Genomic DNA, 55,829 nt, shown 5'->3' on the forward strand with positions numbered 1-55,829 from the left:
CGGCATTAGATAACGGAAATGTTGCAGCGGTGTGACAAAATTCAACCGGCAACACGAATCCCACAATATGGGAGTGTAACTCGCATATTGAGATAGTCGGGCGATCAAACTAAGGTGGTGGCGTAGGAGATGCTCATGACCCAAGACAAGAACAAAGAAGCTCCCCTCGGCGCACAGGCGCTATTCCGAGGTTTGGCCGCCATCGATGCGGTCTCGCAGGGTGCTGATTCGCTTGCGGCCATCGGCGCGGTGATCGGTTGCACACGCAGCACCACCCATCGTCTGGTCGCCGCATTGGTTCAGGCGGACTATCTGCGCAGCGAGGCTCTGGGCTACCGCCTCGGTCCACGTTTGATAGAGCTGGGATACAAGGCTCGCGCGGAGATGCCGTTGATCAAGCTGGCACGGCCGCATCTGCAGCGTCTGGCCGACATGACCCAGGACACCGTCCACCTCGGCGTCCGGGAAAGTAGTGATGTGCTTTACATAGACAAGTTGTCGAGCACACGTGGCCTTGAAATGCGTTCGCGCATCGGTTTGCGCATGCCGCTTGCACTGACTGGCATCGGCAAGGCGTTGATGCTCGACCTGCCTGCGGTGGAATGGCAGCTGCTCTACGAAGAAGGGCTCCAGCGCCGAGAGGGACAGAGCGGTCTCCGTGAAGAATTCACGCCTTGGCAGGAATACCACGCGCAAATGGCGGAGTACGCGGCTGGCGGATTCAGCTTCGACCTCGAAGAGAACGAGCTGGGCGTACGCTGCGTCGCCGCCCCGGTGCGTGATACCGGAGGCGAGATCGTTGCGGCACTGAGCGTGGCGAGTGCCATCCCTTATATGCCGGAAAGTCGACTGGAAGAGCTGCGACCGATCGTCGTTCGTTGCGCGGCTGATGTATCCGCCGAATTGGGTTGGAGAGGACGATGAGCGAACCCTGCCTGATCGGCATCGACTGGGGAACCTCATCCCTTCGCGCCTATTTGCTTGGCCCAGATGCTTCGTTGCTCGATTCCCGGACGCAGCCCTGGGGCATTCAGCACACCCCTGACCGCGATTTTGCCCGGGCCTACCGGCTCCTGCTGGAAGACTGGCTTGCGCAGTGGCCCGGTCTACCAGCCATTGGGTCGGGCATGATCGGTAGCCGTCAGGGCTGGCGCGAAGTGCCGTATATGGACTGTCCCGCCGATGCTCACGCACTCGCCGCCGGGCTGGTCAGCCTCGACACGGGTGCCGGGGCGCTGCACTTGATTCCGGGGGTGCGTCAGGGCGGTGAGCGCCCGAACGTGCTGCGCGGTGAGGAAACCCAGGTCGTTGGGGCTCTGGCGCTGGAACCCGGTCTGATTGAAGAGGCGCTTCTGCTACTGCCCGGAACCCATAGCAAATGGGTCCAGGTGCGTGACGGAAAGCTTCAGGGTTTTACGACCTTCATGACTGGCGAGCTTTTCGCCGTCCTGCGAGATCACTCGATTCTAGGCCGGCCAGCGCTGGAAGCCGGAGTCATCGGCGATGCGCAGGTTTACCGGCGTGGCGTACAGGCTGCGCGCGACAGCGGCTCCCGCGGTATCGCCGATCAGCTGTTTAGCGTGCGCAGTTTGGTGCTGAGCGGTGAGCTTCCGGCTACCAATAGCCTGGACTATCTATCCGGCTTGCTGATCGGTGAGGAGTTGCGCAGCGCACTAAGCGGGCCTGCTGTTTCATCTGTCCCGACGCCGGTGCTGCTTGGCGATCCTGCGCTGTGCACGCGTTATCGCCAAGCATTCTCGCTATTTGGCATCGAATCGGTACGAAGTCTCGACAATCCCGGCGTTGCCGGCCTATGGCGGATCGCACAGGCCGCCGGGCTGGTCACCGCAAAGGAGGTGCAACATGATTGATCGATTCATGGCCCAGTTACCGCTGATTGCGATCCTGCGAGGCATCACCCCGCAGGAGATCATCCCCGTGGGTCGGGCGCTTCACGAGGCGGGGTTCCGCCTGATCGAGATCCCACTGAATTCGCCGCAGGCGCTCGAGAGCATCGAAGTGCTCGCTGCTGACCTCGGCTCTGATTGCCTGGTCGGCGCCGGCACGGTGCTGAATGTGGCTCAGGTACAGGCGGTCGCTGCAGCCGGTGGTCGTCTCATCGTCTCGCCGAATATGAATCCGGAAGTCATCCGTGCCACGCGAGCTGGCGGGATGGTCAGCGCACCGGGTGTGGCAACGCCGAGCGAAGGTTTCGCTGCGTTGGAGGCGGGTGCCCAGATGCTCAAGCTGTTCCCCGCCGAACAGTGTGGCCCCGCGGTCGTGAAAGCTTGGCGAGCAGTGTTTCCCCAGGACTGCCGGCTGGTTCCTGTCGGCGGTATCACGCCTGACAACATGGCTACGTTCATCGATGCAGGTGCGGCTGGTTTCGGCCTAGGGTCCGCCCTTTACAGGCCGGGCCAGGATTGCGCGGACGTGGCGCATAACGCCGCTGCATTCGTAGCCGCCTGGGAAAGACGGAATATCAAATGAGGTAACCCCAACGCCCGCCTTCCGGGCCGTGCAGCTGTGTTCAACAACAATAAAAGGAAAGCTGATATGTCCATGAAATCAACCCCTCGCTGGGTTCGCAAAGGTTGCCACGCGCTGGCATTGCTATTTGGCCTGAGCGCTTTACCGGTCGCGGCCGCCGAGTGGCCGACCCGTCCGGTCACCATCGTCGTCCCGGCTGGTGCCGGCGGCGGTTCGGATGGCACTGCACGGATTCTCGCCAAATATCTCAAGGATGAGTTCGGTCAGCAGTTCAACGTGCTCAACCTCGGACAGGGTGGCGGTGTGGTTGGTATCAACCGCATCGTCAATGCCAAGCCGGACGGCTATACGCTCGGCGTGCTGTTCAACTATGCCCATTACAAAGAGATGGGGCAGGCGAATTTCGAGCTGAAAGACTTCACACCCATCGCCCAATACAACTTTGACCCAGCAGGCTTCCAGGTCCGCACAGACTCCCCGTTCAAGACCGTCAATCAGGCGCTAGATGCGATAAAAGCCGAGCCCGCCAAGTACACCATCGCCTGTGCCGGCGGCTGTGGCGGCTCTTGGCCGGTTGCGGTGGCGACACTGCTCGACCGTTGGGGCGTCGAAATGAACAAGGTGCGGATGATTCCGGGACAGGGCGCGGCGGCTGCTATGCAGGACCTAGCTGCTGGAGGGGTCGATTTCGTGCCGAGTTCACTGCCCGAGGCCGATGCCATGCTCAAGACCGGCACGGTGCGCAGCCTGGCAGTATTCGGCCCCGATCGGCAGGAAAACTTCCCTGAAGTGCCTTCGCTGAAGGAGGCCACTGGCCTTGAGCTGGAGCTCGGCTCGTTCCGCGGGCTGGTCGCACCTGCCGGCTTGCCGGAGAACGTTCGCGCCAAGCTCGAAGGTGCAATGGAAGCGATCTACGCCAACCCCGAATGGCAGACCGAGATGAAGGCGCGTGGCTTCAACCCGCAATGGCGCGACTCGGAAGCCTTTGCCCGTTACCTTGAGCAGCACACGGGTGACGTCAAGGCGCTGTTTGCCAAGATGGATATGTGATCGCAGTCAGCACGGAGTTGCAGCCATGAAACTATCCGACCTGACTTGGGGAATCCTTTGTCTGGCGCTTGGCCTCGGCGTGCTTGTCGTGGCTGGTGGCATGGAGGCCTCACCCTACTTTCAGTACGGCGCCGGTTTTTACCCGTCGATTATCGGGACGATGCTGATGCTCGTGGGTTTGGTACTGGCCAGTAAAGGCGCTGCGGCTGCCCGGGCCGGACGCGCGCCGCTGTGGCTGGGGTTGTGTGACTGGTGCCGTGTGCCGGGTCACTGGCTCAGCCTAGGGCTGGTGGTCGGCGGTATGGTGGCGTTCCTGCTGTTGGTAGAACCCCTTGGTTTCCTTCTCACCGGATGGTTGCTGGTCGCCGGGCTCGGTGCCCGGTTCACCGGCCGACCGTTGCGCGCGATGGTCTGCGCAGCCGGCGTAGTTGCGTTCCTCTATCTGTTCTTCCAGCAGGTCATGGGCGTGCCGCTGCCGCAGGGCCTGCTGGCCAATCTCGGAGGGCTGTGAATGGACGTCATCTTCGACGCGTTCGGCCAGGTCTTCACCTTCAAGGTGCTGGCCATCATGGCCGTCGCCGCGCTTTATGGGCTGATGGTCGGTGCGATTCCTGGGCTGACTGCAACGCTGGCGGTGGCACTGATGGTGCCGATTACCTTTTTCATGGACCCGGTTCCGGCGATCGCCGCGATCGTGACCATGGCGGCGATGGCGATCTTCGCCGGCGACCTGCCTGCGGTGCTGTTGCGCATGCCCGGCACGCCGGCCTCCGCTGCGTACACCGATCAGGCCTATCGTTTCACTCAGGCCGGGCGTGGCGAGTACATCCTCGGCATAAGCGCTTGCACGTCGGCGATTGGCGGCTCCATCGGCGTGCTGGCGTTGATGTTCGGCGCGCCTTTGCTGGCGCGATTCGCACTCAACTTCAGCTCCTTCGAATATTTCTGGCTGGCGACGCTCGGGCTGACTGCCGCGATCATGGTGGGCGGCACGCGGGTCAGCCGCAGTGCGGTGTCATTGCTGATTGGCCTGCTGGTTGCCAGTGTCGGCATCGACCCGGTATCGGGCGAGACGCGTTTTACCTTCGGCAGCGACGCGCTGCTTGGGGGCTTCGGTTTCATCCCTGTCATCATCGGCCTGTTTGCGGTGGCGGAAATCCTGCGGTTTTGCACCCGCAGCGTCAGCGAGCGTGAGCTGCCGCAGGTTCCTCAACAGCCGCTTTACTGGCAGGCGTTGCGTGATGTTCTACGGCACAAGTTGGGTATCTTGCGTGGTTCGGTCACCGGGACTTTGATTGGCGCTCTGCCAGGTGCGGGTGCGGATATCGCCGCTTACATCGCCTATGCGATGGGTCGACCCGACCGAGGCGTCTCTCAGGGGGACGTCGACGAAGCGGCAGTCGCCCAGATCGCCCCCGCGACGGCAGCCAACAACGCCGCAGTCGGTGGCAGCTTCGTCCCAGCAACGGTCTTCGGCATTCCCGGTGATTCGCTGACCGCCATTGTCATCGGTGTTCTGTTGATGAAGGGGCTTAATCCGGGGCCGACGATCTTCACCGACAACGGCAGCATGATCAACGCGGTATTCCTGGCGTTTCTGCTGGCCAATCTGATGCTGATCCCGTTCGGTTTCCTCGCGGTGCGCCTGTTCAAACAAGTGCTGCGCGTTCCGCAAGGCGTGCTAATGCCGTCGATCCTGCTGTTTGCCATGGTCGGTGCGTATGCCGTGGAGAACAGCCTGTTTGCGGTGGTGACCATTCTGGTCTTCGGTGTGCTCGGCTTTCTGCTCGAAGAGAACGATTTCCCCCTGGCCCCGATGATCCTCGGCATCGTGCTCGGGCCGCTGTTGGAGGAGACCTTCGTGACCTCGATGATGCGTTCGAACGGCAGTTTCGTCGCCTTCGTCGAGCGCCCGGTATCCCTGGTGTTGGCACTCGCCACGCTCGCTGTCTGGCTGGTGCCCCCGCTGGTGCGTCTATGGCGCGAACGCCACACCCCCCGTCCCGCCCTAACCGACTAAGGAGCAACCATGTATTTCCAAGACCTCAAAGGCAAACGTGTCCTCATCACTGGCGCCACCATGGGCATCGGTCTCGCCACGGCCAAAGCCTTCGCAGCCCTCGGCGCGCGGGTTGCGATCACTGCGCGCAATCGCCCGGCTAATCTCGACGAGCTACTGACCGAGCTGTCCGCGTATGGCGCGGAGGCGGCGTTTTTCGCTGGCGACCTGAGCCGCAGCCAGGATTGCATCGATACCGTGGCGGCCTTTGTCGAGCGCTTCGGCGGGTTGGATGTGCTGATTAACAACGCTGGAGCATTGCTGGAACGGCGAGGCCTGGAAAAGATCGATGATGCCTTCTTCGATGCCATGGTGGACGTGAATCTGCGTTCGGCGCTGCTGGTGACGCGTGAAGCGATCCCGCATTTGCGCGCATCGGCCAAGGCAAGCGGGCAGAGCGCATCGGTGATCACCACCGGCTCGATTGCCGCCTACAACGGAGGCGGGCCGGGCGCGAGCCTCTATGCCGCTGCCAAGGCCTGGCTGCATAACGTGCAGCGCAATTGGGTGCGCGAGTTTGCCGGTGACAACATCCGCTTCAACGTAGTCGCGCCCGGGACCGTGGATACTGCGTTCCATGCGGACAAAGACGACACGGCCCGTGCGCAGGTCAACACCACCATTCCGCTCGGCCGCTTCGGCACCTCGGAGGAGATGGCGCCGGCGTATCTGTTCCTCGCCTCGCACGCTTGCAGCGGCTACATCACGGGTCAGACGCTGGACGTCAACGGCGGCCAGGCGATGCCCTGAGGAGTGCGGCATGAACACTCAAATAGCTGCTCCCCCACTGGCTTATGGACCACCAATCAGCCTGGAAACGGCAAGTCGTGTGGTCGAGGCTGCGCACAATCACGCCCAGGCCAACGGCTGGGCTATGGTGATCGCCGTGACTGATGCGGGCGGTCACATGGTTCTGCTGCAGCGGATGGATCACGCCGCGCATGGCAGCGTCGAGGTGGCCCAGCGCAAGGCCGTTACCGCGGCAGCCTTCAAGCGCACCACTAAAGGCTTCGAGGAGACTCTGGCCAGCGGTGGGGCGACGTTGAGGTTGCTGTCGATGCATAACGCCATCCTTATGGACGGGGGGATTCCCCTGATTGAGGATGGTCGAGTGGTGGGTGCCATCGGCGTATCAGGCATGCACCCAAGTCAGGATGGTCAGGTCGCCGAGGCCGGCGCGCGCGTGCTGCACGGCTGACCGTCCGCCAGATCAAGAGGTCCGCCCGGCAACGTCGCGGCGGGCTTTCTTATGTGCGGGCTGCGTAATCCAGAATGATCCCGGCAAGAATAGCCAGCCCCGCCCAATGATTATGCAGAAACGCCTTGAAGCAGACCTGCGGCTTGCGTGAGCGGGTTTTCCAGAATTCCCAGGCAAAGCACAGCGCAGCAATCGTCAGGCCCAGGTGGAACCACTGGCCGAGCTCGAAGCGCACACCGGCAAGGATCAGGCAGAACAGGGCGAGGCCCTGAAGGGTCGCGATGATGATGCGGTCGGCTTCGCCGAAGAGGATGGCGGTGGACTTGATGCCGATCTTCAAATCGTCATCACGGTCAGCCATGGCGTAGTAGGTGTCGTAGCCCACGGTCCAGACCACGTTGGCGATGAACAGCAGCCAGGCTTCCGGCGGCAGCTCGCCACGCTCGGCGGTGAACGCCATCAGCATGCCCCAGGAAAAGGCCGCGCCGAGCACTACCTGTGGGTAGTAGGTGTAGCGCTTCATGAAGGGATAGAGCGCCGCAACGCCGAGGGCGCCGAAGGACAGCCATATGGTCGCCGCATTGGTGAACAGGACCAGGACGAAGCTCAGGGCGACGAGGATGGCGAAAAGAATCCAGGCTTCTTTAACCGAAATCTTGCCGGTAGCCAGCGGGCGGCCCTTGGTGCGGCTGACGTGACCGTCGAAGTTGCGATCGGCGAAGTCGTTGATGACGCACCCTGCGGCGCGCATGAGGATGACGCCGAGGACGAAGATCACCACGTTCTTAACGCTGGGCGTGCCTTCGCCGGCGACCCACAGCGCCCAGAGCGTCGGCCATAGGAGCAGGTAGGTGCCGATTGGGCGATCCAGACGCATTAGCTGGATGAAGTCCCAGGCGCGCGGATGCAGGCGATTGCTCGATTGCAGAAGCTTCTGATACATCGGCGGGTCTCCAGTCAGTACGGGGTGTCGGCAGGTGACGCGGAGTCTGCCCAGCCTTCAGCCATCGATCCGTGCCGCGCGCCACAGGGTCGGCAGAAACACTTCAGCCACCAGCACGCCCAGCTCACCCTGGGTGAAGCATGAGCGACGCGCCCATAGCTGTTCCTGACGAACCTCTTCGGGGAGCCAGGCGGCTGGGTAACGGCGGGCTTCCAGCGGGCCGCGAGCGAAGGCGTGATCACTGAACAGCAGCTCGCCCAGCGACCGGCTGCCGAGGCTCTGCAGGTCGAGGCCAGAGTGCTCCAGTGCGCTGCGGGCCGCGACGCTACGGGCGAAAACCCAGGGTAGCAGTTGGCCGCGCAGGTAGACCTCGCGAACCCAGCCTTGGCTGCCGCTCGCCACTCCCAGCGCGGCGCACTCGTCATCGCGCAGCGCCTGCCACCCTTCTGCGAGCGGCAGCACACTGAAGGCGCCATCGGCGAGATCGGTAAGGCGTCGCGTCAGCGAGCCTCTATCGACAAATAGCCAATCGTGAAGGGCAGGATCGAGCGGAGCGGGAAAACGGTCGGCGGTCAGCCAAGTCTGGAAGTCGGGCACGAGCGATAGCGGCAGCGAAAAGAAGCGCCGAGTCTAGCATGCGGCACGAAGGCCGCTCCAAACCCGAGCCAAGGCACGCCTTACGCCTGCCGTTCACGGTGGATCTTATGTCCAGCCCTCCAGGCGCATGGTGGCGCGGACCAGGCGCTGTTCCTCTTGCTCGATCTCCTTGAGGTTGTCACGGATGCCGTGGATGTGGTCGCGCGCGGCGCGCTGGGCCTGGTCCGGCAGACGCTCGGTGATGGCATGGAACAGCCGCGAGTGTTGACGGTCGATCTGCCGCTTTTGCAACGGCCGGTGATAGAGGTTGTTCACCGAGGCGAACACCGTGGACAGCATCAGATCGGTCAGCGATTGCAGCGTATGAACCAGCACCGGGTTGTGTGAAGCCTCGCTGACGGCGAGATGAAAGGCATGGTCGAGGCGCGCGTGCTCCCGTGGATCACCGCCTTCCTCGGTATGCGCGGCGAGCATTTCTTCGTAGCGTCGACGTAGCAGGATGAAGTCGGCATCGGTGCCGCGCAACGCCGCCAGTCGTGCCGACTCGCCCTCCAGTAGCGCGCGGACTTCGAGCAGATCGAACAGGGTGCGCGGTTGCGAGTTGAACAGATGCATCAGCGGACTGGCGTCCTGCTCGCCGGACAGTCTGGCGACATGGGAGCCACGACCTTGCGCGGTTTCGATGATGCCGCGTCCACGCAGCACGCGCAGCCCCTCGCGCAAGGCCGAGCGAGAGATGCCGAGCTTCTCGCACAGACGGCGCTCCGACGGCAGGGTCTGACCGACCTTGAGCACGCCGTCGACGATTAGTCGCTCGATCCGCTCGGCGACGATATCGGCCAGTTGGCGGCGTTCTTGGGTGTTTTCGGACAGCATAAAGGATCTCCTTTCACTGGTAGGACCAGTTTCGCGGAAGTCTACCGCAATGCAGGCGAAGGTGGCTGCAGGCCTGATATATGGGCATCCTATGTCGAGATGTTGAAAGCATGACGAAAGAAACTGGTAGGACCAGTGGTTTTGCCGATGGACGATTCGGGTGCGTCAGGCTAATGATGCGGCAATCCACCGCAGCTGGCCGTGCTGGCGGTGAACAATCAAGAGCACCAACTGCCATGAATATTCTCTACGACGAACGCGTCGACGGTGAGCTGCCCAAGGTCGACAAGGCCGCATTGCTTGCCGAGTTGCAGGTTCAGTTGCCTGGCTTGGACATCCTCCACCGCAGGGAAGATCTCACACCCTACGAATGCGATGGCCTGTCTGCTTACCGCACCACGCCGATGCTGGTGGTGCTGCCCGAGCGCATCGAACAGGTCGAAACGCTGCTGAAGATCGCCCATAAACGGGGCGTGCCGGTCGTCGCTCGCGGCGCCGGTACCGGGCTGTCCGGCGGTGCGCTGCCGTTGGAGCAGGGCATCCTGCTGGTGATGGCGCGCTTCAACAAGATTCTCGAAGTCGACCCGGCCGGTCGCTTCGCCCGTGTTCAGCCTGGCGTTCGCAACTTGGCTATTTCCCAGGCCGCGGCGCCCTATGACCTCTACTACGCGCCCGATCCTTCGTCGCAGATCGCTTGCTCGATCGGTGGCAACGTCGCCGAAAACGCCGGCGGCGTGCACTGCCTGAAATACGGCCTGACCGTGCACAACCTGCTGAAGGTGGAAATCCTCACCGTCGAGGGCGAGCGCATGGTGCTCGGCTCCGACGCGCTGGATTCACCGGGCTTCGACCTGCTGGCGCTGTTCACCGGCTCCGAAGGCATGCTCGGCATCGTCACCGAAGTGACGGTCAAGCTGCTACCCAAGCCGCAGGTGGCGCGGGTACTGCTGGCCGCGTTCGACTCGGTGGAAAAGGCCGGTCGCGCGGTGGGTGACATCATCGCCGCGGGCATCATTCCCGGTGGCCTGGAAATGATGGACAACCTGTCGATTCGCGCCGCCGAAGATTTCATTCATGCCGGCTATCCGGTGGACGCCGAGGCGATCCTGCTCTGTGAGCTGGACGGCGTCGAAGCCGATGTGGTCGATGACTGCGCGCGCGTCAGCGAGGTGTTGAAACTGGCCGGTGCCACCGAAGTGCGCCAGGCGCGCGACGAAGCCGAGCGAGTGAAATTCTGGGCCGGGCGCAAGAACGCCTTCCCGGCAGTCGGGCGGATTTCACCGGACTACTACTGCATGGACGGGACTATCCCGCGCCGCGAATTGCCAGGCGTGCTCAAGGGGATTTCCGATCTGTCCGAAGAATACGGCCTGCGCGTGGCCAACGTGTTCCACGCTGGTGACGGCAACATGCACCCGCTGATTCTCTTCGATGCGAACACCGAGGGCGAGCTGGAGCGCGCCGAGGCGCTGGGCGGCAAGATTCTTGAACTTTGCGTGAAAGTTGGCGGCTCCATTACCGGCGAGCACGGCGTTGGCCGCGAGAAGATCAATCAGATGTGCGCACAGTTCAACGCCGACGAGCTGACGCTGTTCCACGCGGTGAAGGCGGCCTTCGATCCGAGTGGTCTGCTCAATCCTGGCAAGAATATTCCGACGCTGCACCGTTGCGCCGAATTCGGCGGCATGCACGTGCACGGCGGGCAGTTGCCCTTCCCCGAACTGGAGCGCTTCTGATGACGGTTTCCTTTGACGCTAGTGAGCAGCTGATCGAACAGGTCAACCAGGCGTTGGCGGCCAATACCCCGCTGTGCATCCAGGGCGGCGGCAGCAAGGCGTTTCTCGGCCGCCCGGTCGAGGGCGCGCTGTTGGACACCCGCACTCATCGCGGCATCGTCACCTATGACCCCACTGAACTGGTGGTCACCGCACGCGCCGGCACGCCGCTGGCTGAACTCGAAGCCGCGCTCGACGAGGCCGGACAGATGCTGCCCTGCGAGCCGCCGCACTTCGGTCCAGGCGCCACCGTCGGCGGTATGATCGCCGCCGGACTGTCCGGGCCGCGTCGGCCCTGGTCCGGCTCGGTACGCGATTTCGTCCTGGGCTCGCGGGTCATCACCGGACACGGCAAGCACCTGCGCTTCGGCGGCGAGGTGATGAAGAACGTCGCCGGCTACGACCTCTCCCGGCTGATGGCCGGCAGCTTCGGCTGTCTCGGTGTGCTCACCGAAGTCTCGCTCAAGGTACTGCCCAAGCCGCGTCTGTGCCGCAGCCTGCGGGTCGAGATGAGCGTCGATCGGGCGCTGCTCAAGCTCGCCGAATGGGGCCAGCAGCCCGTACCGATTACCGCTGCCAGCCATGATGGCCGTGCGCTGCATCTGCGTCTCGAGGGCGGCGAAGGCTCGGTCAATGCCGCCTGTGAGCGTATCGGTGGCGAAGCCCTCGATGGCGAGTATTGGCAGGACCTCCGCGAACAGCGCCTGGGCTTCTTCGCCGATGCGCGGCCGCTGTGGCGGTTGTCGCTCCCGACCAATACGGCCGAGCTGGCGTTGCCCGGCGAACAGCTGATCGACTGGGGCGGTGCTCAGCGCTGGCTGAAGTCCGATGCCGATGTGCAAACCATTCGCGGCATTGCCGCTGAAGTCGGCGGGCACGCCATCTGCTTCACCGCTGGCGCCTGCGTTAGTCCGTTCCAGCCATTGGGCGAGCCGCTGCTGCGCTATCACCGCCAGCTGAAGACGCAACTCGATCCGCAGGGGATCTTCAACCCCGGCCGAATGTACTCCGAGGTCTGATATGCAAACCAATCTCAGCGAAGCCGCGAAAAAACTGCCGCGTGCCGAGGAAGCCGAAAGCATCCTCCGTTCCTGCGTGCACTGCGGTTTCTGCAATGCGACCTGCCCGACCTACCAGTTGCTGGGTGATGAACTGGACGGCCCGCGCGGACGCATCTATTTGATGAAGCAGATGTTCGAGGGCGGCGAAGTCACCGAGAGCACCCAGACCCATCTGGATCGCTGCCTGACCTGCCGCAACTGCGAAACCACCTGCCCATCCGGCGTGCAGTATCACAACCTGCTGGATATCGGCCGTGACTTCATGGAGCAGCAGGTCCAACGCTCCGTCGGCGAGCGCCTGCTGCGCACTGGGCTGCGTACCGTGATCCCGCGTCCTGGCCTGTTCAAGGCCTTGCTCGGTACCGGCAACGCGCTGCGCCCGCTGATGCCTGCGACGCTCAAATCGCACATGCCGCGCCAGGTCAGCCCGGCCAAGCCGCGGCCCCAGGTGATGCATGCGCGCCGTGTGCTGATGCTGGAGGGTTGTGTGCAGCCGAGCCTGTCGCCCAACACCAATGCGGCCACTGCGCGCGTGCTCGATCGTCTTGGTATCAGTGTTTCCAGCGCCCGCGAAGCCGGTTGCTGCGGCGCCGTGGACTATCACCTGAACGCCCAGCAAGCCGGCCTGGACCGCGCCCGCCGTAACATCGACGCCTGGTGGCCCGCTATCGAAGGCGGCGCCGAAGCCATCGTGCAGACCGCTAGCGGTTGCGGTGCCTTCATCAAGGACTATGGTCACCTGCTGCGCGACGATCCGGCTTATGCGACCAAGGCCGCTCGGGTCAGTGCGCTGGCCAAGGACCTGGTGGAAGTGCTGCGCAGCGCCGAACTGGAGCGTCTTCGCGTCAAGGCCGACAAGCGCATGGCGTTCCATTGTCCATGCACGCTGCAGCACGCACAAAAGCTCAGCGGTGCGGTCGAAGACGTGCTCACCCGGCTGGGCTTTCAGCTCACCGCGGTCCCGGATGCGCATCTTTGCTGCGGTTCTGCCGGCAGCTACTCGATCACCCAGCCAGAGCTTTCCAAGCAGTTGCGCGACAACAAGCTCACCGCCTTGGAAAGCGGCAAGCCGGAAGTCATCGTGACCGCTAATATCGGCTGCCAGACTCATCTCGACGGCGCCGGCCGTACACCGGTACGGCACTGGATCGAGGTTGTCGAGGAGGCGATGCAATAAGTCGCACTGCCACCGTAGGGTGGGCCGGGCGGCGCTCCGCTTTAGCCCAACAGGCCTGCTGGCCGGCGGGCGGTTTTGGTGGGCTGAGGCCCACCTACCGTCTGGATGGAGTGCGTCGAGCAGGCGATGCAGTAAGGCGGGCCGTAGCTTCAGGCTCACCGGAGCAGAAACTACCTAAACATGCGCCGTGACGCAGACCAAATTCGACAGGAGAGAACATGAAAACCAAAGCCGTATTGACCCAGACCGAAGTCACCACCATCCTCGCCGCCGCGCGTACCGAAGCGCAGAACAACGGCTGGGCTGTCACCATCGTCGTCGCCGATGACGGCGGCCACCCGCTGGCGCTGGAGCGTTTGGACGGCTGCGCGCCGATCGCCTCCTATATCGCCACCGAGAAGGCCCGTAGCGCCGCTGTCGGTCGCCGCGAAACCAAAGGTTACGAGGACATGGTCAATGGCGGACGCAACGCCTTCCTGTCCGCTCCGGTGGTTTGCTCGCTGGAAGGCGGCGTCCCGGTGATCGTCGATGGCAGCGTGATCGGGTCGGTCGGCGTATCCGGCGTGACCGCCACACAGGACGCGCAGGTGGCCAAGGCCGGTGCCGCCGCCGTTGGCAACTGATAGACGAATTCAGGAGAAAGAACATGACCGAGCGCGTAACCCTGGGCCGTTTGCAAGTTGCGGCCAATCTGCATCGTTTCGTCGAAGACGAAGTCCTGCCGGGCTCCGGCGTTGAATCGTCGACCTTCTGGAGCGGCTTCGATCAGCTGGTCCACGACCTGGCGCCGAAGAACCGTGCCCTGCTCGCCGAGCGTGATCGCCTGCAGGTGGAGTTGGACAACTGGCACCGCAGCAATCCCGGCCCGATCAGCGACATGCCGGCCTACCGCGCCTTCCTCGAGTCCATCGGCTATTTGCTGCCTGAGCCGGCCGACGTGAAGATCAGCACCAGCAACGTCGACAGCGAGATCGCCAGCCAGGCCGGCCCGCAGCTGGTCGTACCGATCGGCAACGCCCGTTACGCGCTGAACGCCGCCAACGCCCGCTGGGGCTCGCTGTACGATGCGCTCTACGGCACCGATGCCATCAGCGAAGAGAACGGCGCGCAGAAGGGCCCGGGTTACAACGAAGTACGTGGCGCCAAGGTCATCGCCTTTGCGCGCAACTTCCTCGATCAGGCCGCGCCGCTCGCCGAAGGCAGCCATGCCGATGCGGTCAGCTATCGCGTACAGGACGGCCAGCTCAAGGTCACCCTGGAAAACGGCAACGCCACTGGCCTGAAGCAGCCAGAGAAGTTCATCGGCCATCAGGGCGAAGCGGTCGAGCCGACGGCGATCCTGCTGAAGAACAACGGCCTGCACGTCGAAATCCAGATCGATCCAAACAGCCCGATCGGGCAGACCGATGCTGCTGGCGTCAAGGATCTGCTGGTCGAAGCGGCCGTGACCACCATCATGGACTGCGAAGATTCGACAGCCGCGGTCGATGCCGACGACAAGGTGCTGGTCTACCGCAACTGGCTCGGCCTGATGAAGGGCGACCTGGTCGAAGATCTGGAGAAGGGCGGCAAGCGCATCACCCGTCGCCTTAACGCCGATCGCGAATACACCGCAGCGGACGGTTCGAACCTGACCCTGCACGGCCGCTCGCTGCTGTTCATCCGCAACGTAGGTCACCTGATGACCAACCCGGCGATCATCGACGGCGACGGGCATGAGATTCCCGAAGGGATTCTGGATGGCGTGATCACCAGCCTGATCGCCAAGCACGACCTGCAGCGTAAGGGCAACTCGCGCACCGGCAGCGTCTACATCGTAAAACCCAAGATGCACGGTCCTGCCGAAGTCGCTTTCGCTAATGAGCTGTTCGGCCGCGTTGAAGACCTCATCGGCCTGCCACGCCACACCCTCAAGGTTGGCATCATGGACGAGGAGCGCCGCACCAGCGTCAACCTCAAAGCCTGCATCGGTTCGGCGAAGAATCGTGTGGCCTTCATCAACACGGGCTTCCTCGATCGCACCGGCGACGAGATGCACACCATCATGGAAGCCGGCGCCGTACTGCGTAAGGGCGACATGAAGAGCACCGCCTGGATCCAGGCCTACGAGCGCAACAATGTGCTGGTCGGTCTGAACTGCGGCCTGCGTGGCAAGGCGCAAATCGGCAAAGGCATGTGGGCCATGCCGGACCTGATGGCCGCCATGCTCGAGCAGAAAATCGCCCATCCCAAGGCCGGCGCCAACACCGCCTGGGTACCGTCGCCAACTGGCGCCACGCTGCACGCTTTGCACTACCACCAAGTGGATGTGCAAGCCGTGCAAGCCGAGCTCGAGAAGATCGATCTGGCCAGCGAGCGCGAGCAGCTGACCAACGATCTGTTGACCATCCCGGTGGCGCCGGAGCGCAACTGGTCGGCCGAGGCGATCCAGCAGGAACTGGACAACAACTGCCAGGGCATCCTCGGTTATGTGGTGCGTTGGGTCGAGCAGGGCGTCGGCTGCTCCAAGGTGCCGGACATTCACGATGTCGGCCTGATGGAAGACCGCGCCACACTGCGTATCTCCAGCCAGCATCTGGCCAACTGGCTGCATCACGGTGTGGTCGACGAAGCGCAGGTTCGTGAAACCCTGGAGCGCATGGCCAAGGTGGTCGATCAGCAGAACGCTGGTGATCCTGCTTATCGTCCGATGGCGGCTGGCTATGCACAGTCCGCTGCCTTCCAGGCGGCATGCGACCTAGTCTTCAAGGGGCGCGAGCAGCCGAGCGGCTACACCGAGCCGTTGCTGCATGCTTGGCGCCAACGCTTCAAGCAGCAGAAAGAACGTTGAGGGTATTCAGAAGATTGCTGATGGCTGGCCCAGGTCGGCCATTAGCGTAGATTGCAAGCCCCGGGCGCCTTATCGCGTCCGGGGCTTTCGAGCATGGGGGGCGGATCGGCGAAACGGTCGATCGGCACCTTTGGATGTCATGAAACTATGGCATCCATGCGGGGCGCCGGGGCTTCCCGGGGATAAAGAAGTGGTTCACAACAAAAAACAAGGAACCCAACAATGAGTCAGACACTGCTGTCCATACTGGCCTTCGTGCCGCTGGTGTTGGCGGGCGTTCTACTGATCGGCTTTCGCTGGCCGGCCAAGTTCGCCATGCCACTGGTTTTCATACTTACCGCGCTGATCGGCCTGCTGGCTTGGGACATGACCTTCAACCGGGTCCTGGCTTCCACGCTGCAAGGGTTGATCCTCACCGCCGCGATCCTCTGGATCATCTTCGGTGCGATCCTTCTACTCAATACGCTGAAGCATTCGGGCGGCATCGCCTCGATTCGTCGCGGCTTCGCCAACGTCAGTCCTGACAAGCGTGTCCAGGTGCTGATCGTGGCCTGGCTGTTCGGCTGCTTCATCGAAGGCGCTTCCGGCTTCGGTACGCCGGCAGCGGTCGCTGCGCCACTGCTGGTGGCGCTGGGCTTCCCCGCCCTGGCCGCCGTCGTGCTGGGCATGATGGTGCAATCCACACCCGTCTCCTTCGGCGCGGTGGGTACACCGATTCTGGTTGGTGTGGCCGGTGGCCTGGATCAGGCGACTCTCGGCGGCCAGCTGACCGCGGTGGGCAGCAACTGGGAGACATTCTTCCACCTGATCTTCTCGCGTGTCGCCATCATCCACGCGTTGTGCGGCATCCTGATGCCATTGATCATGATCAGCATCATGACCCGCTTCTTCGGGCGCAACCGCTCCTGGAGCGAAGGCCTGAGCATGGCGCCGTTCGCCATCTTTACCGGTCTGGCGTTTGTCATCCCTTACGCCGCTGCCGGAGTGTTCCTTGGTCCGGAGTTCCCGTCGATGATCGGCGCGCTGGTCGGTCTGGCCATCGTCGTACCGGCTGCCAAGGCAGGCTTCCTGCTGCCGAAGGACAGCTGGGATTTCGCCCCGGCCAGCGAGTGGCCGGTGGAGTGGATGGGCAAGATCGAGATGAAGATCGAAGACGTCGCTGGACGCACGCCGATCTCCGTCCCGATGGCTTGGGCACCTTATCTGCTGTTGGCGATATTCCTGGTGCTGTCGCGGATCTTCCCGCAGCTCAAAGCAGCCTTGATGTCGGTGAGCTTCGGCTGGAAGGACATCCTCGGTGAAACCGGTGTGTCCGGTACCCTGGAGCCGCTGTATCTGCCAGGCGGGATTCTCTGCATGGTGGTGTTGGTGACGTTCTTCCTGCACCGCATGCAGGCGCGCCAGCTGGTGGCGGCAATTTCCGAGTCGAGCAAGACATTGCTGGGCGCCGGTTTCGTGCTGATCTTCACCATCCCGATGGTACGTATCCTGATCAACTCCGGCGTCAACGAGTCTGATTTGGTGTCCATGCCGGTGGCTATGGCCCAGCTGGTAGCCAACAGCGTAGGCAGCGTGTACCCGTTCTTCTCGCCTGCTGTCGGCGCGTTGGGTGCCTTCATTGCCGGTTCCAACACCGTGTCCAACCTGATGCTGTCGCAGTTCCAGTACAACACTGCCGGGCTGTTAGGGATTTCTGGCGCGCTGATGGTGGCCCTGCAATCGGTGGGTGCGGCGGCCGGTAACATGATTGCCATTCACAACGTGGTGGCGGCCTCGGCGACGGTCGGTCTGCTGGGTCGCGAAGGCATCACGCTACGCAAGACCATGCTGCCGACCCTGTACTACCTCGTACTGGCCGGTAGCATCGGCATGATCGGTTTCTATGTAATGGGCATTACCGATCCGCTGGTAGGAACCGCTACCGCCAGCTAACAGGCGTAAGTGGACCCGGACGGGCGGCTTAGGCCGCCCGTTTTGTTTATGTCCGATTAATATTCGGCACCAGAGCGCCGGGATTTGGCGGACCTCGCTGTTCTGGTATAGCGTGCAGCGCATTCGATAGCGATCGAGGTGGGCAATGAAAAAATGGCAATGCGTAGTCTGCGGATTCATCTATGACGAGGCCGAGGGTTGGCCGGACGACGGTATCGCGCCGGGAACTCGTTGGGAGGACGTGCCAGAGGACTGGCTGTGCCCTGACTGCGGTGTCGGCAAGATGGACTTTGAGATGATCGCGATAGGTTGATATGAACGAATCCAAGAGCAAAGGCGAACCGGCGGCTCCCCTGGTCATCATCGGCACCGGGCTGGCGGGCTACAACCTCGCGCGGGAGTTCCGCAAGCTCGACGGTGAAACGCCGCTCTTGCTGATTACAGCCGACGACGGCCGCTCCTATTCGAAGCCGATGCTGTCCACCGGCTTCGCCATGAACAAAGAGGCAGATGGGCTGGGCATGGCGATGGCGGGACCGATGGCTATTCAGCTCAACGCCGAGATTCGCACCCATACGAGGGTGACACGCCTCGATCCGGCGAATCGTCGCGTGTGGATCGGCAACGAGCCTGTGCCTTACCGCGACCTGGTGATCGCCTGGGGCGCACAGACAATCCAGGTGCCGGTTGCCGGGGATGCCCAGGACGCGGTCTTTCCGATCAACGATCTGCTGGACTACGGTCGCTTCCGCGAGGCCGCCCGAGGCAAGCGCCGGGTGTTGATCGTCGGTGCCGGGCTGATCGGCTGTGAATTTGCCAATGATCTGCTGCACGGCGGCTACGCGGTTGAGCTAGTCGCGCCGTGCGAGCAGATCATGCCATCGCTGCTACCGGTGGAGGCCGCGACGGCGGTCCAGCGCGGGTTGGAATCGCTGGGTGCGCGCTTCCATCTAGGGTCGGTATTGGAACGCCTGGATCGGCATGAGGAGGCGCTGGAAGCGCAGCTATCGGACGGCCAGAGACTGAGCTGCGATCTGGTGGTGAGCGCCGTCGGTCTGCGTCCGCGCACCGAACTCGCTGCGGCGGCGGGATTGGCGATCAATCGCGGGATAAACGTTGACCGGCAGTTGCAGACCTCAGCCGAGCATGTCTATGCCGTCGGTGATTGCGCCGAGGTGGGCGGGCTAAATTTGCTCTATGTAATGCCATTGATGAGCGGCGTGCGCGCCTTGGCGCGGACCCTCACCGGCAAGCCGACTTCGGTTACTTACGGGCCGATGCCGATCACCGTAAAGACCCCTGTATGTCCGCTGGTGGTATCGCCGCCAGCCGTTGGAAGCGAGGGCAGTTGGAGCGTGGAAGGCCAGGGCAACGACGTAAAGGCGCTGTTCCTCGCCAGCGATGGCAGCCTGTTGGGCTATGCGCTGACAGGTGCGGCGGTGCAAGAGCGCCTGGCGTTGAATAAGCTATTGCCGCCCGTGTTGGCAGAACTGCCTGAGGTTCTGTCGTTAAAACCTGCGGAATGACTCGCTAAGGCTTTAGTAGGGGCTGGCGCGAGTGCCATCAGCGTGCCATGCTCCTCCGAGGTGCTGCCGCAGTGTAGAGCTGTTGCAGCGCGTCGGAACGCTGTTCGGAGAACAGCGAACAAAAACAATAAAGTCTTAGAGGCTACCCATGCGCAAACCGGAACTCGCAGCCGCCATCGCCGACAAGGCCGATCTCACCAAGGATCAGGCCAACCGTGTACTCAACGCCGTACTTGATGAGATCACCAACGCGCTCAACCGCAAGGACAGCGTCACCCTGGTTGGTTTCGGCACCTTCATTCAGCGTCATCGAGGTGCTCGTACGGGAAAAAACCCTCAAACGGGTGAGCCCGTCACCATCAAGGCCAGCAACACTGTGGCTTTCAAGCCGGGAAAGATGCTGAAAGACGCGATCAATTAAAGTCGCGCCGCCCGGGGCCGCCCAGGCTCCGGGTCAGCCTGACTGAACAGTCCATTTCAGACCCCTCTGTTTTCCTGCTTCCGCCGCTCAGACCAGCCGCTACAATGCCGCTTTTCCGCCAACGGTCGGCCAACCATGAAATTTCGCTTTCTTCTCTGGATGCTTGGTCGCCTCATGGCCAAGGCCAGCCGCAACAACCCTGACTTCCAGAAGCAGCTCGGCGATAAAGATCTGACCTTCCAGCTGCATACCCTCGACGGCAACGCCGCGCGGCACTACGTGGTCAAGGGTCAACGCGTCACCAGTCACGCAGGCCCGGCGACCGACCCGGCTTTCGCCATCGGCTTCAAGGACAGCGCCTATGGCTTCGCCACCATGAACGCCAAGAACAAGCAATTGGCCTTCATGCAGGGCATCCAGAACAAAGACATCCAGATCCAGGGCAACCCGGCGCTGGTGATGTGGTTCCAGGGTCTGACCAAATATCTCAAGCCGCGCAAGAAGAAGACTGAGGCGGCTTGATGTCGGTACTGTGAGAATACGGCGCGTTTTACCAGCTACCGTAGGGGATTCCATACTTCTCAATGTAGCGCCGGGTTTTATCGTTGATCTGGTAAGCGTAACGCCCGTCAGTCTGGCCTTGTGAGGGGCCCAGTGGTTCAATTTCGGCTTTAGCACGCACGACCTTTACTGCTCGGCCGCAGCTATTTACCGCCCATACTTGGATTGCTCCCCCTGGCGCCAAGCCAAGGTACATCGAGGCCATGTAGCGGGCTGTTCTGGTTGGTTTTTCTAAGCAGCGGCGATTTATCGATTCCCGCATTATCTCCCGCGCCGTTTCAGGAATTTCGACCCAGGTACGATACGTTTGCGGCTCAACTATCGACTGCCAGCGCACGTATATTCGTTTTGGAAAATCCGCGCCCACAACCCCTCTCGTGTTACCTCCTACCCCTCCGCCCCATCCTTTGGCTGTTTCGGTTGCGTAGCCCGGATTTCCGTTGCCAATGACACCACCACTACCGTGATCTATGAGCTGGCCGTTTATGTCTTGAACAATGCTGGATTCGACCCATCCGGTCATATAGCTGGGCCCGATGAACTCAAGGCTCCACCAGCGGGCCTTCGGGTCGTTTTTGGCCGACAGAGGGTCCATGGCCTGGCATCCATAGAGGAGAAGGCTACCGAGCAGGGCGGTTATCAACTTAATCACAGCAAGGTCCAGTCAGGTAGGTGTGAATGTGTCCGCCGTATTCCATCAGGGCTCGGCGCATTGATGTAAACGAGATTTAAACCATTAGCCGATCTAGGTTTGAGTGGGTTGTTCCAATGGGCAGAAATATGGATGAAACGACGCTTTAACAGCTCTTCCTCTTCGGGGGTAGTTTCGTAATCGCCCCCGATAAACCGGTTGCAGAGAGATCTGAGCTCCGCGGGAAGCGAATACTGTGGCTCGTCCGGAATGTCTTCGAAGGGAACACCTTGCTTTTTCGCCAGTTCATACATGACACGTAGATACACACGCGAAAGTTCTCCACTTACCCAGCGCTTCAACTGCAGCCCGGCAAATATCCGTTTTTGCCTGGGCGCCAGCCGATCGGAAGGATCGGTAGGGATCAACTGAGGGTCTGGTGTAACGATTTCTAACATAGATGTAGGCCAACCTTCAGACACCAGCCGTTCCCTGGCTAGCTCGGCGTCTCGGTAGATAGAAGTAGTGTTGACATCGGTTTCAGCACCGACCGTAAGTGCCTGCATCGGACTGACCAATACGCACTCTTCGGCCTCGCTCAGATACCCACCACCGATATCGGAATGCGCCCCTGGTAGCGTGATTTCGGTGTGATCAGGCTTTACTTGGCTTAGGGGAAAGTTTGCGCGGGTTTCATCACGAGCCGCCAATTGAACCACGTTAGTGAAGTACTTCCTGGGCAGGTGTAACTTGACCCAGGGGGCTGTAGAACTGCTGACGTCTCCTAGATTGGCCAGGCCCGCAACCGCTGCAACGGTATCGAATAGACCGATGAAGCCGATGGTGATGTCTCGCTCGTAGCGGCAGATGAATGTCGGGCTGAAGACTTTGCCGTTGTCCTGAGTCGCAGCTCGCAATGGGCCTTGAGGGCCCATGACAACCTCATTGGCGAAGTGGCGAGCCGCCGCCGCCCCGCGGCTGAATCCAAAAGTGTCAAAAGTGAGCGAGCAAATTTCACAGTCGGGATTTTCTTCGTGGACTGAGTCGATGATGTCTTTGATTCGATCAAACGCATCTTGGACTCGCCCGTTTACGCCAGTTGAACCCCTGCCTGCTCCTGCTCCGAGAAAGCTGTCCTTCGCTCCGGCTTCAGTGCCGATCCCATCAATATATAGCTTGCGGAGTACGCGCTTACGCAGGCTGGTCCCTTCCGGCGAAGGAGGGGCCGAATACAGCTCGCTGAGCTTTTTGATGTTCGTTACGTCATTTCCATAACTACTATCCGGATTAGCCATATACGGCTTGCAGCTGGCTTCAAGATCTTCTTTTCGGATCGGGTGATGCGCGCCGCACGCCATGCCGAGGGCAGTGTTGGTGGCGCTGTTGCCGGTGCCGTCGAAAAACACGCCGATACGCAGGGCTAACTGTGTCTTTTCGGCAGGCTTGGCGGGTTGCTTGGCGTGGCGTTCATATTCCGCCCAGCGCTGGGCATGGATGTCGACCGGCTCGACGTTTCGCAGCTCGGCTTCCCGCTTGGCTTGCGGAATGTTGGGGACGTAACCGCTCATGCTTCTACCTTTCCCTGGCAAGTGAGGCTGGATGATCTGGGTGGACACGCGCCGTCGAGCTACATCCTGTTGGTCACGGCACGGAACGTAGTAGGAACGACAGCCAGCGTCGATTCAAGCAGCCGGTTCACAAAGCGTGCGGCCGGCCTGGCGGTTTCGAGGTAGCGGCAGCATTTCACTGCGGTGCGACCGGGTCTTGCTGCGCCATCCAGGCACGCGCTTCGTCCAGCAGCCAGTCGCGAAAGGCATTCATGGCGGCTGATTCCACACGGCGTTCGGGAATTATCAGGTGGTAGGCCTGGCCTTCACGTCGGTAGGCGTGAGGATGCGCGATTATCAAGCGCCCCTCGGCGAGCTCTCGCTGGATCAGGAAGGGCGGGATCAGCGCGACGCCCATCTGGTGTTCGGCGGCCTGGGCGAGCATCGAGAACAGCTCCAGACGCGGGCCGGTCATGTCCCGCGCCACTTTCATCCCCAGCGAGTCGAACCATTGCCGCCAGGCGTATGGGCGTGTCGTCTGCTGCAGCAATGGCATCTCGGCGATAGCGTATGGCGCCAGCGCAGCCGCGCCGCTCAGCAGGGCCGGGCTGCACACTGGCGCCGACTGCTCCGGCATCAGCGAATGGGCGACCGTACCGGACCAGTCGCCGTCACCGAAATAGATCGCCGCGTCGAAATCCGTATCGGCGAACAGGAAGGGGCGGGTGCGATTGGTCAGGTTGACGGTGATTTCCGGGTGCAGCGCCTGAAATTGCCGCAGCCGAGGTAGCAGCCACTGGGTGCCAAAGGTCGGCACCAGCGCCAGTTCGATGGTCATCGCGCCTTGCTGGCCCATTACCGACAGCGTGTCGCGCTCCACCGCATCGAGCTGGGTAGCGACTCGCCTTGCATAGGACTGCCCGGCCTCGGTCAGCTTCACGCCGCGGCGGGAACGACGAAACAGCTCCAGCCCGAGGAATTCCTCCAGCCCGCCGATCTGTCGGCAGATCGCGCTCTGGGTTAGCGCCAGCTCTTCGGCGGCACGGGTAAAGCTCTGGTGTCGGGCCGCCGCTTCGAAGGCGACGAGCGCGGCGGTGCTGGGTATTTTGCGGCGCATTATGCGACTGCCTCACTAATGAGTGGGTATTCAGCCGATTTAGCATACCTCGGAGTGAGTAAATCGCACAGATTGTTGCGAATTACTCGTTTGTCGCCTGGTGCTGCAGCTTCTAGGATCAATCCATCCGAATGCTGCATCGGGCATCGCGCCCGGTTCACCGTCTACGACAAGAGGACCACCCATGGCCGGCAAAGCAAGCTTCAACTGGATCGACCCGCTGCTGCTTGATCAGCAACTCACCGACGAAGAGCGCATGGTGCGCGACAGCGCCCAGCAGTTCGCCGCCGACAAGCTGGCGCCACGGGTGCTCGAAGCCTTTCGCCACGAGCGTACCGATGCGGCGATCTTCCGCGAGATGGGTGACACCGGTCTGCTTGGCGCGACCATCCCGGAAGCCTACGGCGGCAGTGGACTGAACTACGTCTGCTACGGCCTGATCGCCCGTGAGGTTGAGCGTGTCGATTCTGGCTATCGCTCAATGATGAGCGTGCAGTCCTCGCTGGTGATGGTGCCGATCAACGAGTTCGGCAACGAGGAAACCAAGCAGAAATACCTGCCCAAACTGGCCAGCGGCGAATACATCGGCTGCTTTGGCCTGACCGAGCCGAACCACGGTTCCGACCCGGGCTCCATGGTCACACGAGCGAAAAAGGTCGATGGCGGCTATCGCCTGTCCGGCGCAAAGATGTGGATCACCAACAGCCCGATCGCTGATGTCTTCGTGGTTTGGGCCAAGGATGACGAGGGCGCCATTCGCGGCTTCGTGCTGGAGAAGGGCTGGGAAGGCCTGAGCGCCCCGGCGATCCACGGCAAGGTCGGCCTGCGCGCCTCGATCACTGGTGAGATCGTCATGGACAACGTGTTCTGCCCGGAAGAGAACGCCTTCCCCGACGTGCGTGGCCTGCGCGGTCCCTTTACCTGCCTGGATTCGGCCCGTTATGGCATCAGCTGGGGCGCGCTGGGTGCCGCCGAGTTCTGCTGGCACACCGCGCGTCAGTACACGCTGGATCGCCAGCAGTTTGGTCGCCCTTTGGCCGCCAATCAGCTGATCCAGAAGAAGCTGGCCGACATGCAGACCGAAATCACCCTGGCGCTGCAGGGCTGCCTGCGTCTCGGCCGGATGAAGGACGAAGGTACCGCGGCAGTGGAAATTACTTCGATCATGAAGCGCAACAGCTGCGGCAAGGCACTGGACGTGGCGCGTCTGGCCCGCGACATGCTCGGCGGTAACGGCATCAGCGACGAGTTCGGCGTGGCGCGGCATCTGGTCAACCTCGAGGTGGTCAACACCTACGAAGGCACCCACGACGTGCATGCGCTGATCCTCGGGCGCGCGCAAACCGGTATCCAAGCGTTCTTCTAAGCGGGACGGACGCCGTTCGGCCTGTAGGAGCTTGCTCGCGAAAGAATGTGCAGCCATTCGCGAGCAAGCTCGCTTCTACGTAAAACACCGGCATCGCCGTAGGGTGGATGACGCTCTTTTCGTCCCATTCTTCCTGCACGGTGGATGGATAAAGCGTCATTCACCCTACGTTTACTCGCCCCGCTGCAGACTACATTTCCTGGTGGCGCGGCAATAACATCTTGAGGCTTCGTCCATGTCCGGCGCCCTTTCCCATATCCGCGTTCTCGATCTATCGCGTGTGCTTGCCGGCCCCTGGGCTGGACAGATACTTGGTGACCTCGGCGCCGAGGTGATCAAGATCGAGCGTCCGCGCACGGGCGACGACACCCGTCACTGGGGGCCGCCATACCTCAAGGATGCGCAGGGCGAGAACACATCGGAAGCCGCTTATTACCTCTCGGCCAACCGTAACAAACAGTCGCTCACGCTGGATTTCACCCAGCCCGAAGGTCAGCGGATCATTCGCGATCTGGTGGCGAAGTGCGACGTGCTGCTGGAGAATTTCAAGGTTGGCGGGCTGGCCGCCTATGGGCTGGATTATGAAAGCCTCAAGGCGATCAACCCGCGGCTGATCTATTGCTCGATCACCGGTTTCGGCAGCGACGGCCCCTATGCCCAGCGTGCCGGGTACGACTTCATGATTCAGGGGCTCGGTGGCCTGATGAGCCTGACCGGGCGTGCCGAAGGTGAGGAGGGCGCCGGGCCGGTCAAGGTCGGCGTAGCACTCACCGACATCCTCACCGGGCTCTACGCTACCGTCGGCGTGCTGGCCGCGCTCAATCACCGCGAGCAGAAGGGGGTGGGCCAGCATGTGGAGCTGGCCCTGCTGGACGTGCAGGTCGCCTGTCTGGCCAACCAGGCCATGAACTACCTCACCACTGGTGTGCCACCCAAGCGCATGGGCAATGCTCATCCGAACATCGTGCCCTACCAGGACTTCCCCACAGCGGACGGCGACATCATCCTCACCGTGGGCAATGATGGGCAGTTCCGCAAATTTGCCGAAGTCGCCGGGCGCCCCGAGTGGGCCGATGACCCGCGCTTCGCCAGCAACAAGGCGCGGGTGGCTCATCGTCAGGAGCTGGTGCCGATGATTCGTCAGGTCACGGTGTTCCGCACCACAGCCGAATGGGTGGCGGCGCTGGAGCAAGCGGGGGTGCCCTGCGGGCCAATCAACGACCTGGCCCAGGTGTTCGCCGATCCACAGGTACAAGCTCGTGGCATGCACGTGGATATGCCGCATTCGCTCGCCGGCAGTGTGCCGCAGGTGGCTAGCCCGATCCGCCTCTCCGAAACGCCGGTGGAATACCGCAGCGCGCCGCCATTGCTCGGAGAGCACAGCGAAGCGTTGTTGCAACGGTTGGTCGGCCTGAGTTTCGAGAAGATCCTTTCCCTGCGCCAGTCTGGGGTGATCTGACCCTTGTGCGGCTGAACTCTCGAGACGCTTGGCTATCCTTATTCCTGTACCCTGGATTTTTGGATGGACGAGCGAATCATGCAGACGCAGCGTTATCGAATCACCGGACAGCTGATGGTTGTCCTATTCATGTCCTGGCTGTTGGCCGGCTGCGGCATCAATAACATCCCCCAGTACGACGAGCAGGTGAAGTCCGCCTGGTCCCAAGTGGAAAACCAGTACCAGCGCCGCGCCGACCTTATTCCCAATCTGGTCGAGACGGTCAAGGGCTTCGCCCGTCAGGAACAGGAAACCCTGACTGCAGTTACCGAGGCCCGCTCGAAGGCAACGTCGATCCAGATCAGTGCCGATGATCTGGACGATCCGGAAAAACTGCAACGTTTCCAACAGGCGCAGAATCAACTGACCGGTGCCTTGAGCCGTCTGATGGCGGTTTCCGAACGATATCCGGACTTGAAATCCAATCAGAACTTCCTCGCGCTGCAGTCGCAGCTCGAAGGCACCGAGAACCGTATCTCCGTGGCGCGCCGTGACTTCATCGCTGCGGTTGAGCGTTATAACACTGAGATCCGGACGTTCCCCGGGCGTATCTGGCACACCCTGATGTACAGCGACATGCCGATCCGCGAGAACTTCGAGGCGACTGCGGAGAACGCCGAACAAGCGCCGCAAGTGCAGTTTCAATGACCTTCCGGTTCCCACTGATCCTGGCCCTGTCGCTCTGGGCCAGCGGCGTCGTCGCCCAGCAAGCGGAACTGCCAGCGCTGACTGGCAGGGTGGTTGATCAAGCCGAGCTGCTCGATACGCAGGCCGAAGCGCGTCTGACCAGCATGCTCGCCGCTCACGAGGAGGCCACCAGTGAACAGGTCGTGGTGGTCACCGTGCCTGATCTGCAGGGGCAGGGTATCGAAGAGTTCGGCGTTCAGCTGGGCCGGGAATGGGGCATCGGTCAAAAGGGCGAGGACAACGGTGCCCTGCTGATCGTCGCCCGCGATGACCGCAAGATCCGTATCGAGGTGGGCTACGGGCTCGAGGGACGGCTGACCGATGCGCAATCGTCGGTGATCATCAACCGGATCATTACGCCGGCCTTCCGCGAGGGCGATTTCACCGGTGGCATTACCGAGGGCGCCGCGGCAATGATCCAGGTACTTGGCGGCGATCCACTGCGCACTGCTGACATGCGCCCAGCAATGCCGATGGGCGCGCAGGAGCCGGGTGGCCTCGGCATTCTCGGCTTCTTCCTGATGTTGGTGGCGATCTTCGTGATTGGGGGTGGCCGCGGTGGCCGTGGCGGCGGACGCGGCGCCGGCCGCGCGCTGCTGCTGGGTGCCTTGCTCGGGGGCATGGGCCGTGGCGGCGGAGGCGGTGGCTTTGGCGGCGGCGGTTTCGGCGGCGGCGGTGGTGGCTTTGGCGGCGGTGGCGCCTCCGGCGGCTGGTGATCAGCCCTGAACGAGCCTCACCAAAAGCACAACAAGGCCACACACTCTGCTGAATTCGCGTGATGGGATGGCAGCTGGTCCACGAACCGATGCGTACCCAATCACCTGATCAGAATGACGAGAGCCTCATCAATGATGGAAACGCAATGACCCTTTTGACCGAAAGCGAGCTGCAGCAAGTGGCCGAAGCGATCGACCGTATCGAGCGGGACACCGATGCCGAGCTGGTAACGGTGTTGGCAGCGCAGGCCGATGACTATCGCTATATCCCGTTGCTATGGGCGAGCCTGATCTCGCTGCTGTTGCCCGGCGCGCTGCTGTTTTTCAGCGGCTGGCTGGCCGCCTGGCAGCTGCTGCTGGTGCAATGGCTGACCTTTATCGTGCTAGCGGTGATATTCCGTATGCCCAAGCTAACCAGTCGGTTGATCCCACGCTCGGTCCGCCATTGGCGGGCCTGCAACCTGGCGCGGCGACAGTTCATCGAACTGAACCTGCACCACACCGACGGCGGGACCGGCATGCTGATCTTCGTCTCCGAGGCCGAGCGTTATGTGGAGATTCTGGTGGATCGAGGCATTTCCAGTCGTATCGATAACAGTGCCTGGGAGTCGATTGTCGCGAATTTTACCGGGAAGGTGCGCGACGGGCAGGTGCTTCAGGGCTTCCTGGGCTGTATCGAGGCCTGTGGCTCGCTGCTCAAGCAACACGTCCCGGCTACCCATGAGCGCAATGAGCTGCCCAACCATCTAGTAGTGCTGCCCTAGAAACCAAGAAGGGGGATGCCCGCGTTGCGGACATCCCCCTTGCTTCAGCGCACACTGCGCTGTTGGGCCAGGAGCTCGCGTTCGCGAAGTAGTGCGCGGACCAGTTTGTCCTGATCGCTGCGGCGGGCTGCGGCAATCAGTGTCTGATCGATCAGGTCACGCTGGGCATGACTGCCGCCGAACAGGTGGGCCTGGCTTCGCACCGGCCGCAGCAAGTCCACGCAACGCCTGTACTCCCCATCGACGAATGCCACTATCGCTTCCACGCCCGGCGCACCGATCAAATGAGTGAAGCGCGCGTTATCATCATCCTTCCTACACGCGCGTCGCTGTGCTTCGCGCAGTTGACCGAGCAGGTCTTCGCGACCGCTGCGGGCAAAGGCCATCGCCGCATGGAAGTCGTTGAAGGCGTATCGGCCATCCGTCGCCATCGCTGCCCAGCGCTCGGTCACGCCGGCCCAGCGATCGCCGACCTCCGCGCCTCGCAATTGCAGGCGCCAGAGCATCGAGCTGGCGTCGACTAATTCCAATGCTAGAGCGCTCTCGTGGCCGGCAATCGGCCCGTCAAACAATGCCAACACAGTGTCGAACTCGTCCTGTTCCAGATAATGCAGCGCCAGGTGCCACCAATTGTGCACGGCGAGCATGCTGTCCTGTTGCCAGGCAGGACTACCGCGCATCCAAGCGATGCCTTCCTCGCGGCGACCCTGCATTTCCAGCACATGCGCAACAGCATGCTGCGCCCAGGCATCGTCGGGTTGCAGCGACACGGCTTCGCGGCCATACCGCTCGCCCCGCTGATAGTCACCGGTTTCTTCCAGCCCGAAGGCGTACATACCGAGCATGGCGTGATAACCGGGCACCGCTGGCGACCAGTCCGGCAATACCCGTGCGATGCGGTCACGCAACATGCGTGCATCGCCGGTGAAGAAATCCAGCTGATGGCCGGCTTGCAAGGCCAGCAAGTCATGGGGGTAATCGAGGCTGAGGTCTTCCAGTGTGCGCCCCGATGCGTGCCAATGGCCGTCGACCAGCAGCTGCAACGCCTGGATATGGCGTGCCTCGCGGTCGTTGTGCGGCAGTGCGCGGGCGCGTTCAAGCGCAGCCTGCGCAATCGGCGTCGCAGCCGCTTCGGTGCCTAGCAGGTAAAGCCAGGCATGCAGGATGTGGCCCATCACCAATTCAGGGGAAGCCTCGACAGCGGCTTCGGTGCTTGCCAGCGGATCGGTGCGCAGGCAGCGGAACTGCGAGAGGGCCTGCTCGAGCAAAGCCTGTGCCTGGCTGTTGCAACCGGTCAGTTGGTATCCATGCGCGTCTTTCATTGTTCTATGCTCCAGGAGTCCAGTTCGCTGGCAGGGGCCAGCGGAGCCATAGTCGTGGTTACGGGCGAGTCGGACCAAAGCGATCTTGGAAACAATACGGCCATTTCCGCCATGACTCGTTCAGATACTGCTAAGAGCCTGCCACCCCTGACCGTTGCCCTGCTGGCAACACCCGACACCACGGCATCGACCCTGTTCGGACTCTACGATTTGCTGCTGGGAACCCGCCGTGATTGGCAGCAGTTGATGAACCAGGTAGACGTCGAGTCGCCTTTCGCTCCGCTGATTGTCAGCCGCGATGGCCTGCCGTTGCGGGTGTACAACGACGTACCGATCCACCCTCACGCGAGTCTGGATGACGCCCCGCCGCCAGACGTGCTGATTATCAGTGATCTGGCGATCAGCCCTTGGGAGCCCCTGGACGATCGTTATGACCGCGAGGCGCGTTGGATGCGCGAGCGCTACGAGGCCGGAGCGACACTCGCGGCCGCCTGTTCCGGGGCGAGGCTGCTGGCGCGTACGGGGCTGCTGAAAGGTTGCGAAGGCACCTCTCACTGGGGCTACTGCGACTGCCTGCGGCGTGAATATCCGGACGTGCACTGGCAGCCGGACAAGGCGTTGGTCAATGCCGGTGTCGGGCAGCGGCTGGTGATGTCTGGCAGCGGCAGTAGCTGGCATGCGCTGGGGTTGTTTCTTATCGCCCGCTTCGTTGGCGCCAGAGAGGCCATGGAGGTCGCACGGATGAACCTGTTCGACTGGGATGCGACCAGCCCGTTGGCCTATGCCGCGATGATGCGCACCAGTCAGCTGGCCGATCCGGTCATTGCCCGCTGTCAGGAGTGGGCGGCACACCATTACAGCGCTGTAGCGCCTGTCGCGGCGATGGCGCGTATCAGCGGCTTGCCGGAGCGGACGTTTCAGCGGCGCTTCGCTCTGGCCACCGGCCTGACACCGCTGGATTATGTGCATACGCTGCGGCTGGAAGAGGCCAAGCAGCTGCTGGAGAGCAGCATCCTGGCCGTGGAGGCGATCGCCTGGGAGGTGGGCTACCAGGATGCGGGCTTTTTCGGTCGTCTGTTCCGACGCAAAGTGGGCCTTACGCCAGCCCAGTACCGCCGACGCTTCGGCATGTTGGCGCGGCGGTTAGCCGGTGTAGCGACTTTGACGGACGCGGCAATCGGCTGAGGTGGGTTCGTGACGAGACGAGGCAGCGCACCGGCGTGTTTCGCATCAGAGGCCGCGCTTGGCCGCTGCCCTGCGGCCGTTGCGAGTAAGGATCGCCGGCTCAGATCATCCCTGGGCCGTCGTCGTCTGGCTGTTCCGGCAATGCCAGTTCGAAGCGATCGGCATTGTCCAGGGCACTGGCAGCGACACGATCGATGCTGCTCATGGCGTGACCGATGATTGAGCTGACGCTGGCCTCGTGATGTTGCTCGGGCAGGCGCTCGATGGCTGCGAGTACCTCTTCGCCGGGCACGGTTTCGTCGGCCAGCAGCCGGTCAGCGATCTCATCCAGCGCAGGTTTCAGGCGCTGCAGCAGTGCCATGCAGTCGCGGTCCAGCTGCTTGAGCAGATTATCCGCCGCGCGAATGGAGTCGCCCGAATCGAACTCAATATGCGCGTCACGCACGGCCTGCAGGCTCAACAGCGAACCGCTCGGCCCCATGCCCAGCGCGCCGACCATCGACAAGGCGATCTTCGAGGCCTCCTGCAGATCTTGCCCGGCACCGGATGAGACCTCGTGGAAATACAACTGCTCGGCACCGCGGCCGGCCAGCAACATCTGAATGCGGTTGCGCAGCTCGGACTCCATGTGCAGGCGTTTGTCCTCCACCGGCGTTACCAGCGTCACGCCCAGCGCTTGGCCGCGCGGTAGAATGGTGACCTTTTCCACCCGGCCGACTTTCAGCGCGGCGGCGACCAGCGCGTGACCGGCTTCGTGCACGGCGATGCGTTTGCGATCAGTGGCCGACATCGGCGTGACACCCGAAGGCTGCTCGCCGATACGGCAGGTTTCCACGGCATCGACAAAGTGCGCCATGCTCACTTTGCTGGCCGCGCCTCGTGCTGCGAGCAATGCTGCATGATTGGCGATATAGGCGATGGCGGCGGGCGTCAGACCGACGGTGTTGCGCGCCAGTTGCGCGAAATCCAGGTCCTGCTCGGCGCGGATCTTCCCTGCGTACAGGCGAAACAGCGCTTCACGATCGTTGAGTCCCGGCAGACCGACGGCGATTGAGCGGTCGAAGCGGCCTTCGCGCACCAGCGCCGGATCCAATGAATTAGGGAAGTTGGTCGCACCCAGCACCAGCACGCCGCTGGCGCCGTCGAAGCCGTCCATCTCGGCGAGGAACTGGTTGATGATCCGGTTGCTCTCGGCATCGCTCGAGCGCTGTTGCTCGGCGCGCTTGCCGATGCCATCGATCTCGTCGATGAAGATGATGCACGGCGCTTGCTTGCGCGCAGTGCGGAACAGCGCCTTGACCTTCTGGATGCCCACGCCGAAGTACATCGAGGAGAAATCGCTGCCTGTGACCTGGATGAAGCTGGCGTTGGATTCGGTCGCCAGCGCCTTGGCCAGCTGGGTCTTGCCGGTACCGGGTTCGCCGGTCAGCAGTACGCCCTTGGGTGGGCGGGCGCCCAGCGCCGCATAGGCGGCGGGGTTGCGTAGATAGTTGGTGACATCGGTGAGTGCCTGCTTGGCTTCGCTGGCGCCGATCACGTCGGCAAAGCTGATGCCGCTACCCTTGCGCTGCACCTGGAAGGCCTGATTTTTAACCACCAAATAGATAAGCGCGCCGACCAACAGAAGGATGAACGGCGCATAGGGTACTACCGACTTGTACCAGGGCGCCTCACCGTCGGTTTCGAACAGGGTCAGGGGGAAGAGCAGGCCCTCGCTGCTGGCGTAATGGTTGAGTAGCAGCTGGGCCACACGGCCGGATTGATCCGGCACCCAGTACCGCAAACCATCGTTCCGGCTGATGTAGACCGCATCCTTGCCGAGCGCGGCACTTGAAATGGTCGCGCCACGCAGATCATTCATGAGCACCGAAAGGTCCTGGCGGTTGGTTTCCCAGGGATCGGTGGATTCCCGCAGGGCCTCGAGCATGCTGGCGGCAACGCCTGTCGAAGGCGTGGCCGGGACCGCAGGCTTGAGCTGCCAGTAGGCCACACAAGCAGCGATGACCAGCACCAGCAAAACGGATAGCACAGGGCCGCGACGACCTTGTAGCAGACGTGGTGTTTTCATTTCACATCCAATCGGGGAAGCCCGATGTTCGACAAACAACCGCCTTGAAAGGCGGACCACAGTTATTCACGGGGAAGCCCCGCAGGCGCCAATTGGGTGGCGCTGGGCAGTGCGCGCTTGTGGGATGCGATTTATATGCCGGACTGCCGATCGGGCACTTGGGCTCCGATAGCCGGCGAGGATACGGCAAGTGCCATTATGCGCGTGGCGTTGCGACGAATGGCGGGCCGGTTTTCGACGAATGACCATTCGGTCGTGGAACGAAATGCTTACGGTGGGCTACAGATTCACGAGCCCCGAGCGAGGCTGATTGGCGGATTTTCAAAACCTCCGCAGGGACGCGCGCCGCCTGGCGAAGCTCATGTCATGACGTTTTCGCAAGGGCAAACATCGTTTCCGATGAGCGGGCTGCTGGACGTCGGACGTTTAGCGATTTCATTGAAGATTCGTAGTACATAGCCTGCCTTTCGCAGTCAGAGCAGTACCCGCACCATGTCTACCCTCACTGAGCTGGCGCAGCAGATCGCGTCGCTGTATCCATTGCAAGACAAGTCCGCCGGCAAGCGTTACCGCATTGTCAGTCAGCTGGCAGGTATGACCGAACTGGAAGAGATCAATGGCGCGCCGCGCTATGTCGATACTTGCCAGCTCGCTGATCAGAACCTGTGGGATGGTGGCACCGCGCTGTCCGCTGGGCGATTCGCTTCCGCCTAGCCCACGCCTTTCTCCGAAGCGTCACGGCGCGGCCCGAGAGGCCACTCTGTGGGGCAGGTCTCGCCGTTTCGCTTGTATTTCGCAAAGGTCATCCGGCATTCTGCAGCGTTCGCCTGACGCGCGCGTCAGGCCACCGATAAGAGTGCCTCGGGCAGTGATCGAAAGGTTGGCGACCCGTTACGGAGACTGGAAGTGATGATGTATGAAAGCAGCTTCGCCATGCTGAAGAGCGCCCGATCGATGCTGATCGTCGCTCTGCTGGCGCTGCCCTCGTTGGGGCAGGCGCAGGAATTGAGCGAGCCGATCGGCTACATCATGAAGGTGAAGGGCGAGGCGACGGTTACCAGCCGCGGACAGACGATCGACGCGGCCGTCGGCCAGGCCGTGATTCTCGGCGCGGTGCTGCGTACCGGCGCGCAGGGCTCGATGGGCGTGACGCTCAGCGATAACACGGTGATGTCCTTAGGCCCCAACAGTGAATTCACTCTCGATGAATACGAGTTCGAACCCATCCGCGAGGAGCTGCGGCTGAGCGCCCGCATCAGTCGCGGTACGTTGAATTTCATTTCTGGCGTGATCGCCAAGCTCAAGCCCGAGGCGGTCGAGCTGAAAACCCCCACAGGTACCATCGGGGTGCGCGGTACCCACTTCCTGGTGAAGGTCGGCCAGTGATAAAGATGCTGCGATATGGATTCATACTGCTGTGTTTCGTTTTGTTGTCGGGCTGCGTGACGGGAGATTATGTGGTGCTGTTGGAGAGCCCGGACGGCACTACCGGCGCGGTGCTGGTGGAGGACGCCAATGGCCAGACTCGCCTCGATCGTACGCACCAGGCTGTGGCGATCGGCGGCCGCGGGCCTGGCTCGCGCCCGTTCAATATCGGCGAGCGGCGCATTACCCATGATTTCTCCGAGGCGCTGGCCGCCCAGCCGACCTTGCCACAGCGCTTCCAGCTGTACTTCCAGATCGGGAGCGCCGAGCTGACCGAGCAATCGCAGCGAGCCATCGAGCAGGTTTTCGAGGCGATCCGCTTGCGCGGGCCGTCTGCCGTCTCGGTCATCGGTCATACCGATACGCTAAGCGGTCCGGTCTGGAACGAGCAGCTGGGGCTGATCCGTGCTCAGGCGATTGCGGACATGCTGCGCAGCCGAGCCATGGAGGTGATCGAGCTGAGCGTTTCCTCGCATGGCGAGCGCAACCTGTTGATCGATACGCCGGATGGCGTGTCCGAACCGCGCAACCGCCGGGTCGAAGTCAGCGTTCGCTGAGCTGCTTCACTTTTCCGTCATCAGGATGCGCTCGCCTCGCTGTCCGGCCCGTAGCCGCTGCAGCTGGTAGTGCACCAAGGCGTCATCGGGTCGCTCGGCGTGCAGCCGTTCGAAGGTCTCGGTAGCCTCTTCATGTTCGCTAGCGAGCAGCGCATAGGCTGCGTCATAGCCGCAGTCATCCTTCGTTTCACAGGGCTCGTAAAGGCGGATCTGTCGCGCTTTACCCTTGAGCAACACATCGCCGACGGCGCGCATCGGCACGTTCGGATTGGCTGCGCGGATGGTTTCCGAGACACAGAGCTCAGTGCCCAGATAGCGGTTCATTCCTTCCAAGCGCGCCGCCACGTTGACCGCATCGCCCAATGCGCGGTAATCGAACAGGGTTTCGCCACCAAAGTTGCCGACGACGACCTCACCGCTGTGCGCGCTGATGCGCGTGCGCCCGAGTGGGATGCCGGCAGCATGCTGGGCAGCCGTGAAGGTTCGGGTGAAACCGCGAATCTCTAATGCACAAGCTAGGGCGCGCCGTTGGTGGTCAGGCTGCACCAGAGGGGCCGAGAAAAGGATCGCCATGCCATCACCAACGATGCGCTCGAGCGTGCCTTCGTGGCGGAAGGCAATTTGAATGATGCCCTCCAGATATTCATTGAGCATGCCCACAACCTGCTCCGGTGACTGCCGCTCCATCAGGCTGGTGAAGTCGGTGATGTCGGTGAAGACGAAACTGCAGCAGCGACGCTCACCGCCGAGCTGCAGCTGCTCGGGATGGCGGACCAGGTGGTTGACCAGGTTCGGCGAGATATAGCGTGAGAATGCATTGCGCACCCAGCGTTGTTGCTGTTCACTGGCGCGGTGTCGTGCGAGGCTGGTGCCGAGGTAGATCAGCAACAGGCCAATCGATAGCGTGAGCGCATCGAGCAGCAGCCCGTGCCGCGAATAGGCCCACCAGGCTGCGGCATGCAGCGCCGCCACCATTGTTGCGGCGACCCAGGCGGCGGTGAAGGCACCGTTCCTCAGGGTCAGAAGACACAGCATCAGGCCAGCCAGCAACAGCGTAAGCGCCTCGACCGAACTGGCCCAGAACGGGCGCTGCAGTGGCGTGCCGGCCAATGCCTGTTCGATTGCCTGGGCATGCACCTGGACGCCTGGAATCATCCCTCCGAGTGGACTGAAACGAAGATCCTGCAAGCCCTGAGCCGAGCTGCCGATCAACACGATGCTGCCCTCGAATGGCTCCATAGACGCCCCGTCCAGCACGCGCCAGGCGGGCACCGTCTGTGCGATCAGGTCGCGGCGATAGTGCAGCCAGAGCTCACCCCGGCGGTTGGTGGGAAGAATCAATCGACCGATTCTGACCTGCTCGACCGCACCGCCCGCCGCGGTCTCGATGCGATAGTGGTTCTGTCCGAGATAGACCCGAAGCGCTTCGGCAGTCAGTGAGGGGAGTAGGTGCTCGCCGACGCGAATCATTACGGGCACACGTCGCACCACGCCATCGGCATCGGCCCTGAAGGCCATGGCGCCGCTGCCGACGGCAGCCCTCTCGAGTAAAGGGAGCGCGCTGGTGGTCCCGGCGTAGACAGAAAAGCCAGGCGGTTTCGCGCCCGCGTGCGATTGGATGCCAAAGCGGCTTAGCGGTGTGATCGGCGAAGGTGCGCGTGTGGTGGCGAAGCCGAGGACGCTGGGCTGGTGCTCGAGCGCAGCGGCGAAAAGCCGGTCGTGGTTGGGCAGGGTGCCGAGCGTTTCGGCGAGGCCGGCTGGCAGCTTCAGCTGGTTTACAAGACGGTGCGGGGAGCTGCGGTCCGGCTCGGCGAATAGCACATCGAACACCACCACCGCGGCGCCGGCATGGCGCAAGCGTTCCACCAACTGCGCCAGCAGATCCCGTGGCCAGGGCCATTGTCCGAGGCGTGCGAGACTGGCTTCGTCGATGTCCACCACCCGAACCACGGTCTGCGCGGGTGCTGGCCGAGGCTGCCAGCGTTGATACTGATCGAACAGGCTGTTGCGCAGGCTTTGCAGCATCAGCGGTTCGGTTAGATATAGCGCGCAAGCAGCAAGCAATCCGGCCATCGCGAGCAGCAGGCGCGGCGCCCGAATTCGGGGCGGTATCATCAGTCGCGCTCCCCGCAACCGGCCGGTTGGCTAGGCTGGCTGGCTCAGTCGAGCACCAAAATAGCGTCCATTTCCACCTGTGCGGCCTTTGGCAGCGCGGCGATGCCGATGGCGGCGCGGGCCGGGTAGGGCTGCTGAAAGTAGCGGCTCATGACTTCGTTGACCGTGGCGAAGTTGCCCAGGTCGGTGAGGAAAATGTTCAGCTTGACGATGTCTTTCAGCGAGCCGCCGGCGGCTTCGGCTACCGACTTGAGGTTCTCGAATACTTGTACGGTCTGCGCTTCGATGCCCTCCACCAGTTCCATGGTCTTTGGGTCGAGGGGGATCTGCCCGGACATGTAAACGGTATTGCCGGCCTTGATCGCCTGGGAATAAGGGCCAATAGCCGCGGGCGCGTTGTCGCTGTGAATCACGGTCTTGCTCATGGGGGTGCTCCTGGTAGAAGAATGCAGCCCCAGAGCATACGGGCTGAGGCGGGGTTGCAAAAGCCCTACGCTCGGTATCCGGGTAGACAGGGTGGGCGCGTCGAATCAGGCTTTCATTCGGGTGATGCGCATGACGCCCTTAATTGCACGAAGCTTCTTGATTACGCGGGCCAGGTGCACGCGGTCATGCACGCTGACGACCAGTTGAACGACGCTGATGCGGCCGTCGCGCTCATCCATGCCGATCTTCTCGATGTTGCCGTCGGCGGCGTTGACGCTACCGGCCAGCAGGGCGATCAGGCCGCGCTGGTGTTCCAGCTCGACGCGCAGTTCAACGTTGAACTCACCAGTGACATCCTTGGACCAGGATAGCTGGATGCATTTGTCCGGGTTGTGGCGGACCTCGGCAATGTTCCGGCAGGTGTCCAGGTGCACCACCATGCCTTTGCCGGCGGATAGATGGCCAACGATGGGATCACCTGGGATCGGCGTGCAGCATTTGGCGTAGTTGAGCACGAGGCCCTCGGTGCCGCGAATGGCCAGCGGTCCCTCGACGCTCGGTGCCTGCTCGCCTTCACTGGCCAGCAAGCGTCGGGCGATCACGTAGGCCATGCGATTGCCCAGACCAATGTCCTCAAGCAAATCCTCGACCACTTCCATATGGTATTCATTGAGCACTGTCTGGATGCGCTCAGGGGAAATCCTGTCCAGATTGGTTTCAAACCCGGTGAGCACCTTGTTCAACAGGCGTTCGCCGAGGTTAATCGACTCCGAGCGGCGTTGCAGTTTGAGCGCATGGCGAATGTGTGTACGCGCCTTCCCCGTGACCACGAAATTAAGCCACGCCGGATTTGGCCTTGCGCCGGGCGCGGTAACGATCTCCACGGTGCTGCCGCTTTCCAGGGCTTGCGACAGCGGTGCCAGGCGACGGTTGACGCGGCAGGCGATGCAGGTGTTGCCGACGTCGGTGTGCACTGCGTAGGCGAAATCCACGGCAGTCGAGCCCTTGGGAAGCTCCATAATGCTGCCCTTGGGTGTGAAGACATAGACCTCATCCGGGAACAGATCGATCTTCACGCTCTCGATAAATTCCAGTGAATTGCCGGCGCGCTCCTGCAATTCCAACACGCCCTTGACCCATTGCCGCGCGCGGGCGTGCGTGCCCTTGGACGTCTCATCGTCGTTCGATTTGTACAGCCAGTGTGCGGCGATGCCGTTGTTGGCCATCTCTTCCATCTCGCGGGTGCGAATCTGGATCTCGATGGGCACGCCGTGCATACCGAATAGCGTGGTATGCAGCGACTGATAGCCGTTGGCCTTGGGAATCGCGATGTAGTCCTTGAAGCGACCGGGCAGCGGCTTATAGAGGCTATGCACCGCGCCGAGCACTCGGTAGCAGGTGTCAACCTTGTCGACAACGATGCGGAAGGCATACACGTCCATGATCTCGTTGAATGCCTTGCGCTTGCCGCGCATCTTCTTGTAGATGCTGAACAGGTGCTTCTCGCGGCCCATCACCTCGCCTTCGAGGCCTTCACGCTCGAGGCAGTGGATCAGTGACTGTTCGATCTTGTCGACGATCTCGTTGCGGTTGCCGCGAGCGCGGCGGACGGCGGCGCGGATGCGTTCCGAGCGCATGGGATGCATGGCCTTGAAGCCCAGGTCTTCGAATTCCACACGCATGGCATGCATGCCCAGCCGGTTGGCGATGGGCGCGTAGATTTCCAGGGTTTCCTTGGCGATGCGGCGGCGCTTTTCACCGGCGAGCACTTCGAGCGTGCGCATGTTGTGCAGACGGTCGGCGAGCTTGACCAGAATCACGCGTATGTCGCGCGCCATGGCCATGGCCATCTTCTGGAAGTTTTCGGCCTGGGCCTCGGCCTTGGTCTCGAATTTCATCTGGGTCAGCTTGCTGACCCCGTCCACCAGCTCGGCGACGGTATCGCCGAACTGCGCGCTGAGCGCTTCCTTGGCGATACCGGTGTCCTCGATGACGTCATGCAGCATCGCGGCCATCAGGCTCTGATGGTCCATATGCATATCAGCGAGGATGTTGGCTACTGCGAGGGGGTGGGTGACGTAGGCTTCACCGCTGCGCCGGCGCTGGCCGTCGTGGGCCTGCTCGGCATAGAAATAGGCACGGCGCACCAGGTTGACCTGGTCTGCGCCGAGGTAGGTCGACAGGCGATCAGCAAGAACGTCTATGGCTGGCAAGGTGTTGCTCCTTGCCGGCTGGGCGCTGTGTTTGCGGTTCGACTTCGACCTGGCATTAATCAGAGGGCCTCGTTTGACTCTTCCTCGTACTGCACGAACAGCGGCTCGTCATCGACGATATCGTCTTGGGCGATGACATCGTAATCCACCAGGCCGGAAGCGATTTCACGCAGGGCAACCACGGTCGGCTTGTCGTTTTCCCAGGCCACTTTCGGCTCCTTGCCGCCGGTAGCCAGCTGACGCGAGCGTTTGGTGGCGAGCATGACCAGCTCGAAGCGGTTATCTACGTTGTCCAGACAGTCTTCAACGGTAACGCGGGCCATGGTGTTCCTCATCAATAACGGTAAAGCATGCCCAAATGGGCGAGCGGACGGGATAGTCTAAAAAATCACCAGCCAATAGGGAAGCGGTAAAACGTCCCGCGCCTAGGCTCAAGGTGTCGTGAGGCTCCGTCAGGCCGACCAGCGTAGCTGGCGCGGCCTCGTAATTGCGGGCTGACTCAGGCCAGCAGTTCCTCCAGCAGGCGGCGGAAACGCTTCTGCTGAGCGGCTTGCAGCAACTGGTTGGCGCGGAAAATCGCCTGTAGATCGATCAGGGCGTGGGCAAAATCATCGTTGATGACCAAGTAATCGTATTCGACATAGTGGGTCATTTCGCTGACCGCCTCGCGCATGCGCTTCTCGATCACATCATCGCTGTCCTGGCCGCGGTTGGTCAGCCGCTGGCGCAGCGCCTCTTGAGTGGGCGGCAGTATGAAAATCGATTTTGCCTGCGGCATCAGTCGGCGGACTTGCTGAGCGCCCTGCCAATCGATTTCCAGAATCAGGTCGTAGCCCTCGCTCAGGGTCTGCTCAAGCCAGCGCTGCGATGTGCCGTAGAGGTTGCCGAAGACCTCGGCGTGCTCGAGAAACTCACCATGTTCAAGACGCTCAAGGAAGTCCTCACGGCTGACGAAATGGTAGTTGACCCCGTCGACCTCGCCCGGACGCATGGGGCGTGTAGTGTGCGAAACCGAAACCCGGACCTGCGGCTGCGCATCGAGCAAGGCCTTGACCAGGCTGGTCTTTCCGGCCCCGGAAGGCGCGGAAACAATGTAGAGCGTACCGGTGGAGGCTGACATGTAATTCTCTGTACGGTTGCTAAGGTATGCCTGGCGCGCGGACGGTCGATCCGCCATTCAAGCCAAGCGTAGTTGCTATTCGATGTTCTGGACCTGTTCGCGCATCTGCTCGATGAGCACCTTGAGGCTCACCGCCGCCTGCGTGCTGCGTGGGTCGAACGCCTTGGAGCCCAGGGTATTGGCTTCGCGATTGAGCTCCTGCATGAGGAAGTCCAGGCGCCGCCCGGCAGCGCCGCCGGACTTCAGTACCCGGCGCACTTCGTTGACGTGAGTAGTCAGGCGGTCAAGCTCTTCGGCGACATCGCTCTTCTGCGCTAGCATCACCATTTCCTGCTCGAGGCGCTGCGGATCCAGTTCGACGCGCATGTCCGCACAGCGTTCGAGGATCTTCTGGCGCTGCGCGGCGAGCATCTGCGGGACCTGCGAGCGTAGCGTGGCGGTTTCCTCGGTGATCGCATCAAGGCGTTCATTGATGAGTCGGGCCAGCTCCTCACCCTCGCGTTGACGGCCGCTTTTCAACTCCGTCAGGGTGTCGTGGAACAGTTGCAGGGCCGCGCTGTTGAGTGCTTGCGGATCGGCCGAATCGCCCACCAGCACGCCAGGCCAGGAGAGCACTTCCAGTGGGTTGATCGCGGCGGGCTGCTTGATCAACGCCGCGAGGTTTTCCGCTGCGGCAATCAACTGTCTGGCGCGATCACTGTCCACCTGCATCGAGCGGCCAGAGGCGTCCTCCGCAAAGCGCAGCGTGCATTCGACCTTGCCGCGCGAAAGACCCTTGCGCAACGCGTCGCGGACCGCACCTTCCAAGTCTCGGAATGCGTCCGGCAGGCGCAGATGCGGCTCCAGATAGCGGTGGTTCACCGAGCGGATCTCCCAGCTGAGGGTGCCGTGGCCGCCGGCCTGCTCGGCGCGTGCGAAGGCCGTCATGCTGTGGATCATTGGGTAACCCCCTCGGTGCGGTGCGAAAGGCGAAGGATTGTAAAGGAAAAACGCGCATTGGCGTACGCGCATTGCCTTGGTAGGCGCCTGGTTCGGTGGGGGCGGCCAGTTTACGTGAAAGGCGAAGTGCAGAATGGCTCGGCGGTGGCCCTCATCCCGCCCGACACCTCTATAATGGGCGCAACTCATTCCCAGAAGCAGGACAAGTCCCATGAAGCGACCCAGTGGCCGCGCCGCCGACCAGCTGCGTTCGATCCGCATCACCCGCAACTACACCAAGCATGCCGAGGGTTCGGTGTTGGTGGAGTTTGGTGATACCAAGGTGATCTGCACTGCCAGCATCGAAAATGGCGTGCCGCGTTTCCTCAAAGGCCAGGGCCAGGGTTGGCTCACGGCCGAGTACGGCATGCTGCCCCGCGCCACGGGCGAGCGTAACCAGCGTGAAGCGAGCCGCGGCAAACAGGGCGGCCGCACCCTGGAGATCCAGCGGCTGATCGGGCGCTCGCTGCGTGCATCACTGGATATGAGCAAGCTGGGCGAGAACACCATCTATATCGATTGCGACGTGATACAGGCCGATGGCGGCACGCGCACTGCCTCGATTACCGGGGCGATGGTGGCACTTGTCGACGCTCTGAAATTGTTGAAGAAGCGCGGTGGGCTGAAGGGCGGCGATCCGCTCAAGCAAATGGTTGCCGCGGTTTCAGTAGGGATCTACCAAGGTGAGCCAGTGCTCGACTTGGATTATCTGGAAGACTCGGCCGCCGAAACCGATCTGAATGTCGTGATGACCAGTGCTGGTGGTTTCATCGAGGTGCAAGGAACCGCTGAAGGTGCTCCCTTCCAGCCGGAAGAACTCAACGCCATGCTCGCGCTGGCGCAAGGCGGCATGAAAGAGCTGTTTGCCCTGCAACTGGCTGCGCTCGCCGACTGAGCCGAAGGAGAACGCCATGTCCGACCAAGAACTGATGCCGCAGCCCTCGCCGCAAGCGCGGCAGTGGGCAATGTTCTGTCATTACTCGGCGTTCTTCTGGTTCCTGGTGCCAATGATCGGCAACGTGCTGGGCCCGTTGATCGTCTGGCAATTGAAAAAGGACATGGACCCTTTCGTCGATGAGCAGGGAAAGGAAGCGCTGAATTTCCAAATAACTTTCAGCATTCTGCTGATGATTTGCGGCGTGCTGGCGTGGATTCTGATCGGCTTTCCGCTGATGGCGTTGATTAGCGTGGTGGCGTTGGTGCTGGTGGTGATTGCCGGCATTCGCGCGAACGAAGGCAGGCCTTATCGCTATCCGTTCTGCTGGCGGATCGTCAAATAGCCTGAAGCCTTGTAGGCAACAGAGCCTAGCAACGCCCAGCTCTGGCTCGCTCCCGGCTTAAAGGCTCAGCGTCCAGTCGTAATCGACCACCAGCGGGGCGTGTTGCGAGAAGCGCGGCTGACGCGGCAGGCGGGCGTTACGCACGAAGCGGCGCATGCCCGAGGTAAGGATCTGATAATCGAAACGCCAGCCCAGATTGAGCATCTGTGCCTGTTCGGTGTCCGGCCACCAGCTGTACAGGTCACCCTCGCGGCTGGCTTCACGTAGCGCGTCGATATAGCCCATGTTGCCGAATATCTCGTCAAGCCAGGCGCGCTCAGGCGCCAGGAAACCGGTGGATTGCTGGCAGTCGCGCCAGTTCTTCACGTCCAGCTTCTGATGAGCTACATGCAGCGAGCCGCAATAGATGTATTCGCGGCGCTTGCGGCGCTGCTTGTCCAGGTAATGGGCGAAGTCGTCCATGAACTTGAATTTCTGGTTCAGTTCTTCATCGCCGCCGCGCCCGGTGGGCAACAGTAGGCTGGCGATACTGACCTTGTCGAAGTCGGCCTGGAGGTAGCGGCCGTAGCGGTCGGCAGTTTCGAAACCGAGCCCCATGATCACGGCTTTCGGCTGCAGTCGAGAATACAGCGCAACGCCGCCCTGTTCGGGGATTTCCGCGTCGACCGTGTAGAGAAAATAGCCATCGAGCTGGTAGGCCGGATCGTCGAGTTCTACTACGGAGGCGCGGGTATCCTGCAGGCAGATGACATCGGCATTCTGCGCTTGCAGCCAGCTGAGGAGACCCCGCTGTGCCGCCGCTTGAATGCCATTCACGTTGACGCTGATGATCCGCATAAATGGCCCCTAAAAACACGTGCGTGTATGATAACCCAAGCTCTTTGTAATTAGCTAAACCAGTGTCTTCCGGGAATATTCTTCATGCAGGCGTACCAGCGGGACTTCATTCGCTTCGCCATCGAACGCGGTGTTCTGCGCTTCGGTGAGTTCACTCTGAAATCCGGGCGCACCAGTCCTTATTTTTTCAATGCCGGACTGTTCAATACCGGCTCGGCGCTGGCTCAGTTGGGGCGCTTCTACGCGGCGGCGGTGGCCGACAGCGGCATCGACTTCGATGTGATCTTTGGCCCTGCCTACAAGGGCATCCCGCTGGCGGCGGCAACGGCGATCTCTCTGGCCGAGCACCATCAGCGCGACCTGCCCTGGTGCTTCAACCGCAAGGAGGCCAAGGATCATGGCGAAGGCGGCACGCTGGTGGGCTCGCCGCTCACCGGGCGCGTGCTGATTGTCGATGATGTCATTACTGCCGGAACGGCCATCCGTGAGGTCATGCAGATCATCCGTGCGCAAGGCGCGGAGGCGGCAGGCGTGCTGATTGCGCTCAATCGGCAGGAGCGCGGGCAAGGCGAATTATCGGCAATTCAAGAAGTGGAACGGGACTACGGGATGCCTGTTGTGAGCATCGTTTCGCTGGCTCAGGTCTTGGACTTCCTGGCTCAGGACGCGCAGCTCCGGCAGCATCTGCCAGCGGTCGAGGCGTACCGCGATCAGTACGGGATCTGAGTCGGTTTTTATCGAACTGGCCATCATGAGTCTGAGCATCGATGGCGGTGTGATGCTTGGACGGTGTTCTGCTTTGTCAGCTACTGACGATTTAGGACCGCCCCGTGAGCTCGGCCTGCGCAATACAACACCGCTGGCGATGGCTGTTTCCCGGTCCGGCTCGCTCGACTGTCCGATACGGTCAAGCGCCTAGTTTCTGACCGCTCCGCGCTGGATGCCGGTTGTCGTCTGAACGCTGCAGGGCAGGGCCGGTAATCGTCAGTTGGTGTGCTTATTGCTGCGCACGTGCAGCGGCTTTGTATAAGCTCGGCGCGACATAAAAATATCAGGCGTTTCGGTGCGCTGTGCCGGTGCGAACTGGATACGAAGGGGCAGGAATATGCGAGTAGGGAGCAGGGTCAGGGTGCTGTTGATGTGCGGCCTGCTGGTGTCAGTAGCCGCGCAGGCTGAGCTGTATCGCTATGTCGACGACAAGGGAGTGGTAGTACTCAATCGTCAGGGCGTTCCGCCCCAGCACATTGGCAAGGGCTATGAAGTGCTGAATGACCAGGGCCGCGTCACTCGCGTGATACCGCCTGCGCCGACGCCCGAGGAGCGTCAGCGGCTACTCGAAGCCAAGGCGCGCGCCAATTCGGATGCTCAGCTGTTGCGTCTGTATGCGAGTGTCAAGGATGTCGAGCGCGCCAAGGCGCGAAAGTTGTCGGAGCTCGACAGCGTGATCGGCGTCACTCGGGGCAATCTGCAATCGCTGCGTACCCAGCAGGCGAATCTGCAGAGCCAGGCGGCCGGGCACGAGCGCGCCGGGCGTGAGGTGCCCGAACAGCTGCTGACGCAGATCGATAATCTCCGCAAAGAACAGGCCAGCCTACGGCGCGATATCGAGCGCTACAACCAGGCCCGCAAACAGGCTGAAGCCAGTTTCGTCCGGGAGCACCAGCGAGTCGGCGAGCTGCTCGGGCAATCCAGGTAGGTTCGAATAGCGACCGATAAAAAACCCAGCATTCTCAACGAAAGCGCTGGGTTTTTGCGTAGCGATCCGGTACCTACTTGCGGTTGGTGATCAGGGTGCCGACGCCGATGTCAGTGAAGATCTCCAGCAATACCGCATTGGGCACGCGGCCATCAATGATATGCGCACTGTGCACGCCCCCCTGGACCGCCTCGAGCGCGCAACGGATCTTCGGTAGCATGCCTCCGTAGATGGTGCCATCGGCGATCAGCTCGTCGACTTGCACTGTAGTCAGCCCGGTGAGGACCTGCCCCTGCTTGTCCATCAGGCCGGCGATGTTGGTTAGTAGCATCAGTTTTTCCGACCTGAGCGCCTCGGCTACCTTGCCTGCCACCAGATCAGCGTTGATGTTGTACGATTCTCCATCGGGGCCGACGCCGATCGGCGCGATGACCGGGATGAAGTTGCCGCGCACCAGCATCTCCAGCAGCTCGGTATTCACGCCGGTGACCTCGCCGACGTGGCCGATGTCGATGATTTCCGGCGAGGTCATCTCGGCTGTCTGCCGCGTGGCCTTGAGCTTCTTGGCGCGGATCAGCTTGGCATCCTTGCCGGTCAGGCCGATAGCGGCGCCGCCGTGCTGGTTGATAAGGCTAACAATGCTCTTGTTGACCTGACCGCCAAGCACCATTTCAACAACATCCATGGTCTGGCTGTCCGTGACCCGCATGCCATCGATGAAGTGGCTTTCGATGTTCAGGCGCTTGAGCAGATCGCCGATCTGTGGGCCGCCGCCGTGAACCACTACCGGGTTGATGCCGACCGCCTTCATCAGCACGATGTCGCGGGCGAAGCCGGTTTTCAGCTCCTCGCTTTCCATCGCATTACCGCCGTACTTGATGACCAGCGTCTTGCCGACGAACCGGCGAATATAGGGCAGCGCTTCGGACAAAACCTGGGCGAATTGGGTGGCGGCTTCACGGCTGAGGGTCATGCAAGGCTCCGCAAATCAGAACGGCAGGGTGAGGTCAGGCGCGACAGTATAAAGCTGCGCGCGGAAGACTTCCTGTATGCGCTTGAGTTCTTCCTCGCTTTCGGCTTCGAAACGCAGCACCAGCACCGGTGTGGTGTTGGACGCGCGAACCAGGCCCCAGCCTTTCGGGTAGTCGACACGCACACCGTCGAGCGTGGTGATGTTGGCCTCGCCCCAGTGAGCGTCGCGATGCAGCGCTTCGATGATGGTGAACTTGCTTTCCTCGGTGACCGTGATGTTGATTTCCGGAGTCGACAGGTCATTGGGGAACGCCGAGAAAACCTGCTCGGCACTGCGCTTGTCCTGGCTGAGGATCTCCAGCAGCCGCACGGCGCTGTAGATGCCGTCGTCGAAGCCGTACCAGCGCTCCTTGAAGAAGATATGGCCGCTCATTTCGCCAGCGAGCAAGGCACCAGTTTCCTTCATCTTCTTCTTGATCAGCGAGTGGCCGGTCTTCCACATCACCGGGCGACCGCCGTAGCCGCTGATCAGCGGGGTCAGGCGGCGCGTGCATTTGACGTCGAAGATAATGTCGGCGCCCGGGTTGCGCGAGACCACATCCTTGGCGAACAGCATCAGCAGGCGGTCGGGGAACACCACGGTGCCGGCATTGGTCACCACGCCGACGCGGTCACCATCGCCATCGAAGGCCAGGCCCAGGTCGGCATTCTCCGACTTGACCTTGGCGATCAGGTCTTCGAGGTTTTCCAGCTTGCCCGGGTCTGGGTGATGGTTGGGGAAGTTGCCGTCGACATCGCAGAACAGCGGGATGACCTGGCAACCCAGGGCTTCGATCAGTTGAGGGGCAATGACACCGGCCACGCCGTTGCCGCAGTCGACCACCACCTTGAGCGGCTTGGCCAGCGCTACGTCGTCGCGGATGCGTTTGAAGTAGCTTTCCAGCACATCGACCTGTTCGGCTTGGCCGACGCCTTCGTTGAGATTGCCAGTCTCGATGCGCTGGCGCAGCGCCTGGATCTGCTCGTTGGCGAGGGTGTCGCCGGCGATGACGATCTTGAAACCGTTGTAGTCCGGCGGATTGTGGCTGCCGGTAAGCATGACTCCGGACTTGCCGGCCAGCACGTTGGCCGCGTAATAGAGCACAGGCGTCGGCACCATGCCGACATCGCTGACACTGCAACCGCTATCCACAAGCCCCTGAATCAGGTGCTGAACCAACTCCGGGCCGGACAGCCGGCCATCGCGGCCAACCGACACGTTCGGCTCGCCCTGGGCCAGGCTCTCGGAGCCGACCGCGCGGCCTATCCAGTAAGCGGTATCGTTGGTCAGGGTGTCGCCGACCACGCCACGGATATCGTACGCACGGAAGATGCTGGCAGGCAGTTGCGGGGCTTTGGGGGCACTCATTGCGGTTTCTCGCTCCTTGGTGTCGAGGCCAAGCCAGTCCTGGTCCTCGTCGAGAATGTCGATGTCGAGAATATCGGTGTCCTGGAACAGGGGATCGACGTACTCGGTGGATTGGGCTTGCCGAACCGCTGGCGGCGGCGTGGCTGGCGCTTTGACCTTAGCCGGCCCAGCAGCTCGCAGCGGCAGGCGGACTAGGCTCTTGGCCAGCGCATCGAGCGCCGGCAGGCTCAAAGTCGGTGTTTGGATGGTCTTGCCGGTGGAGAGTTCCTGGACCATCCGGCCCAAATGCATGACATCTTCACGAAGCCGCCGCTGCTGGGCGCTCAGTACCATCTGTAGTCCCAGCAAAAGACCGCAGAGTGCAGCCAGTGCGGCTGCGAGCAACGGCAGGGGGGGCGGTACCGTGGCGCTTAGTGCTGCGCCAGGCAGAAAGCTGAGTTTCCAGTTCGGGTTGGTGGACGGCAGATTGATCGCCTCGCTTTCCTGCCCCGCATCGCCCCGTTGGGAGAGCAGTTGTGCCGGGCCGTTACTGAATTGCTGAACCAGCCGAAGCTGGCCGGCTTCGGCCGGCAGCTTCGGCAGCGTAGCCAGGAAGCGTTCCAGGCTGGTCACCATCAGCAGTGTCCCTTCGACCGGCTCTTGCTGGCTTGGGCGCAGGGCCACAGCGCTGTATAGCAACCAGCGATTACCGACTCTGAACGCCTCGGGTGCTGGATGACCGCCGTTTTCCGCCCGCTGCAGTAGATCGAGTGCGGCGAAATTCAGCGGGCCGGCACGGTCAGGATTCTGCCGAGCCTGACCACGCAGGCTGATATGCGCATCGATCACGCCGTCGCGATAGCCCAGTTCACGCTCGGCGGCACGTATACGCACGGGCTGCTCGCTGCGCAGGGCAACAAGCAGCTGAGGGTCACGGGCGGCTGCCTGGGTATCGTCGGCAAGCTGCCGCAGCGCCTGCTCGACGGCCGAGGCTTGGCTCTGGCTCCAGGCCTCGGCCAGTTCGGATACATGCTGCCGCTGGCTGGATTGGTAAGCGATCCAGAGCAGCGCGCCGGCGGCAGCGAGCCCCAGCAAACCCGGCAGCAGGCCGGGCACCAGCGTCTTGAGGCCTGCGCTACGGCGGGGCGGTGAGGAGGTGGCATCGGCGGGGTTGAGTACGCCGGCGTCCTTGGCGGTGCGCTTGAAGAGTTTCATGGAGCTCCTCGAATCGTCCTTAAAAAGCGGGCCTGGCTCAGTGGCTGCCGGAGTGACCGAATCCGCCTGCGCCGCGGTCGCTGCTGTCGAACTCGTTGACCAGTTCGAATTGCGCCTGGATCACCGGCACCAGCATCAACTGCGCAATGCGCTCGCCCACCGCAATGTTGAAACTCGACTGGCCGCGGTTCCAGCAGGACACCATCAGTTCGCCCTGGTAGTCGGAATCGATCAGCCCGACCAGGTTGCCGAGCACGATGCCGTGCTTATGGCCGAGCCCGGAGCGCGGCAGCACCAGCGCCGCCAGATTCGGGTCGGCGATATGAATCGACAGTCCGGTGGGGATCAGTAGGGTCTGGCCCGGCTCGAGTGTGGTATCGGCTTGCAGCATGGCGCGCAGGTCGAGCCCGGCGGAACCGCTGGTGGCATATTCGGGCAGGGGGAAATCCCGGCCGAGGCGCGGGTCGAGGATCTTCGCTTGGAGTTTGTGCATGGTTAGGCCTGATGAAAGCGGTCGGCGATGAAGGCGATCAGCTGGCGGGCAATGTGCCCCTTGCTGGCCTGGCTGAAGCGGGTTTCGTGCTGCTGCCGGTCGATGACCGTGACGGCATTTTCTTCGCTGTTGAAACCGATGCTGGGGTTGGCCACGTCATTGGCCACGATCAGGTCGAGGTTCTTGTCACGCAGTTTGCGCGAGGCATACTCCAGCAGGTTTTCGGTTTCGGCGGCGAAGCCGACGCTGAAAGGGCGGTCGTCACGTCCGGCCAGGGTGGCGAGGATATCGGGATTACGGACCATCTGCAGAAGCAGGCCGTCACCTTTGGTGGGATCTTTTTTCAGCTTGTGCGGTGCGACCACTTCCGGGCGGTAATCGGCAACGGCCGCGGCGGCAATGAACAGGTCGCAGGGCATCGCTGCCTCGCAGGCGAGGAGCATGTCGCGGGCGCTGACCACATCGATGCGCTGCACGCGGTCGGGTGTCGGCAGGAACACCGGCCCGGCGACCAGCGTCACGCGCGCACCGGCTTCGGCGGCGGCTTCGGCCAGCGCGAACCCCATTTTGCCGGAGCTGTGATTGGTGATGTAGCGCACTGGGTCGATGTTCTCCTGAGTCGGCCCGGCGGTGATCAGTAGATGGAGACCGGTCAGCAGACTGCGTTCGAAGCAGTCGGCGGCGGCCTGGGCCAGGTCGTCCGCCTCCAGCATTCGGCCCATGCCAACATCGCCGCAGGCCTGGCTGCCAGAGGCGGGACCGAACAGGCGAATGCCCCGTTGTTGCAACAGGGCCCGGTTGGCCTGGGTCGCCGGATCGGCCCACATCGCCTGATTCATAGCCGGGGCCAGGGCGACCGGGGCATTGGTTGCCAGCACCAGGGTGGTCAGCAGATCGTTAGCGACGCCTTGTGCCAAGCGTGCCATGAGATCCGCCGTGGCGGGCGCAACCAGTACGAGATCGGCCCAGCGTGCCAGTTCGATATGGCCCATCGCGGCCTCGGCAGCTGGGTCGAGCAGGTCCAGATGGACCGGATGGCCAGACAGGGCTTGGAGGGTGAGCGGGGTGATGAATTCGCGACCGCCGCTGGTCATCACGACGCGAACTTCGGCGCCCTGGTCGCGGAGCCGGCGAACCAGCTCGGCACTTTTGTAGGCAGCGATGCCGCCGCCGACGCCCAGGACGATGCGTTTACGATAAAGCCGCTGCATAGGCCTGCCTTGTTACAGGTGAGAACTGGTTCCGGCGGGGGCCGGTTGCCGTGGATAAAAGGCCGCTAAGATAGCACAGCGACCTCACTGGAAAAGGACGCACGCTCGACATGGAGGTGACATGAGCATTCGTGACTGGCCCGCGGCGGAACGCCCGCGGGAAAAGCTTCTGGAGCAAGGCGCGGCGGTCCTGTCCGACGCAGAATTGCTGGCGATCTTTCTGCGTACCGGAGTGGTCGGCAAGAGCGCGGTGGACTTGGCCCGGCATCTTCTCAGCGAATTCGGTAGCCTGCGTGCGCTGCTGGAGAGTGATCTCGAGCAATTCAGCAGCCATTTAGGGCTCGGGCCGGCCAAGTTCGCACAGTTGCAGGCGGTGCTGGAAATGGCGCGGCGGCATCTGGCCGAGCGTATCCGTCGCGATTCTGCGCTGGAAAGTCCGCAGGCTGTGCGCGACTACCTCAAAGCGCGGCTGAGGCACGAGCCGCATGAGTTGTTCGCCTGCCTGTTCCTTGATTCGAAACACCGCGTGCTGGCCTTCGAGGTGCTGTTTCACGGCACTATCGACGGCGCCAGCGTCTACCCGCGGCAAGTGGTCAAACGCGCATTGGCGCAAAATGCCGCCGCGGTGATTCTCACCCATAACCACCCATCCGGGGTGGCTGAGCCGAGCCAGGCCGATCGGCAACTGACGCGCAAACTCACCGATGCGCTGGCCATGATAGACGTACGGGTGCTTGATCATTTCATCGTCGGCGACGGCGAACCGTTGTCCATGGCCGAATACGGCTGGATGTAGGCCTCCACGGCGCCTCATGCCAGCAGTGGAACCAGCAACAGCGGGAGCAGCACGCTCAAAACGAAACGGCCATTCCAGCCAACGGCGATGCGCCAGGGGGAGAGCTGGGCATGGCGGGCCAGCAATAACGCAGAAGGTCCGTAAGGCGAGAGCAGCATTGCCAGCGAAAAGCCGAAGAGCAGCGCCACTGCTGGCTGCATCACGTCCAGACCCTGACTTGCCAGCTGGGCCAGCAGCGCCGCGCATAGGTTCAGCGAAATCAGCGGGGCGACACCGAGCAGCGCCAGCGCCATGATGGCCAGTGCGCCGAAGGTGCCGAGCGCGAACAGCACCAGTGGCGTACTGCCGAGCTGGCCCGCCAGGTGATGCACTGGCAGCACTGCTGCAACCAGACCGGCGAGCAGTGCTGCGCTGGCGAAGATGAACGTCTCGTTGCGCATGCCGATGAGTGTTTCGCTGACCTCGCTGAACACCTGCCGAGGTGCGATCCGTTGCCATAGCAGGATTACGATGACCGCGATGGGCACCAGCAGCATGGCGGCCTGGGTGGCGGACAGCCAGGTCAGCGCAGCGAGGAGGGCGATCAGGGCGATACCGATCAAACTGCCGATAAGCAGTCCGCGCAAGCTACCGCTGGGCTGTTGCGCGTTCGGCTCATGCGCGGGCGGTTGGTCGATGAGCTGCAGCAGGCGACGGTTTTCGGTTGGCCAGCCGAATAGCAACAGGAGCAGGCCTCCGATTAGCCCGAATGGCAACAGCATGCTCCAACTGAGACCGGGGAGCTCGCGGGTCAGGATCGCCACTGCGACGCTGGTGGGTGCCAGCAGGGGCACCAGCGCGAATCCGCGCAGGGCGGTGACCATGACGCCACGCCGGCCTTCGCGGCGCTGTGTGTCGCTATACCGGCGGTGCTCGAGATGACTTTCCAGCGATCCGCAAATCAGGTTGAGCATGCCGAAGCTAAGCACCGAGCTGATCGCGAAGGTACTCATCAGATAGCCGGGATAGAGCCAGGCGCGTGGGCCTGCCAGTAATAGACGATGCAGCTCGCTGAGCTTTTTCAGGCGCTTGACCAGACAATGCATCAGCCCCAGCGCGCCTATAAAGGCGGCGTAATAGGCCGCCGAAGACAGCATGCGTGCGCCCTGTTGCCAGCTCGCATCTCCAGCCAGCAGCCAGTAGCCGAACAGCGCCAGAGTGACCATCCCGAGCCGCCGCGGATAAGGCATCAGCGAGCGCCAGTGCCAGACGAAGAATACGGTCAGAAGGGAACCGCTGATGACACTCAGCGGCTGAAACTGAGTGGTCAGCGCCAACAGCTCAAATAGCAGTGCCAGGGGCAGTAGCGCAGTCATCTAGACGGGCAGCTCACGGCGCAAGGCGCCACGCTTGAATACCCCTTCGCCGAAGGCGATCAGCCGATCCCTTTCATCCAGAAGGTCGCAGCTGGCCATGAACACCTTATGCCCGCCGGAGCGACACCGAGCCACGGCTCTGATGCGGCTGCCCGCGGACGCGGGGGCGGTGAAATTGATGTTCATTGAAAGCGTCAGCGCCACTCGGCGCTCTGCCGGGTCCGTCTCCCAGGTGCCGCACAAGCCCATGGCGACATCCATCAAAGTGGCCATGACACCGCCATGCATGTTGCTAGCATTGTTCAAGTGGCGCGGAAGCAGCTCCAGCGCGAGGGTGGCGTGCTCCGGACCATAAGCCAGCAGTTCGCAGCCCATATCCTGAAAAAAGCCGGTAACGGAGGCGTGAACCTGCTGTAACTGGGCGGGCGAATAGTCAGAGTCGGGCATGGCGTTCGATCACGGATAGCTTGCTAAGGAGACTGGCAGTCTTTAGGCTCTTGGTCAATAAAGGCGGAATCACATTTCGCACTGCGAAATGAAAATGGTAGTCCCAGACAGTCGCAACGCCATCCATCGAGGAGGTTCGCATGTTTTCCCGTATCGGCATCATCGGCGCTGGCGCCATGGGGCGCGGCATCGCGCAGTTGTTCGCCAGTGCCGGCCAGCAGGTTTGGCTGTATGACAGTCGCCCCGAAGCCATTGAGCAGGCCTTGCAATTCAACCGAGAGCTGCTCGAGCGCAGTGTAGCCAAGGGGCGTCTGACCGCCGATGAGCTGCCGCCGATTCTTGAACGCATGCAGCCGGCCCATCAGTTGGCCGAGCTGTCCGGCTGCGATTTGCTGATCGAAGCCATCGTCGAGAACCTCGAAGCCAAGCAGAGCCTGTTCGTCGAGCTGGAAGGCCTGATTGCCGCTGACGCCGTGCTCGCAACCAATACCTCGTCGTTGTCGGTGACCCGCATCGCCAGTGCCTGTACGCGCCCCGAACGGGTAGCGGGCTATCACTTCTTCAACCCGGTCACTTTGATGAAGCTCGTCGAAGTGGTCCGCGGCGAGCGCACCGATCCGACGGTTATCGACCGGCTGGTGCAACTGGCCGAGCATGCCGGACACTTCCCCGCCATCACTCCCGACACCCCCGGTTTTCTCGTCAACCACGCCGGCCGCGCCTATGGCACTGAGGCGCAGCGAATCCTCAGTGAGGGCATCGCCACGCCGGAACAGATCGACCGCATCCTGCGTGACGGTCCCGGCTTCCGTATGGGCCCGTTCGAGCTGTTCGATCTGACCGGTCTGGATATTTCCCACGCAGTGATGGAGTCGGTGCACGACCAGTTCTATTACGACCCGCGCTACACACCTTCCTACCTCGCGGCGCAGCGGGTCGCCGGAGGGTTGCTCGGACGCAAGACCGGCCAGGGTTTCTACCGTTACGAGAACGGGCAGCAGATTCGCTCGCCGGAGCCCCGCTTCGAGCCGGTGATCATCGACCGTCCGTTCTGGCTCGACAGCATCGAGCCCGAGCTGCGCAGTCATATCGGCTCGGTTCTGCAGCAGTCCGGTGCCGTGCTCGAAGACGGTGCCGAGCCGTCTAATGAGGCGATCTGCCTGATAACGCCGCTGGGCGAGGATGCCAGTAGCTGCATAGAGCGGCTGGCGCTGCCGGCGGTGCGTACCATCGCACTGGACATCTTCAGCGACCTCGACAGACGCCGCGTGCTGATGCGCCAGCCTGCACTCGATCCGGCGCTGGAAGCGCAGGCGCGTCAGGCGTTGGGGGCGGATGGCGTGCCCGTGGAGGTGATCAACGATTCCCCGGGCTTCGTCAGCCAACGAATCGTAGCCAGCATCGTCAATCTCGGCTGCGAAATCGCGCAGAAGGGCATCGCCTCGCCGGACACGCTCGATCGCGCTGTGACCATTGCCCTCGGCTATCCGAAGGGCCCCTTGGGATTTGCCGCGCACTACAATCCTGCGCGGATCCTCACGATTCTCGAGGGCATGCAGACCTGCTACGGCCATGAACCTCGTTATCGCCCAAGCCCATGGCTGCGTCGCCGGGTGCAGCTCGGTCTGCCGCTTAGCGCGCCGGACACGCCGCGCTGAGTGGCGCGAAATTAGGAGCAATCATTCGCTCTCGAGGGGCAGCTTAAGGTTGGCGATAGGCTGCCGTTAACCCGGTAGACCCGGCCATCCCAGGCGGCAGGAAACGTCATGGAATCGTTTTCTGCTGGCCGAGATGGCTATGTGCTACCAAGGAACGATGTTTATTGGTGGCAGGGGTGGTACAACCATCTTTTTACCGGATGAAAACAAGAGGCCACCGATGCGCCCTGCCTTCCGCCTTCACCCCAAGG

The 55,829-nt window shown here is 62.2% G+C and carries 54 protein-coding genes; 33 read left to right on the plus strand and 21 right to left on the minus strand.

Translation table 11 applies throughout. The annotated features are described in order from the left end of the window. The first annotated feature begins 135 nt into the window (after positions 1-135). The 8 genes from H3028_RS07160 (at position 136) to H3028_RS07195 (ending at position 6,797) form a co-directional block, all read left to right on the plus strand. The gene (locus tag H3028_RS07160; RefSeq protein ID WP_181296349.1) at positions 136-924 is read left to right on the plus strand and encodes an IclR family transcriptional regulator; all 789 of its coding nucleotides are present in this window, start codon (positions 136-138) and stop codon (positions 922-924) included. Continuing rightward, positions 921-1,871: a 2-dehydro-3-deoxygalactonokinase gene (locus H3028_RS07165; protein WP_181296350.1), complete on the plus strand. Its 951-nt coding sequence runs from the start codon at positions 921-923 to the stop codon at positions 1,869-1,871. The genes H3028_RS07160 and H3028_RS07165 overlap by 4 nt, the downstream gene beginning before the upstream one ends. Next, complete coding sequence (locus tag H3028_RS07170) at positions 1,864-2,490, plus strand: 2-dehydro-3-deoxy-6-phosphogalactonate aldolase (RefSeq protein WP_181296351.1); 627 nt, start codon at positions 1,864-1,866, stop codon at positions 2,488-2,490. Before H3028_RS07165 ends, H3028_RS07170 begins: the two co-directional genes overlap by 8 nt. A gap of 66 nt (positions 2,491-2,556) precedes the next feature. After that, complete coding sequence (locus H3028_RS07175) at positions 2,557-3,540, plus strand: tripartite tricarboxylate transporter substrate binding protein (RefSeq protein WP_181296352.1); 984 nt, start codon at positions 2,557-2,559, stop codon at positions 3,538-3,540. 25 nt (positions 3,541-3,565) lie between these two features. Further along, entirely contained in the window at positions 3,566-4,051 is a 486-nt protein-coding gene (locus H3028_RS07180; protein ID WP_181296353.1) for a tripartite tricarboxylate transporter TctB family protein, read from the plus strand. Then, positions 4,052-5,560, plus strand: a complete 1,509-nt coding sequence (locus H3028_RS07185; RefSeq protein WP_181296354.1) for a tripartite tricarboxylate transporter permease — start codon at positions 4,052-4,054, stop codon at positions 5,558-5,560. 9 nt (positions 5,561-5,569) lie between these two features. Further along, positions 5,570-6,349, plus strand: a complete 780-nt coding sequence (locus tag H3028_RS07190) for an SDR family NAD(P)-dependent oxidoreductase (RefSeq protein WP_181296355.1) — start codon at positions 5,570-5,572, stop codon at positions 6,347-6,349. A gap of 10 nt (positions 6,350-6,359) precedes the next feature. Beyond that, positions 6,360-6,797, plus strand: coding sequence for a heme-binding protein (locus H3028_RS07195; RefSeq protein ID WP_181296356.1), 438 nt, complete (start codon positions 6,360-6,362; stop codon positions 6,795-6,797). 49 nt (positions 6,798-6,846) lie between these two features. Here H3028_RS07195 and ubiA read toward each other — a convergent pair whose 3' ends face one another. The 3 genes from ubiA to glcC form a co-directional block, all read right to left on the minus strand. Next, entirely contained in the window at positions 6,847-7,740 is an 894-nt protein-coding gene (gene ubiA, locus H3028_RS07200; RefSeq protein ID WP_181296357.1) for a 4-hydroxybenzoate octaprenyltransferase, read from the minus strand. Positions 7,741-7,797: 57 nt separating this feature from the next. Further along, positions 7,798-8,337, minus strand: a complete 540-nt coding sequence (locus tag H3028_RS07205; protein ID WP_181296358.1) for a chorismate lyase — start codon at positions 8,335-8,337, stop codon at positions 7,798-7,800. Positions 8,338-8,442: 105 nt separating this feature from the next. Beyond that, a complete protein-coding gene (gene glcC, locus H3028_RS07210; RefSeq protein ID WP_181296359.1) occupies positions 8,443-9,213 on the minus strand; it encodes a transcriptional regulator GlcC in 771 nt (256 codons plus the stop codon). Between the two features lie 236 nt (positions 9,214-9,449). Between glcC and glcD the strand changes: the two genes are divergently transcribed. The 10 genes from glcD to H3028_RS07260 all read left to right on the plus strand — a co-directional run bounded on the left by glcD (position 9,450) and on the right by H3028_RS07260 (position 20,457). After that, a complete protein-coding gene (gene glcD, locus H3028_RS07215) occupies positions 9,450-10,949 on the plus strand; it encodes a glycolate oxidase subunit GlcD (protein ID WP_181296360.1) in 1,500 nt (499 codons plus the stop codon). Beyond that, positions 10,949-12,007 carry a glycolate oxidase subunit GlcE gene (gene glcE, locus H3028_RS07220; protein ID WP_181296361.1) on the plus strand — a complete coding sequence of 353 codons (1,059 nt, stop codon included), beginning with the start codon at positions 10,949-10,951 and terminating at the stop codon, positions 12,005-12,007. The genes glcD and glcE overlap by 1 nt, the downstream gene beginning before the upstream one ends. 1 nt (position 12,008) lies before the next feature. Then, entirely contained in the window at positions 12,009-13,226 is a 1,218-nt protein-coding gene (gene glcF, locus H3028_RS07225) for a glycolate oxidase subunit GlcF (RefSeq protein ID WP_181296362.1), read from the plus strand. 218 nt (positions 13,227-13,444) lie between these two features. Beyond that, complete coding sequence (locus H3028_RS07230; protein WP_181296363.1) at positions 13,445-13,849, plus strand: heme-binding protein; 405 nt, start codon at positions 13,445-13,447, stop codon at positions 13,847-13,849. A gap of 23 nt (positions 13,850-13,872) precedes the next feature. After that, a complete protein-coding gene (locus H3028_RS07235; protein WP_181296364.1) occupies positions 13,873-16,056 on the plus strand; it encodes a malate synthase G in 2,184 nt (727 codons plus the stop codon). A 222-nt stretch (positions 16,057-16,278) separates the two neighbouring features. Next, entirely contained in the window at positions 16,279-17,988 is a 1,710-nt protein-coding gene (locus H3028_RS07240) for an L-lactate permease (protein WP_181296365.1), read from the plus strand. A 145-nt stretch (positions 17,989-18,133) separates the two neighbouring features. Beyond that, positions 18,134-18,301: a rubredoxin gene (locus H3028_RS07245; RefSeq protein WP_168422350.1), complete on the plus strand. Its 168-nt coding sequence runs from the start codon at positions 18,134-18,136 to the stop codon at positions 18,299-18,301. Position 18,302: 1 nt separating this feature from the next. After that, entirely contained in the window at positions 18,303-19,514 is a 1,212-nt protein-coding gene (locus tag H3028_RS07250) for an NAD(P)/FAD-dependent oxidoreductase (protein WP_181296366.1), read from the plus strand. Between the two features lie 148 nt (positions 19,515-19,662). Next, positions 19,663-19,935 carry an HU family DNA-binding protein gene (locus H3028_RS07255; protein WP_021207208.1) on the plus strand — a complete coding sequence of 91 codons (273 nt, stop codon included), beginning with the start codon at positions 19,663-19,665 and terminating at the stop codon, positions 19,933-19,935. Positions 19,936-20,070: 135 nt separating this feature from the next. Continuing rightward, on the plus strand, positions 20,071-20,457 hold the full coding sequence (locus H3028_RS07260) for a helicase (protein WP_181296367.1): 387 nt from the start codon (positions 20,071-20,073) through the stop codon (positions 20,455-20,457). Between the two features lie 28 nt (positions 20,458-20,485). Here H3028_RS07260 and H3028_RS07265 read toward each other — a convergent pair whose 3' ends face one another. From H3028_RS07265 to H3028_RS07275, 3 genes are all read right to left on the minus strand, one after another. Then, complete coding sequence (locus tag H3028_RS07265; protein WP_181296536.1) at positions 20,486-21,145, minus strand: DUF2931 family protein; 660 nt, start codon at positions 21,143-21,145, stop codon at positions 20,486-20,488. Next, positions 21,145-22,695 (minus strand): DUF2235 domain-containing protein, encoded by a 1,551-nt coding sequence (locus H3028_RS07270; protein ID WP_181296368.1) that lies wholly within the window; start codon positions 22,693-22,695, stop codon positions 21,145-21,147. The genes H3028_RS07265 and H3028_RS07270 overlap by 1 nt, the downstream gene beginning before the upstream one ends. A gap of 175 nt (positions 22,696-22,870) precedes the next feature. Further along, positions 22,871-23,791 (minus strand): LysR substrate-binding domain-containing protein, encoded by a 921-nt coding sequence (locus H3028_RS07275; RefSeq protein WP_181296369.1) that lies wholly within the window; start codon positions 23,789-23,791, stop codon positions 22,871-22,873. Positions 23,792-23,975: 184 nt separating this feature from the next. Between H3028_RS07275 and H3028_RS07280 the strand changes: the two genes are divergently transcribed. The 5 genes from H3028_RS07280 to H3028_RS07300 all read left to right on the plus strand — a co-directional run bounded on the left by H3028_RS07280 (position 23,976) and on the right by H3028_RS07300 (position 28,822). Next, positions 23,976-25,157, plus strand: coding sequence for an acyl-CoA dehydrogenase (locus tag H3028_RS07280; RefSeq protein ID WP_181296370.1), 1,182 nt, complete (start codon positions 23,976-23,978; stop codon positions 25,155-25,157). A 235-nt stretch (positions 25,158-25,392) separates the two neighbouring features. Then, positions 25,393-26,616: a CaiB/BaiF CoA-transferase family protein gene (locus H3028_RS07285; RefSeq protein ID WP_181296371.1), complete on the plus strand. Its 1,224-nt coding sequence runs from the start codon at positions 25,393-25,395 to the stop codon at positions 26,614-26,616. 63 nt (positions 26,617-26,679) lie between these two features. Then, positions 26,680-27,303 carry a LemA family protein gene (locus H3028_RS07290; protein ID WP_181296372.1) on the plus strand — a complete coding sequence of 208 codons (624 nt, stop codon included), beginning with the start codon at positions 26,680-26,682 and terminating at the stop codon, positions 27,301-27,303. Beyond that, on the plus strand, positions 27,300-28,058 hold the full coding sequence (locus tag H3028_RS07295; protein WP_181296373.1) for a YgcG family protein: 759 nt from the start codon (positions 27,300-27,302) through the stop codon (positions 28,056-28,058). The genes H3028_RS07290 and H3028_RS07295 overlap by 4 nt, the downstream gene beginning before the upstream one ends. Before the next feature lie 146 nt (positions 28,059-28,204). Then, positions 28,205-28,822 (plus strand): TPM domain-containing protein, encoded by a 618-nt coding sequence (locus H3028_RS07300; protein ID WP_181296374.1) that lies wholly within the window; start codon positions 28,205-28,207, stop codon positions 28,820-28,822. 44 nt (positions 28,823-28,866) lie between these two features. On the opposite strand, the gene H3028_RS07305 is transcribed toward H3028_RS07300, so the two are convergent. Continuing rightward, positions 28,867-30,144 carry a tetratricopeptide repeat protein gene (locus tag H3028_RS07305; RefSeq protein ID WP_181296375.1) on the minus strand — a complete coding sequence of 426 codons (1,278 nt, stop codon included), beginning with the start codon at positions 30,142-30,144 and terminating at the stop codon, positions 28,867-28,869. Positions 30,145-30,255: 111 nt separating this feature from the next. Between H3028_RS07305 and H3028_RS07310 the strand changes: the two genes are divergently transcribed. Beyond that, entirely contained in the window at positions 30,256-31,329 is a 1,074-nt protein-coding gene (locus H3028_RS07310) for a GlxA family transcriptional regulator (RefSeq protein WP_181296376.1), read from the plus strand. Positions 31,330-31,429: 100 nt separating this feature from the next. On the opposite strand, the gene H3028_RS07315 is transcribed toward H3028_RS07310, so the two are convergent. Next, a complete protein-coding gene (locus H3028_RS07315) occupies positions 31,430-33,397 on the minus strand; it encodes an AAA family ATPase (protein ID WP_181296377.1) in 1,968 nt (655 codons plus the stop codon). A 492-nt stretch (positions 33,398-33,889) separates the two neighbouring features. Between H3028_RS07315 and H3028_RS07320 the strand changes: the two genes are divergently transcribed. The 3 genes from H3028_RS07320 to H3028_RS07330 all read left to right on the plus strand — a co-directional run bounded on the left by H3028_RS07320 (position 33,890) and on the right by H3028_RS07330 (position 35,379). After that, entirely contained in the window at positions 33,890-34,111 is a 222-nt protein-coding gene (locus tag H3028_RS07320; protein ID WP_181296378.1) for a hypothetical protein, read from the plus strand. Between the two features lie 195 nt (positions 34,112-34,306). Beyond that, on the plus strand, positions 34,307-34,783 hold the full coding sequence (locus tag H3028_RS07325; RefSeq protein WP_181296537.1) for a FecR domain-containing protein: 477 nt from the start codon (positions 34,307-34,309) through the stop codon (positions 34,781-34,783). Positions 34,784-34,788: 5 nt separating this feature from the next. After that, positions 34,789-35,379: an OmpA family protein gene (locus H3028_RS07330; RefSeq protein WP_181296379.1), complete on the plus strand. Its 591-nt coding sequence runs from the start codon at positions 34,789-34,791 to the stop codon at positions 35,377-35,379. 6 nt (positions 35,380-35,385) lie between these two features. On the opposite strand, the gene H3028_RS07335 is transcribed toward H3028_RS07330, so the two are convergent. From H3028_RS07335 to H3028_RS07360, 6 genes are all read right to left on the minus strand, one after another. Further along, on the minus strand, positions 35,386-37,494 hold the full coding sequence (locus tag H3028_RS07335; RefSeq protein ID WP_258237724.1) for a CHASE2 domain-containing protein: 2,109 nt from the start codon (positions 37,492-37,494) through the stop codon (positions 35,386-35,388). A gap of 44 nt (positions 37,495-37,538) precedes the next feature. Continuing rightward, positions 37,539-37,919, minus strand: a complete 381-nt coding sequence (locus tag H3028_RS07340; RefSeq protein ID WP_181296380.1) for a RidA family protein — start codon at positions 37,917-37,919, stop codon at positions 37,539-37,541. Positions 37,920-38,024: 105 nt separating this feature from the next. Continuing rightward, positions 38,025-40,133: a bifunctional GTP diphosphokinase/guanosine-3',5'-bis pyrophosphate 3'-pyrophosphohydrolase gene (spoT, locus tag H3028_RS07345; protein WP_181296381.1), complete on the minus strand. Its 2,109-nt coding sequence runs from the start codon at positions 40,131-40,133 to the stop codon at positions 38,025-38,027. A gap of 59 nt (positions 40,134-40,192) precedes the next feature. Next, a complete protein-coding gene (gene rpoZ, locus H3028_RS07350) occupies positions 40,193-40,456 on the minus strand; it encodes a DNA-directed RNA polymerase subunit omega (protein ID WP_025240123.1) in 264 nt (87 codons plus the stop codon). A 176-nt stretch (positions 40,457-40,632) separates the two neighbouring features. Continuing rightward, positions 40,633-41,253: a guanylate kinase gene (gene gmk / locus H3028_RS07355; RefSeq protein WP_181296382.1), complete on the minus strand. Its 621-nt coding sequence runs from the start codon at positions 41,251-41,253 to the stop codon at positions 40,633-40,635. A 75-nt stretch (positions 41,254-41,328) separates the two neighbouring features. Beyond that, a complete protein-coding gene (locus H3028_RS07360; protein ID WP_181296383.1) occupies positions 41,329-42,192 on the minus strand; it encodes a YicC/YloC family endoribonuclease in 864 nt (287 codons plus the stop codon). A 211-nt stretch (positions 42,193-42,403) separates the two neighbouring features. Between H3028_RS07360 and rph the strand changes: the two genes are divergently transcribed. Together rph and H3028_RS07370 are read left to right on the plus strand one after the other, a co-directional pair. Beyond that, positions 42,404-43,126 carry a ribonuclease PH gene (gene rph, locus H3028_RS07365; protein WP_181296384.1) on the plus strand — a complete coding sequence of 241 codons (723 nt, stop codon included), beginning with the start codon at positions 42,404-42,406 and terminating at the stop codon, positions 43,124-43,126. 16 nt (positions 43,127-43,142) lie between these two features. Then, positions 43,143-43,511, plus strand: coding sequence for a DUF4870 domain-containing protein (locus H3028_RS07370; RefSeq protein ID WP_181296385.1), 369 nt, complete (start codon positions 43,143-43,145; stop codon positions 43,509-43,511). Between the two features lie 57 nt (positions 43,512-43,568). Here the strand turns inward: H3028_RS07370 and H3028_RS07375 are convergent, their stop codons facing one another. Next, positions 43,569-44,348 carry an exodeoxyribonuclease III gene (locus tag H3028_RS07375; RefSeq protein WP_181296386.1) on the minus strand — a complete coding sequence of 260 codons (780 nt, stop codon included), beginning with the start codon at positions 44,346-44,348 and terminating at the stop codon, positions 43,569-43,571. A gap of 84 nt (positions 44,349-44,432) precedes the next feature. Here H3028_RS07375 and pyrE point away from each other — a divergent pair, with 84 nt between their 5' ends. Further along, positions 44,433-45,074 (plus strand): orotate phosphoribosyltransferase, encoded by a 642-nt coding sequence (gene pyrE, locus H3028_RS07380; RefSeq protein ID WP_181296387.1) that lies wholly within the window; start codon positions 44,433-44,435, stop codon positions 45,072-45,074. 379 nt (positions 45,075-45,453) lie between these two features. Next, complete coding sequence (locus H3028_RS07385) at positions 45,454-46,044, plus strand: DUF4124 domain-containing protein (RefSeq protein ID WP_181296388.1); 591 nt, start codon at positions 45,454-45,456, stop codon at positions 46,042-46,044. A gap of 73 nt (positions 46,045-46,117) precedes the next feature. On the opposite strand, the gene argB is transcribed toward H3028_RS07385, so the two are convergent. The 4 genes from argB to coaBC form a co-directional block, all read right to left on the minus strand. Further along, entirely contained in the window at positions 46,118-47,017 is a 900-nt protein-coding gene (gene argB, locus H3028_RS07390; protein WP_181296389.1) for an acetylglutamate kinase, read from the minus strand. A 15-nt stretch (positions 47,018-47,032) separates the two neighbouring features. Then, a complete protein-coding gene (gene algC / locus H3028_RS21070) occupies positions 47,033-48,424 on the minus strand; it encodes a phosphomannomutase/phosphoglucomutase (RefSeq protein WP_219919998.1) in 1,392 nt (463 codons plus the stop codon). 1,231 nt (positions 48,425-49,655) lie between these two features. Then, complete coding sequence (gene dut, locus H3028_RS07400; protein ID WP_168425417.1) at positions 49,656-50,111, minus strand: dUTP diphosphatase; 456 nt, start codon at positions 50,109-50,111, stop codon at positions 49,656-49,658. 2 nt (positions 50,112-50,113) lie between these two features. Continuing rightward, positions 50,114-51,322 (minus strand): bifunctional phosphopantothenoylcysteine decarboxylase/phosphopantothenate--cysteine ligase CoaBC, encoded by a 1,209-nt coding sequence (gene coaBC / locus H3028_RS07405; protein WP_181296391.1) that lies wholly within the window; start codon positions 51,320-51,322, stop codon positions 50,114-50,116. Between the two features lie 121 nt (positions 51,323-51,443). Here coaBC and radC point away from each other — a divergent pair, with 121 nt between their 5' ends. Continuing rightward, positions 51,444-52,118 carry a DNA repair protein RadC gene (gene radC / locus H3028_RS07410; protein ID WP_181296392.1) on the plus strand — a complete coding sequence of 225 codons (675 nt, stop codon included), beginning with the start codon at positions 51,444-51,446 and terminating at the stop codon, positions 52,116-52,118. A gap of 14 nt (positions 52,119-52,132) precedes the next feature. Here radC and H3028_RS07415 read toward each other — a convergent pair whose 3' ends face one another. Both H3028_RS07415 and H3028_RS07420 read right to left on the minus strand, forming a co-directional pair. Then, positions 52,133-53,473: a hypothetical protein gene (locus H3028_RS07415; protein WP_181296393.1), complete on the minus strand. Its 1,341-nt coding sequence runs from the start codon at positions 53,471-53,473 to the stop codon at positions 52,133-52,135. Beyond that, positions 53,474-53,920, minus strand: a complete 447-nt coding sequence (locus H3028_RS07420; protein ID WP_181296394.1) for a PaaI family thioesterase — start codon at positions 53,918-53,920, stop codon at positions 53,474-53,476. It lies immediately after the preceding gene. Positions 53,921-54,060: 140 nt separating this feature from the next. Between H3028_RS07420 and H3028_RS07425 the strand changes: the two genes are divergently transcribed. Then, entirely contained in the window at positions 54,061-55,578 is a 1,518-nt protein-coding gene (locus tag H3028_RS07425; RefSeq protein WP_181296395.1) for a 3-hydroxyacyl-CoA dehydrogenase, read from the plus strand. The last annotated feature ends 251 nt before the right edge of the window (positions 55,579-55,829 follow it).

The organism is Pseudomonas sp. Q2-TVG4-2, from assembly GCF_013620795.1.
In the GTDB taxonomy this organism is placed as follows: domain Bacteria; phylum Pseudomonadota; class Gammaproteobacteria; order Pseudomonadales; family Pseudomonadaceae; genus Stutzerimonas.

Excerpts from the sequence above, each read along its gene's own strand:
- H3028_RS07160 (WP_181296349.1), top strand. The coding sequence starts at position 136 with ATGACCCAAGACAAGAACAAAGAAGCTCCCCTCGGCGCACAGGCGCTA.
- H3028_RS07165 (WP_181296350.1), top strand. The coding sequence starts at position 921 with ATGAGCGAACCCTGCCTGATCGGCATCGACTGGGGAACCTCATCCCTT.
- H3028_RS07170 (WP_181296351.1), top strand. The coding sequence starts at position 1,864 with ATGATTGATCGATTCATGGCCCAGTTACCGCTGATTGCGATCCTGCGA.
- H3028_RS07175 (WP_181296352.1), top strand. The coding sequence starts at position 2,557 with ATGTCCATGAAATCAACCCCTCGCTGGGTTCGCAAAGGTTGCCACGCG.
- H3028_RS07180 (WP_181296353.1), top strand. The coding sequence starts at position 3,566 with ATGAAACTATCCGACCTGACTTGGGGAATCCTTTGTCTGGCGCTTGGC.
- H3028_RS07185 (WP_181296354.1), top strand. The coding sequence starts at position 4,052 with ATGGACGTCATCTTCGACGCGTTCGGCCAGGTCTTCACCTTCAAGGTG.
- H3028_RS07190 (WP_181296355.1), top strand. The coding sequence starts at position 5,570 with ATGTATTTCCAAGACCTCAAAGGCAAACGTGTCCTCATCACTGGCGCC.
- H3028_RS07195 (WP_181296356.1), top strand. The coding sequence starts at position 6,360 with ATGAACACTCAAATAGCTGCTCCCCCACTGGCTTATGGACCACCAATC.
- ubiA (WP_181296357.1), bottom strand. The coding sequence starts at position 7,740 with ATGTATCAGAAGCTTCTGCAATCGAGCAATCGCCTGCATCCGCGCGCC.
- glcC (WP_181296359.1), bottom strand. The coding sequence starts at position 9,213 with ATGCTGTCCGAAAACACCCAAGAACGCCGCCAACTGGCCGATATCGTC.
- glcD (WP_181296360.1), top strand. The coding sequence starts at position 9,450 with ATGAATATTCTCTACGACGAACGCGTCGACGGTGAGCTGCCCAAGGTC.
- glcE (WP_181296361.1), top strand. The coding sequence starts at position 10,949 with ATGACGGTTTCCTTTGACGCTAGTGAGCAGCTGATCGAACAGGTCAAC.
- glcF (WP_181296362.1), top strand. The coding sequence starts at position 12,009 with ATGCAAACCAATCTCAGCGAAGCCGCGAAAAAACTGCCGCGTGCCGAG.
- H3028_RS07230 (WP_181296363.1), top strand. The coding sequence starts at position 13,445 with ATGAAAACCAAAGCCGTATTGACCCAGACCGAAGTCACCACCATCCTC.
- H3028_RS07235 (WP_181296364.1), top strand. The coding sequence starts at position 13,873 with ATGACCGAGCGCGTAACCCTGGGCCGTTTGCAAGTTGCGGCCAATCTG.
- H3028_RS07240 (WP_181296365.1), top strand. The coding sequence starts at position 16,279 with ATGAGTCAGACACTGCTGTCCATACTGGCCTTCGTGCCGCTGGTGTTG.
- H3028_RS07245 (WP_168422350.1), top strand. The coding sequence starts at position 18,134 with ATGAAAAAATGGCAATGCGTAGTCTGCGGATTCATCTATGACGAGGCC.
- H3028_RS07250 (WP_181296366.1), top strand. The coding sequence starts at position 18,303 with ATGAACGAATCCAAGAGCAAAGGCGAACCGGCGGCTCCCCTGGTCATC.
- H3028_RS07255 (WP_021207208.1), top strand. The coding sequence starts at position 19,663 with ATGCGCAAACCGGAACTCGCAGCCGCCATCGCCGACAAGGCCGATCTC.
- H3028_RS07260 (WP_181296367.1), top strand. The coding sequence starts at position 20,071 with ATGAAATTTCGCTTTCTTCTCTGGATGCTTGGTCGCCTCATGGCCAAG.
- H3028_RS07270 (WP_181296368.1), bottom strand. The coding sequence starts at position 22,695 with ATGAGCGGTTACGTCCCCAACATTCCGCAAGCCAAGCGGGAAGCCGAG.
- H3028_RS07275 (WP_181296369.1), bottom strand. The coding sequence starts at position 23,791 with ATGCGCCGCAAAATACCCAGCACCGCCGCGCTCGTCGCCTTCGAAGCG.
- H3028_RS07280 (WP_181296370.1), top strand. The coding sequence starts at position 23,976 with ATGGCCGGCAAAGCAAGCTTCAACTGGATCGACCCGCTGCTGCTTGAT.
- H3028_RS07285 (WP_181296371.1), top strand. The coding sequence starts at position 25,393 with ATGTCCGGCGCCCTTTCCCATATCCGCGTTCTCGATCTATCGCGTGTG.
- H3028_RS07290 (WP_181296372.1), top strand. The coding sequence starts at position 26,680 with ATGGACGAGCGAATCATGCAGACGCAGCGTTATCGAATCACCGGACAG.
- H3028_RS07295 (WP_181296373.1), top strand. The coding sequence starts at position 27,300 with ATGACCTTCCGGTTCCCACTGATCCTGGCCCTGTCGCTCTGGGCCAGC.
- H3028_RS07300 (WP_181296374.1), top strand. The coding sequence starts at position 28,205 with ATGACCCTTTTGACCGAAAGCGAGCTGCAGCAAGTGGCCGAAGCGATC.
- H3028_RS07305 (WP_181296375.1), bottom strand. The coding sequence starts at position 30,144 with ATGAAAGACGCGCATGGATACCAACTGACCGGTTGCAACAGCCAGGCA.
- H3028_RS07310 (WP_181296376.1), top strand. The coding sequence starts at position 30,256 with ATGACTCGTTCAGATACTGCTAAGAGCCTGCCACCCCTGACCGTTGCC.
- H3028_RS07315 (WP_181296377.1), bottom strand. The coding sequence starts at position 33,397 with ATGAAAACACCACGTCTGCTACAAGGTCGTCGCGGCCCTGTGCTATCC.
- H3028_RS07320 (WP_181296378.1), top strand. The coding sequence starts at position 33,890 with ATGTCTACCCTCACTGAGCTGGCGCAGCAGATCGCGTCGCTGTATCCA.
- H3028_RS07325 (WP_181296537.1), top strand. The coding sequence starts at position 34,307 with ATGATGTATGAAAGCAGCTTCGCCATGCTGAAGAGCGCCCGATCGATG.
- H3028_RS07330 (WP_181296379.1), top strand. The coding sequence starts at position 34,789 with ATGCTGCGATATGGATTCATACTGCTGTGTTTCGTTTTGTTGTCGGGC.
- H3028_RS07335 (WP_258237724.1), bottom strand. The coding sequence starts at position 37,494 with ATGATACCGCCCCGAATTCGGGCGCCGCGCCTGCTGCTCGCGATGGCC.
- H3028_RS07340 (WP_181296380.1), bottom strand. The coding sequence starts at position 37,919 with ATGAGCAAGACCGTGATTCACAGCGACAACGCGCCCGCGGCTATTGGC.
- rpoZ (WP_025240123.1), bottom strand. The coding sequence starts at position 40,456 with ATGGCCCGCGTTACCGTTGAAGACTGTCTGGACAACGTAGATAACCGC.
- gmk (WP_181296382.1), bottom strand. The coding sequence starts at position 41,253 with ATGTCAGCCTCCACCGGTACGCTCTACATTGTTTCCGCGCCTTCCGGG.
- H3028_RS07360 (WP_181296383.1), bottom strand. The coding sequence starts at position 42,192 with ATGATCCACAGCATGACGGCCTTCGCACGCGCCGAGCAGGCCGGCGGC.
- rph (WP_181296384.1), top strand. The coding sequence starts at position 42,404 with ATGAAGCGACCCAGTGGCCGCGCCGCCGACCAGCTGCGTTCGATCCGC.
- H3028_RS07370 (WP_181296385.1), top strand. The coding sequence starts at position 43,143 with ATGTCCGACCAAGAACTGATGCCGCAGCCCTCGCCGCAAGCGCGGCAG.
- H3028_RS07375 (WP_181296386.1), bottom strand. The coding sequence starts at position 44,348 with ATGCGGATCATCAGCGTCAACGTGAATGGCATTCAAGCGGCGGCACAG.
- pyrE (WP_181296387.1), top strand. The coding sequence starts at position 44,433 with ATGCAGGCGTACCAGCGGGACTTCATTCGCTTCGCCATCGAACGCGGT.
- H3028_RS07385 (WP_181296388.1), top strand. The coding sequence starts at position 45,454 with ATGCGAGTAGGGAGCAGGGTCAGGGTGCTGTTGATGTGCGGCCTGCTG.
- argB (WP_181296389.1), bottom strand. The coding sequence starts at position 47,017 with ATGACCCTCAGCCGTGAAGCCGCCACCCAATTCGCCCAGGTTTTGTCC.
- algC (WP_219919998.1), bottom strand. The coding sequence starts at position 48,424 with ATGAGTGCCCCCAAAGCCCCGCAACTGCCTGCCAGCATCTTCCGTGCG.
- dut (WP_168425417.1), bottom strand. The coding sequence starts at position 50,111 with ATGCACAAACTCCAAGCGAAGATCCTCGACCCGCGCCTCGGCCGGGAT.
- coaBC (WP_181296391.1), bottom strand. The coding sequence starts at position 51,322 with ATGCAGCGGCTTTATCGTAAACGCATCGTCCTGGGCGTCGGCGGCGGC.
- radC (WP_181296392.1), top strand. The coding sequence starts at position 51,444 with ATGAGCATTCGTGACTGGCCCGCGGCGGAACGCCCGCGGGAAAAGCTT.
- H3028_RS07415 (WP_181296393.1), bottom strand. The coding sequence starts at position 53,473 with ATGACTGCGCTACTGCCCCTGGCACTGCTATTTGAGCTGTTGGCGCTG.
- H3028_RS07420 (WP_181296394.1), bottom strand. The coding sequence starts at position 53,920 with ATGCCCGACTCTGACTATTCGCCCGCCCAGTTACAGCAGGTTCACGCC.
- H3028_RS07425 (WP_181296395.1), top strand. The coding sequence starts at position 54,061 with ATGTTTTCCCGTATCGGCATCATCGGCGCTGGCGCCATGGGGCGCGGC.